The sequence below is a fragment of the Peribacillus muralis genome, from assembly GCF_001439925.1.
In the GTDB taxonomy this organism is placed as follows: domain Bacteria; phylum Bacillota; class Bacilli; order Bacillales; family DSM-1321; genus Peribacillus; species Peribacillus muralis.
In genome coordinates this window covers 1-57,671 of the sequence record NZ_LMBV01000017.1, presented here as the reverse complement: position 1 = coordinate 57,671, position 57,671 = coordinate 1, and the positions used below count along the sequence as shown (strand labels likewise).

Annotated in this window: 52 protein-coding genes (1 of these 52 running past the window's edge); 42 read left to right on the top strand and 10 right to left on the bottom strand. The window is 41.5% G+C overall.

Annotated features, from left to right (window positions below; translation table 11 throughout):
• The 8 genes from ASU00_RS17785 to ASU00_RS17755 all read left to right on the top strand — a co-directional run.
• Positions 1 to 1,005: the 3' portion of a PTS transporter subunit EIIC gene (locus tag ASU00_RS17785; RefSeq protein ID WP_057914824.1), read on the top strand. 363 nt of this gene lie to the left of the window's left edge; the window shows 1,005 of its 1,368 coding nt (coding positions 364–1,368); its start codon lies beyond the left edge, outside the window; it ends in the stop codon at positions 1,003 to 1,005.
• Complete coding sequence (locus ASU00_RS17780; RefSeq protein ID WP_057914823.1) at positions 1,002 to 2,012, top strand: MupG family TIM beta-alpha barrel fold protein; 1,011 nt, start codon at positions 1,002 to 1,004, stop codon at positions 2,010 to 2,012. Before ASU00_RS17785 ends, ASU00_RS17780 begins: the two co-directional genes overlap by 4 nt.
• Positions 2,013 to 2,221: 209 nt before the next feature.
• Entirely contained in the window at positions 2,222 to 4,159 is a 1,938-nt protein-coding gene (locus ASU00_RS17775; protein ID WP_057914822.1) for a glycoside hydrolase family 3 protein, read from the top strand.
• A 48-nt stretch (positions 4,160 to 4,207) separates the two neighbouring features.
• Positions 4,208 to 5,413: an exo-beta-N-acetylmuramidase NamZ family protein gene (locus ASU00_RS17770; RefSeq protein ID WP_236712768.1), complete on the top strand. Its 1,206-nt coding sequence runs from the start codon at positions 4,208 to 4,210 to the stop codon at positions 5,411 to 5,413.
• Positions 5,414 to 5,455: 42 nt separating this feature from the next.
• A complete protein-coding gene (locus ASU00_RS25080; RefSeq protein ID WP_152983788.1) occupies positions 5,456 to 5,734 on the top strand; it encodes a hypothetical protein in 279 nt (92 codons plus the stop codon).
• Positions 5,735 to 6,033: 299 nt separating this feature from the next.
• A complete protein-coding gene (gene nagE / locus ASU00_RS17765; protein ID WP_057914820.1) occupies positions 6,034 to 7,509 on the top strand; it encodes an N-acetylglucosamine-specific PTS transporter subunit IIBC in 1,476 nt (491 codons plus the stop codon).
• 323 nt (positions 7,510 to 7,832) lie between these two features.
• Entirely contained in the window at positions 7,833 to 8,261 is a 429-nt protein-coding gene (locus tag ASU00_RS17760; RefSeq protein ID WP_057914819.1) for a DUF1801 domain-containing protein, read from the top strand.
• 48 nt (positions 8,262 to 8,309) lie between these two features.
• Complete coding sequence (locus ASU00_RS17755) at positions 8,310 to 9,353, top strand: oxidoreductase (RefSeq protein ID WP_057914818.1); 1,044 nt, start codon at positions 8,310 to 8,312, stop codon at positions 9,351 to 9,353.
• Between the two features lie 266 nt (positions 9,354 to 9,619).
• Here ASU00_RS17755 and ASU00_RS17750 read toward each other — a convergent pair whose 3' ends face one another.
• Positions 9,620 to 10,804: an MFS transporter gene (locus ASU00_RS17750; protein WP_057914817.1), complete on the bottom strand. Its 1,185-nt coding sequence runs from the start codon at positions 10,802 to 10,804 to the stop codon at positions 9,620 to 9,622.
• A gap of 122 nt (positions 10,805 to 10,926) precedes the next feature.
• Here ASU00_RS17750 and ASU00_RS17745 point away from each other — a divergent pair, with 122 nt between their 5' ends.
• The 8 genes from ASU00_RS17745 to ASU00_RS17710 all read left to right on the top strand — a co-directional run bounded on the left by ASU00_RS17745 (position 10,927) and on the right by ASU00_RS17710 (position 20,002).
• Complete coding sequence (locus tag ASU00_RS17745; protein WP_057914816.1) at positions 10,927 to 11,373, top strand: MarR family winged helix-turn-helix transcriptional regulator; 447 nt, start codon at positions 10,927 to 10,929, stop codon at positions 11,371 to 11,373.
• A 226-nt stretch (positions 11,374 to 11,599) separates the two neighbouring features.
• Positions 11,600 to 13,189 (top strand): long-chain-fatty-acid--CoA ligase, encoded by a 1,590-nt coding sequence (locus tag ASU00_RS17740; protein ID WP_057914850.1) that lies wholly within the window; start codon positions 11,600 to 11,602, stop codon positions 13,187 to 13,189.
• 741 nt (positions 13,190 to 13,930) lie between these two features.
• Positions 13,931 to 15,034: an amidohydrolase/deacetylase family metallohydrolase gene (locus tag ASU00_RS17735; RefSeq protein WP_057914815.1), complete on the top strand. Its 1,104-nt coding sequence runs from the start codon at positions 13,931 to 13,933 to the stop codon at positions 15,032 to 15,034.
• Positions 15,012 to 16,121 carry a DgaE family pyridoxal phosphate-dependent ammonia lyase gene (locus ASU00_RS17730; protein ID WP_057914814.1) on the top strand — a complete coding sequence of 370 codons (1,110 nt, stop codon included), beginning with the start codon at positions 15,012 to 15,014 and terminating at the stop codon, positions 16,119 to 16,121. Before ASU00_RS17735 ends, ASU00_RS17730 begins: the two co-directional genes overlap by 23 nt.
• Positions 16,118 to 16,873 (top strand): 2-dehydro-3-deoxy-phosphogluconate aldolase, encoded by a 756-nt coding sequence (gene dagF, locus ASU00_RS17725; RefSeq protein ID WP_057914813.1) that lies wholly within the window; start codon positions 16,118 to 16,120, stop codon positions 16,871 to 16,873. Before ASU00_RS17730 ends, dagF begins: the two co-directional genes overlap by 4 nt.
• Positions 16,866 to 17,879: a sugar kinase gene (locus ASU00_RS17720; protein WP_057914812.1), complete on the top strand. Its 1,014-nt coding sequence runs from the start codon at positions 16,866 to 16,868 to the stop codon at positions 17,877 to 17,879. Before dagF ends, ASU00_RS17720 begins: the two co-directional genes overlap by 8 nt.
• Before the next feature lie 17 nt (positions 17,880 to 17,896).
• Positions 17,897 to 18,619, top strand: coding sequence for a GntR family transcriptional regulator (locus ASU00_RS17715; protein ID WP_057914811.1), 723 nt, complete (start codon positions 17,897 to 17,899; stop codon positions 18,617 to 18,619).
• 57 nt (positions 18,620 to 18,676) lie between these two features.
• Positions 18,677 to 20,002 carry a GntT/GntP/DsdX family permease gene (locus tag ASU00_RS17710; protein WP_057914810.1) on the top strand — a complete coding sequence of 442 codons (1,326 nt, stop codon included), beginning with the start codon at positions 18,677 to 18,679 and terminating at the stop codon, positions 20,000 to 20,002.
• A gap of 147 nt (positions 20,003 to 20,149) precedes the next feature.
• Here ASU00_RS17710 and yppF read toward each other — a convergent pair whose 3' ends face one another.
• Both yppF and ASU00_RS17705 read right to left on the bottom strand, forming a co-directional pair.
• Positions 20,150 to 20,332 carry a YppF family protein gene (gene yppF / locus ASU00_RS24660; protein WP_082630413.1) on the bottom strand — a complete coding sequence of 61 codons (183 nt, stop codon included), beginning with the start codon at positions 20,330 to 20,332 and terminating at the stop codon, positions 20,150 to 20,152.
• 506 nt (positions 20,333 to 20,838) lie between these two features.
• On the bottom strand, positions 20,839 to 21,750 hold the full coding sequence (locus ASU00_RS17705; protein WP_057914809.1) for a LysR family transcriptional regulator: 912 nt from the start codon (positions 21,748 to 21,750) through the stop codon (positions 20,839 to 20,841).
• Between the two features lie 308 nt (positions 21,751 to 22,058).
• Between ASU00_RS17705 and ASU00_RS17700 the strand changes: the two genes are divergently transcribed.
• Entirely contained in the window at positions 22,059 to 23,873 is a 1,815-nt protein-coding gene (locus ASU00_RS17700) for an assimilatory sulfite reductase (NADPH) flavoprotein subunit (protein ID WP_057914808.1), read from the top strand.
• 27 nt (positions 23,874 to 23,900) lie between these two features.
• Positions 23,901 to 25,619 carry an assimilatory sulfite reductase (NADPH) hemoprotein subunit gene (gene cysI, locus ASU00_RS17695; protein ID WP_057914807.1) on the top strand — a complete coding sequence of 573 codons (1,719 nt, stop codon included), beginning with the start codon at positions 23,901 to 23,903 and terminating at the stop codon, positions 25,617 to 25,619.
• Between the two features lie 69 nt (positions 25,620 to 25,688).
• Here the strand turns inward: cysI and ASU00_RS17690 are convergent, their stop codons facing one another.
• From ASU00_RS17690 to ASU00_RS17675, 4 genes are all read right to left on the bottom strand, one after another.
• Positions 25,689 to 26,774: a Ger(x)C family spore germination protein gene (locus ASU00_RS17690; RefSeq protein ID WP_057914806.1), complete on the bottom strand. Its 1,086-nt coding sequence runs from the start codon at positions 26,772 to 26,774 to the stop codon at positions 25,689 to 25,691.
• Entirely contained in the window at positions 26,771 to 27,862 is a 1,092-nt protein-coding gene (locus ASU00_RS17685) for a GerAB/ArcD/ProY family transporter (protein ID WP_057914805.1), read from the bottom strand. Before ASU00_RS17685 ends, ASU00_RS17690 begins: the two co-directional genes overlap by 4 nt.
• Positions 27,863 to 27,880: 18 nt before the next feature.
• Positions 27,881 to 29,407, bottom strand: coding sequence for a spore germination protein (locus ASU00_RS17680; protein ID WP_236712767.1), 1,527 nt, complete (start codon positions 29,405 to 29,407; stop codon positions 27,881 to 27,883).
• Positions 29,408 to 29,658: 251 nt separating this feature from the next.
• Complete coding sequence (locus ASU00_RS17675; protein ID WP_057914848.1) at positions 29,659 to 31,104, bottom strand: flavin monoamine oxidase family protein; 1,446 nt, start codon at positions 31,102 to 31,104, stop codon at positions 29,659 to 29,661.
• A gap of 407 nt (positions 31,105 to 31,511) precedes the next feature.
• On the opposite strand from ASU00_RS17675, the gene ASU00_RS17670 reads away from it, so the two are divergent.
• The 17 genes from ASU00_RS17670 (at position 31,512) to ASU00_RS17590 (ending at position 48,869) form a co-directional block, all read left to right on the top strand.
• Positions 31,512 to 32,873: a cytochrome ubiquinol oxidase subunit I gene (locus ASU00_RS17670; RefSeq protein ID WP_057914804.1), complete on the top strand. Its 1,362-nt coding sequence runs from the start codon at positions 31,512 to 31,514 to the stop codon at positions 32,871 to 32,873.
• A 14-nt stretch (positions 32,874 to 32,887) separates the two neighbouring features.
• Complete coding sequence (locus ASU00_RS17665; RefSeq protein ID WP_057914803.1) at positions 32,888 to 33,934, top strand: cytochrome d ubiquinol oxidase subunit II; 1,047 nt, start codon at positions 32,888 to 32,890, stop codon at positions 33,932 to 33,934.
• Positions 33,935 to 33,963: 29 nt separating this feature from the next.
• A complete protein-coding gene (locus ASU00_RS17660; protein ID WP_057914802.1) occupies positions 33,964 to 34,731 on the top strand; it encodes a hypothetical protein in 768 nt (255 codons plus the stop codon).
• Between the two features lie 178 nt (positions 34,732 to 34,909).
• Positions 34,910 to 35,542: a TetR/AcrR family transcriptional regulator gene (locus ASU00_RS17655; RefSeq protein WP_057914801.1), complete on the top strand. Its 633-nt coding sequence runs from the start codon at positions 34,910 to 34,912 to the stop codon at positions 35,540 to 35,542.
• Between the two features lie 67 nt (positions 35,543 to 35,609).
• On the top strand, positions 35,610 to 36,752 hold the full coding sequence (locus ASU00_RS17650) for an acyl-CoA dehydrogenase family protein (RefSeq protein WP_057914800.1): 1,143 nt from the start codon (positions 35,610 to 35,612) through the stop codon (positions 36,750 to 36,752).
• 95 nt (positions 36,753 to 36,847) lie between these two features.
• Complete coding sequence (locus tag ASU00_RS17645) at positions 36,848 to 38,485, top strand: AMP-binding protein (protein ID WP_057914847.1); 1,638 nt, start codon at positions 36,848 to 36,850, stop codon at positions 38,483 to 38,485.
• 12 nt (positions 38,486 to 38,497) lie between these two features.
• Positions 38,498 to 39,847, top strand: a complete 1,350-nt coding sequence (locus tag ASU00_RS17640; protein ID WP_057914799.1) for an acetyl-CoA carboxylase biotin carboxylase subunit — start codon at positions 38,498 to 38,500, stop codon at positions 39,845 to 39,847.
• 40 nt (positions 39,848 to 39,887) lie between these two features.
• On the top strand, positions 39,888 to 40,100 hold the full coding sequence (locus ASU00_RS17635) for an acetyl-CoA carboxylase biotin carboxyl carrier protein subunit (RefSeq protein ID WP_057914798.1): 213 nt from the start codon (positions 39,888 to 39,890) through the stop codon (positions 40,098 to 40,100).
• A gap of 17 nt (positions 40,101 to 40,117) precedes the next feature.
• Positions 40,118 to 41,032, top strand: a complete 915-nt coding sequence (locus ASU00_RS17630; protein WP_057914797.1) for a hydroxymethylglutaryl-CoA lyase — start codon at positions 40,118 to 40,120, stop codon at positions 41,030 to 41,032.
• Between the two features lie 5 nt (positions 41,033 to 41,037).
• Positions 41,038 to 41,820, top strand: coding sequence for an enoyl-CoA hydratase (locus ASU00_RS17625; protein WP_057914846.1), 783 nt, complete (start codon positions 41,038 to 41,040; stop codon positions 41,818 to 41,820).
• Between the two features lie 23 nt (positions 41,821 to 41,843).
• Positions 41,844 to 43,373, top strand: a complete 1,530-nt coding sequence (locus ASU00_RS17620; protein WP_236712766.1) for an acyl-CoA carboxylase subunit beta — start codon at positions 41,844 to 41,846, stop codon at positions 43,371 to 43,373.
• Positions 43,374 to 43,576: 203 nt separating this feature from the next.
• Positions 43,577 to 44,341: an NUDIX domain-containing protein gene (locus ASU00_RS17615; RefSeq protein ID WP_057914795.1), complete on the top strand. Its 765-nt coding sequence runs from the start codon at positions 43,577 to 43,579 to the stop codon at positions 44,339 to 44,341.
• Positions 44,342 to 44,357: 16 nt separating this feature from the next.
• Entirely contained in the window at positions 44,358 to 44,909 is a 552-nt protein-coding gene (locus ASU00_RS17610) for a cysteine hydrolase family protein (protein ID WP_057914794.1), read from the top strand.
• A 60-nt stretch (positions 44,910 to 44,969) separates the two neighbouring features.
• Entirely contained in the window at positions 44,970 to 46,439 is a 1,470-nt protein-coding gene (locus ASU00_RS17605) for a nicotinate phosphoribosyltransferase (protein WP_057914793.1), read from the top strand.
• Between the two features lie 34 nt (positions 46,440 to 46,473).
• Entirely contained in the window at positions 46,474 to 47,301 is an 828-nt protein-coding gene (nadE, locus tag ASU00_RS17600; RefSeq protein WP_057914792.1) for an ammonia-dependent NAD(+) synthetase, read from the top strand.
• A gap of 129 nt (positions 47,302 to 47,430) precedes the next feature.
• Positions 47,431 to 48,456 (top strand): serine hydrolase domain-containing protein, encoded by a 1,026-nt coding sequence (locus ASU00_RS17595; RefSeq protein ID WP_057914791.1) that lies wholly within the window; start codon positions 47,431 to 47,433, stop codon positions 48,454 to 48,456.
• A gap of 191 nt (positions 48,457 to 48,647) precedes the next feature.
• On the top strand, positions 48,648 to 48,869 hold the full coding sequence (locus ASU00_RS17590; protein WP_057914790.1) for a DUF3951 domain-containing protein: 222 nt from the start codon (positions 48,648 to 48,650) through the stop codon (positions 48,867 to 48,869).
• Between the two features lie 52 nt (positions 48,870 to 48,921).
• On the opposite strand, the gene ASU00_RS17585 is transcribed toward ASU00_RS17590, so the two are convergent.
• On the bottom strand, positions 48,922 to 49,788 hold the full coding sequence (locus tag ASU00_RS17585; RefSeq protein WP_057914789.1) for an AraC family transcriptional regulator: 867 nt from the start codon (positions 49,786 to 49,788) through the stop codon (positions 48,922 to 48,924).
• A 114-nt stretch (positions 49,789 to 49,902) separates the two neighbouring features.
• Between ASU00_RS17585 and ASU00_RS17580 the strand changes: the two genes are divergently transcribed.
• From ASU00_RS17580 to ASU00_RS17560, 5 genes are all read left to right on the top strand, one after another.
• Positions 49,903 to 51,555 (top strand): glycoside hydrolase family 13 protein, encoded by a 1,653-nt coding sequence (locus ASU00_RS17580; RefSeq protein ID WP_057914788.1) that lies wholly within the window; start codon positions 49,903 to 49,905, stop codon positions 51,553 to 51,555.
• A 5-nt stretch (positions 51,556 to 51,560) separates the two neighbouring features.
• Positions 51,561 to 52,979, top strand: a complete 1,419-nt coding sequence (locus tag ASU00_RS17575; protein ID WP_057914787.1) for a sucrose-specific PTS transporter subunit IIBC — start codon at positions 51,561 to 51,563, stop codon at positions 52,977 to 52,979.
• Between the two features lie 77 nt (positions 52,980 to 53,056).
• The gene (locus ASU00_RS17570) at positions 53,057 to 54,523 is read left to right on the top strand and encodes a glycoside hydrolase family 32 protein (RefSeq protein ID WP_057914786.1); all 1,467 of its coding nucleotides are present in this window, start codon (positions 53,057 to 53,059) and stop codon (positions 54,521 to 54,523) included.
• A 39-nt stretch (positions 54,524 to 54,562) separates the two neighbouring features.
• Complete coding sequence (locus tag ASU00_RS17565) at positions 54,563 to 55,531, top strand: carbohydrate kinase family protein (protein ID WP_057914785.1); 969 nt, start codon at positions 54,563 to 54,565, stop codon at positions 55,529 to 55,531.
• A 163-nt stretch (positions 55,532 to 55,694) separates the two neighbouring features.
• The gene (locus tag ASU00_RS17560) at positions 55,695 to 55,991 is read left to right on the top strand and encodes a hypothetical protein (RefSeq protein WP_057914784.1); all 297 of its coding nucleotides are present in this window, start codon (positions 55,695 to 55,697) and stop codon (positions 55,989 to 55,991) included.
• 61 nt (positions 55,992 to 56,052) lie between these two features.
• On the opposite strand, the gene ASU00_RS17555 is transcribed toward ASU00_RS17560, so the two are convergent.
• Positions 56,053 to 56,463, bottom strand: a complete 411-nt coding sequence (locus ASU00_RS17555; RefSeq protein WP_057914783.1) for a hypothetical protein — start codon at positions 56,461 to 56,463, stop codon at positions 56,053 to 56,055.
• A gap of 208 nt (positions 56,464 to 56,671) precedes the next feature.
• Between ASU00_RS17555 and ASU00_RS17550 the strand changes: the two genes are divergently transcribed.
• Both ASU00_RS17550 and ASU00_RS17545 read left to right on the top strand, forming a co-directional pair.
• Positions 56,672 to 56,920, top strand: coding sequence for a hypothetical protein (locus tag ASU00_RS17550; RefSeq protein ID WP_057914782.1), 249 nt, complete (start codon positions 56,672 to 56,674; stop codon positions 56,918 to 56,920).
• Between the two features lie 77 nt (positions 56,921 to 56,997).
• Positions 56,998 to 57,426, top strand: a complete 429-nt coding sequence (locus tag ASU00_RS17545) for a DUF5082 family protein (RefSeq protein ID WP_057914781.1) — start codon at positions 56,998 to 57,000, stop codon at positions 57,424 to 57,426.
• A 31-nt stretch (positions 57,427 to 57,457) separates the two neighbouring features.
• Here ASU00_RS17545 and ASU00_RS26370 read toward each other — a convergent pair.
• On the bottom strand, positions 57,458 to 57,671 hold a 214-nt coding region (locus tag ASU00_RS26370; protein ID WP_057914780.1), incomplete at its 5' end, for a hypothetical protein.

Below are 57,671 nucleotides of genomic sequence, written 5' to 3'. Positions count from 1 at the left end.
TTCATTCCATTAATTCCGGCATTGGTCGCTTCAGGTTTGATTACTGGAATTACGAAAGCGGTCGTTCAAGCGGGCTGGCTTTCTGAAAAATCGCAATTAGCTATCGTTTTAACTGTTATTGGATCTGGATTGTTTGCTTACTTGGGGATTTTGGTAGGGACGAATGCGGCAAAGGAATACGGTGGATCGCCCGCACTTGGTGCAGTAGCTGGTATTTTGGTCATCAATCCGGCCGTCGGTGACATTGCCTTATTCGGTGAAAACCTGCTCCCGGGTCGTGGAGGTTTGATTGGCGTCCTTTTTGCCGCCATATTCATTGCGCTAGTCGAAAAACAAGTCAGAAAATTCATTCCTCCATCATTGGATATCATCTTGACGCCAACCATCGCTTTGTTAATTACAGGGATTTTCACGTACGTTGTTTTTATGCCAGTTGGAGGGTTTTTATCAGATGCCATTACATCAGGGCTATTGAATCTCCTGGATTTCGGCGGAGTAGTTGCTGGTTTCGTGCTTGGGGCAGCTTTCCTCCCTCTCGTCATAACGGGGTTGCATCAAGGTTTAACGCCTGTTCATCTGGAGTTGATCAATTCGATTGGGGATGATCCCCTTCTTCCTATTTTGGCCATGGGTGGTGCAGGCCAAGTAGGGGCGGCATTCGCCATCTACATGAAAACAAAGAAAGAAAGTCTAAAAAGAGCAATCGGCGGGGGACTTCCTTCTGGATTGCTTGGTATCGGCGAGCCTCTTATATTTGGGGTGACGCTGCCATTGGGCCGTCCATTTTTAACTGCCTGTTTAGGCGCAGGTGTAGGGGGGGCATTTCAAGCTCATTTCGCAATTGCCACTTCGTCCATCGGTGTATCGGGTCTGCCGCTAACCTTTTTAGTGCATGCGAATCAAATCGGACTGTTCCTGGCTGGTTTGCTGCTATCTTACGTAGCAGGATTCATTTTCACCTATTTGTTTGGATTTAAAGATGAAATGGCGGTTGAATTCAAGTGATCGGAATCTCCTTTTATCTACAGGACCCGCATGCGAAAAGACAAATCATTCATGCTGCCAATTTAGGAGTGAAGCGGGCGTTCACCTCGCTTCATATTCCAGAAGAAAAAGGTGAACTCGTCGGAAGGATGAGGGAGCTTTTAAAGCTTGCACAGACTTATGAAATGGATATTCATGCAGATGTTTCTTTAAACACGCTTGATCATTTGGGGATTGATGAATTTACGGATTTAGCGCCATTAGGTGTGAAGGGCATTCGACTTGATGATGGGTTCGACCAGGAAACGATAACCGCGTTATCCAAGGTGTTTTCTCTTTCATTAAATGCAAGCACGCTGAATGAAGAAGAGCTACTGGCCGTACTTCGAAGCGGCATCAAGCCGGAAAGCCTGATAGCTTGGCATAATTTTTATCCAAGGCCTGAAACGGGCCTTGAGGAAGCATTCTTTCATGAGCAAAATCAAATGTTCAAAAAATACGGGATACCGATCTATGCTTTCATCCCGGGTGCAGGGAGTAAGCGTGGTCCGTTACATGCCGGACTCCCGACGCTTGAAAGACACAGGTTCATGAATCCTTACGCAGCCGGCATTGAGCTGTTTCAGCATGTGGAAGGAGTTTACGTTGGAGATCAAGGAACGGAGGATCATCTGCTTGAGAATCTAATCGCTTATGAAAATGAAAATATACTAGCTATTAGAGTGGACTCCCTCATTTTGCAAAGCGGTCAGTATACTGTGAGGCCAGATGTTTCTCAAGATGTTTTGCGGCTGCAAAATACACGGGTTACAGAAAATGTTGAGCCCAGGAATACAGTTGCCCGCAGTCTTGGAGCCATAACGATGGACAATGATGCTTACGGAAGATATCGGGGAGAGGTTCAGATTTGCAAAAGGGACTTAGATGCAAATCATCGGGTGAATGTGATAGGGCGAGTTATGGAAGAAGATATTCCCTTGCTATCCCTTCTAAAGCCTGGTCAAACGATACAACTTATAAATGTGTAACCAATTGTGTTCTATGAATCAATTATACAGAGATTAATGGATATTTGTCATGAAGGCTTGTTAAATGAGGCGGTGCTGGGATTCCCAATGCTGCCTTGATTTCTTTATAGGATCTATAAAGTTCATTTCCTTTCATTTTTACCCCTTCTTGGAAGTGGATATGGAATTGTTGCTTCAGAACCAAAAAATATACAAGGGAGGAAGTCTACATGATAAAAAGGAAATGTATCTCTGCCGGAATCGCATTATTATTGATTTTATCCATTCTAGGAGGAACGGCGACAGCAAAGAAGTCAGGGAACGAAAAATCCGTTTCGGATATTCATAAAATCGTAGAAAACATGACAATGGATGAAAAAGTCGGTCAAATGCTGATGCCGGATTTTCGGAATTGGCAAAAACAGGGAGAAAGTAAGGCGACGGGGTTTGTTGAAATGAACTCAGAAGTTGCAAGCATCATCAAAAAATATCATTTGGGCGGAGTGATTCTGTTTGCTGAGAATGTAGTCGATACTGAACAGACGGTTCGGCTCACAGATGGTTTACAGGAGGCAAGCCCGGATCTTCCGCTGTTCATAACAATTGATCAGGAAGGAGGTATTGTTACAAGGCTTCAAACTGGAACGAATCTACCTGGTAATATGGCACTTGGTGCAGCCAGAAATGAGAGGTACGCTTATCAATCTGGAGAAATCATTGGCAAGGAACTGTCGTCACTAGGCATCAATGTCAATTTTGGGCCGTCTGTCGATATTAATAACAATCCAGGAAATCCTGTCATTGGCGTTCGTTCCTTTAGTTCTGATCCGAAACTTGTATCAAAGCTTGGCATTCAGACGATAAAAGGATTGCAAAGTCAGAACATGATAGCAACGACCAAGCATTTCCCTGGCCATGGAGATACAGCGGTCGATAGTCATTATGGTCTCCCTCTTGTTTCTCATGATAAAGACCGTTTGCGTTCCGTCGAGTTGGTTCCTTTCCAAAGGGCTATCGATGCTGGAGTTGACATGATGATGACCGCACATGTCCAATTTCCTGCTTTTGATGATACTATGTATATCAGTAAAAAAGACGGTCAAGAAATTATGGTTCCTGCAACGTTGTCACATAAGGTCATTACAGGTCTATTACGTGAAGAAATGGGTTTTGACGGTGTTGTCGTCACAGATGCTTTGAATATGAAAGCGATTGCTGACAACTTCGGACAGGAAGAAGCTGTGGTCCTTGCCCTTAAATCAGGTGTCGATATTGCCTTGATGCCTGCACAAGTGAATTCACTTCAAATGGAAAAAAATTTAACCTCTGTATTCAATGCAGTGAAGGCAGCAGTGGAAAGCGGGGAAATTCCTCTAGATCAAGTCAATCGATCTGTAACGAGGATACTGGAAATGAAAGAGAAAAGAGGGATATTAAACTCTGATGATACTCCGATCGATAAAAAAATCAAAACAGCGCTTCAAATAGTCGGGAATGAAAAACATTTGAAAAAAGAAAGGAAAATGGCGGAAGATGCCATCACTCTATTGAAAAATGAAGACAAAACATTGCCCTTCAAACCTAAGAAAAATGATAAAGTACTAATTCTTGCTCCTTTTGATGACCAAGTTGAATCCATGTCCAGGAGCATCAGCGAATTAGCCCATAAAAAGAAAATAAAGAAAGTCCAAATAACAGGTATGAGTTTTTCAGGAAAGACATTTACTAATGAAGTGGCCGAACTGATTGATGAATCGGACTTTGTCATAACTGGTTCCTATATTGTCAAAAACGATCCGGCCGTCAATGATGGGGTAATCGATGATAGCGTCCAGGATTCGTCGAAGTGGGCAACAGCATTTCCAAGGGCAGTCATGAATGATGCTAAGAAGAAAGAGAAAGAATTTGTATTAATGAGTTTAAGAAACCCCTATGATGCTGCAAACTTTGAAGAAGCGAAAGCCGTTCTTGCTGTTTACGGGTTCAAAGGGTATTCGAATGGTCGTTATAGACAGCCCAATATCCCGGCAGGCATTTCGGCCATCTTTGGAAATTCAAAACCTAAAGGCACGTTGCCGGTTGATATTCCATCAGTAACCAAGCCGAATGAAAGCCTTTACAAATTCGGCTATGGATTAAATATTAAATCAGGGAAACCCATTAAATAATAAGGGGGAAATAAGTTGAAAAGAATAATGTTCTTATTGACCATATGCATGCTAACTTTCGGAATCGTTTCTTCAAAAAGTGTAACCGCTGATAACGAGAAGAAAAAGAACAAGGTCAGTCCCGGTATCGAAGTTCTTTTAAAAGATGACAAGAACGTATTAAGCGGAAAGAAAGTCGGCTTGATCACGAACCCAACAGGCATCGACTCAGAATTAACGAGCATCGTCGATCTGCTTCATGACGATCCGGATATTCAGTTGACTGCGTTATTTGGTCCCGAGCATGGAGTGCGGGGAGATGCGCAAGCTGGTGCTAGTGTTGAGTTCTATATAGACGAAAAAACAGGGTTGCCCGTTTATAGCTTATATGGAAAAACGAAAAAACCGACGCCTGAAATGTTGAAGGATGTTGAGGTCCTCGTTTTTGATATCCAGGATGTCGGAACACGCTTTTACACGTATATCTACACGATGGCTTATGCAATGGAAGCGGCGAAAGAAAATGACATCCCATTTATCGTGCTGGACCGTCCGAACCCACAAGGCGGGGTGTCAGTTGAGGGACCGATACTTGAGCCTGAGTTCTCATCTTTTGTCGGTATGTATCCAATCCCTCTTAAACATGGGATGACTGTTGGGGAACTCGCGACATTGTTTAATAAGCAGTTTAAAATCGGAGCAGATCTAAAGGTCATCAAGATGAAAGGCTGGAAGCGAGATATGGATTATGACGATACTGGTCTCCCTTTTGTCTTGCCATCACCGAACATCCCGACCGTTTCCACGACATTCGTATATCCCGCTACAGGATTGATAGAGGGAACGAATGTCTCGGAAGGCAGAGGAACGACGAAACCATTCGAGTTGATTGGTGCACCTTATATAAACAGTGATGAGCTTGCTGGCAAATTAAATGCATTGCGGTTGCCTGGCGTAAAATTCAGGGCAGCATCCTTTACACCTACTTTTTCAAAACATGCTGGTAAACTTAGCCATGGAGTGGAGATTTATGTTTCGGATAGGAAGAAATTCAAGGCTGTTCCTACTGGGCTTCATATCATCAAGACCATCCATGATTTATATCCAAATGATTTTGAATTCCTGCAAGCAAACAACTTCAGTCTCTTGATCGGTAATGGCTGGGTAAAGGGGAAAATTGAGGATGGTGCATCTGTAAATGAGATCATGAGTGAATATGAGGATGATCTAGATGCATTTAAAAAGGTTCGCAAAAAATACTTGCTTTATAGATGAAGATAAAAGCTCGTTTAGACTTATGGCTGTAGACAAACTCGTTTGTCTACAGTTTTTTTAACGTTTCATTCCACACTTCGTGTCACGCTACATGAACGCAAGAATGATATGACGATTGGAGGGATTGAGTTAGACCGTTCCTTTCCACTGCAGGCGCTCCCTTATCCAGAGGCGGTCCTTGAGCCTCCTCGGCTTTTAGCCTGCGGTGTCTCAAGTAGACACGCATTCCCCGCAGGAGTGTCGCACCTTCCGTTTCATTCCACTTTGCGTGAACATGAAGATGGAGTTTCGTTTGCTTACCTACAGTTCTCAGAGTTTTAATGTATATGTAGGATACCCGTGTCACTAATAGAAGCGCAAGCAACAGGCCTACAGTACATCATCTCCGATCAAATATCGTCCGTTCCGTTCCCTCCACTTTGCATGAAGACGTAAGTGAATTCGGATCGTCCTTAGATTTGGAGGATCCCGTTTCATTTCATGCTTTTTAGTATAAATGTTGAGGCATTTGCCTAAAGTTGGGACATTTATATATGAAATGAGTTCTAAAATGGAAGGAACCGTTGTCTAATAGAATATGGGGGTTGCCCTAAATCTGTCATTGTCAGGAGGAAAGCGGAATGAAAAAATATCTACAAAATATTGGACGGTCTTTGATGCTGCCGGTAGCAGTCTTGCCGGCGGCCGCCATATTGATGGGTATCGGTTATTGGATAGATCCAGCAGGATGGGGAGCGGGAAGTCCGTTAGCGGCTTTCTTAATAAAAGCAGGTTCTTCGATCATAGACAATATGGCTATTTTGTTTGCCGTTGGAGTGGCATTGGGGATGGCGAAAGGAAAAGACGGAGCCGCCGCTTTGAGCGGGCTGGTAGCCTATTTGGTCGTAACGACATTGCTTTCCACGGACTCGGTAGCGATGCTGCAGGGAATCGATGCAAAAGATGTAAATCCAGCATTCGAGAAAATAAAAAATGCATTTGTCGGAATTCTCTCGGGGCTTGTGGCTGCTTCCATGTTTAATCGGTTTAGTAAGGTCAAACTCCCCGACGCCTTCGCTTTCTTCAGTGGCAAAAGGCTGGTGCCGATCCTCACGGCGGTTGCAATGTTACTGGTTTCGCTTGTCTTATTTTTCGTATGGCCGCTCATTTACTCCTGGTTAGTTACATTCGGGGAAGGAATAAGTGAGTTAGGCGCCGTTGGAGCAGGGATCTATGGATTCTTCAATCGGCTGTTAATACCAACAGGTTTACATCATGCGTTAAATTCCGTATTCTGGTTCGATGTAATAGGACTTAATGATATCGGCAAATTTTGGGCTGGGACAGGAATTAAAGGAACAACAGGCATGTATCAAGCTGGATTCTTCCCCGTCATGATGTTCGGTTTGCCGGCTGCAGCTCTTGCCATGTACCATACTGCAAAATCGCGGAAGAAAAAACAAGTGGCCTCATTAATGCTCGCAGCAGGTTTCGCTTCATTTTTCACGGGCGTTACTGAACCGTTGGAATTTGCTTTCATGTTTGTTGCACCAGCATTATTTGTTGTGCATGCCTTATTAACAGGGATATCATTAGCTATTGCTGCGACTTTCCAATGGACAGCAGGCTTCGGTTTTAGTGCAGGATTCATAGACTTTGTGTTAAGTTCCAGATTGCCAATGGCAAGTGAACCTTATATGCTACTTTTTCAAGGACTGGCTTTTGCAGTCATCTACTATTTCTTATTCCGCTTCTTGATAACAAGGTTCAATTTAATGACTCCCGGCAGAGAAGATGAACCAGAAGATGAGCTTGATGATGTCAAAGCGATTGCGGAAGCGGATATCAATCAAATCGGGGATAAAGAGAGTAAATTCTTTAAAATGGCTTCTTCTATTTATGAGGGATTAGGCGGAGACGCAAACGTAACATCGATAGATAACTGCGTTACCCGATTGAGGGTTGAAGTGGAAAATATGGAAGTAGTCGATCAGAGTAAAATCAAATCATCAGGGGTTGCTGGAATCAATATCGTGGGTCCCCAAAGCATTCAAGTCATCGTAGGGACACAAGTACAATTCATAGCTGATGAAATTGAAAAAATCCGGCGAAAATAGGATTGGATTAACTGTTTGCAACTGATACACTAAAAATCTACGATCAGAATGATATGTTCTGATCGTAGAAAAATTCACAAAATTTTAAACGCTGTTATTAAAATAGAATAAAAAGAATCAATGTTCTATAATATATAAGGTATTGATTGAAGGGTTTGCCATAAAGCATGGAGAATTAGTAATGAAGCTCGTCCGCGAAATCGCTTAATAGCTAGGAATATAGCGGATAGGCTGTATACATACACATCAATCCAAACACTATTCATATAGTGCGTGAGTTTTGAGCAAAGGACATCAAACTTTTAGTATGGGAGGGTCCGGTCATGTATAAACAAAAAACTAAAGAAACTGACAGTAACGTCATTGAGTTCATTGAGAACGTCGATAATCCAAAAAAGCGTGAAGATGCATATGAATTGTTGGATGTCTTCTCGAAAACGACAGGTTATGAGGCAAAGATGTGGGGACCGAGCATTATTGGATTCGGTACCTATCACTATAAGTATGAATCAGGTCACGAAGGGGATGCCCCTCTGGTAGGCTTTTCCCCTCGAAAAGCTAAAATCAGTCTATATTTCTCTCCAGAGGATAAAAAAAGGGAAGAATTGTTACAGATATTTGGAAAACACACTTCCGGAAAAGCGTGTGTGTACATCAATAAAGTGGCAGATATCGATAAGGATGTATTGAAACAATTGATTAATGAGTCTGTCAAATTTTTGAGAGATATGTACCCGAACAACGAATTGTAACCAGGTTATAATTATTTAAGAGTAACAAGAAAGCGAGTGGGAACGAAAATGAGAAAAATTAAAGTTGGCATAGTAGGGTACGGATTGTCAGGAGCTACTTTTCACGCGCCATTACTTAGTGTTTTAGGGCAGTTTCAAATAGCGAAAGTTGTCAGCTCTAATAAGGAAAAAGTTCAAAAAGATTTGAAAGATGTGGAAGTGGTAAGCAAATTAGAGGGAATTCTTGAAGACGCGTCCATTGAATTGGTTGTTATTACGACACCTAGTGGCTTGCATTATGAAATGGCCAAGCAAAGTTTGTTGGCCGGGAAGCATGTCATCCTCGAAAAGCCGATGGTAGTGGAGGCTTGGGAGGCAGAGGAGCTCAATAAGATTGCCGAGCAAAAGAAACTGCTATTAAGTGTCTATCATAACCGAAGATGGGATAATGACTTTTTGACGGTGAAAAAACTTATCGATGATGGGGCGCTTGGGGAAATCAATACATACCAAGTCCATTATGATCGATACAGGCCTGTGGTCAGGGATAGATGGAGAGAAAAGCCAGGTCCGGGATCCGGTATGCTTTATGACTTAGGGTCACATCTCATCGATCAGGCACTGCATTTGTTTGGTTTGCCGCAATTCGTTTGGGCAGATGTATTTTCCCAAAAAGAAAATGCAGAAACGGATGATTATTTTCATGTGATATTAGGATATGAAAAACTAAGAGTCATCTTGCATTCAGGCTCAATCGTTCCAGTTAATGGACCGCGGTTTCAGGTGCATGGAAGCAAAGGATCATTCATCAAGTACGGTCTTGACTGCCAAGAGGCGGCCTTAAGTGAAGGGAAAAAACCGATGGATGACTCTTGGGGTGCAGATGATCCCGAATTCTTTGGAAAGCTGGTTACGGTTGAAGGCGAAAATCAGATACATGAAACCGTTGAAACAGTGCATGGATCTTATTTAACGTATTACCAGGCAATTGCCGATAGTATATTGAGCGGGAAAAAAGCGCCAGTCACTGGACTGGAGGGGTTATCGGTCATTAAAATCATTGATGCGGCTTTTGAAAGCAGTAAAGAGAAAAAAGCCGTCTATATGAACTGAAATCCATTCAATTCACAATATCTGAATGAAAAGCGACCTTATTACTAAGAATAAGGTCGCTTTTCATATAGGGTAAATGCATGTAAATCAAAACGATGAAGCGAACACTCGAGAAGTTGAAGCGTTACTCGTGATTTATTATTTTGGAGGATCTCGATAATGATTACATGAAGATAGGAAAAACGGAAAATCATGACGAAACCCCCGAATAGTGAGCATTATTCGGGGGTTTGTTTAAAAGTATTAACCTGATCTTGCATTCAGCTCTAGGATAATGCCTTTTTATGAAGCGACCGTTTTTGCCAAGCCATGGTAATCATTAACGTAATGATCAAGAGGAAAAGGCCCAACATGAACGGATAGGTAATGTGGATATCGTACATTAATCCAGCTAAAGTAGGTCCCAGCACATTTCCTATGCTCATGTATGCATTATTCATCCCCATCGCAAAGCCCTGCTCATTTCCTGCCATCTTCGAAATCAATGTGTTAAGAACTGGACGTAAGATGGATGTGGAAAGGAAGATGATAAGTGAAATTAAAAAGAAAATCAGATAACTTGAAGCAAAAAGTGAAAGAAGGAAACCAACGGCTGCCACACTGATAAAGATATTCAGCACATTCACTTCCCCGAAACGGCGGACGATCCGGTCGACGACAAATAGCTGGACGATTACACTGACGATACCGGTTGCTGTAACCATGACGGCGATATCCTTTGGACTTGAATTGAATTGATTGTCAAGATAAAGACCAATGACAGATTCGTAAGCCATTAAACCAAAACTCATTACAAGTGTAATGATAAGAGGAATGAAATAGGGCATTTTTACAGATAAGGCAATCTTGCGAGCCATTGAGTCATTGTTCTCCTGGATAGTGGCAACTTGCTCCGTTTCGCTTTCCTTTAAAACAAAAATGGAAAATACCACGGCTGATAGTGATACGAGTGCAGAAATCAAAAATGGAAACTTTAAGCCAAAGTCAGCTAAAAATCCTCCAATCCCTGGACCTACTACAATCCCAAGCGACATCGCGGCAGATACTAAACTATTTCCTTTAGCTCGTTGATCAAACGTGGTGATATCCGCTACATAAGCAAAAATTGCGGGTATAAGCAAAGCAGCTCCAACTCCACCGATGATACGAGACGCATACAATAACCAAATCGAATTGACCGCATAAAAAATGAACATCGATAAAGTCAAACCGACCAATCCATAAATGATCATTTTTCTGCGCCCATATTGATCAGTCCATTTTCCCGCGATCGGGGAAAAGATAAGTTGGGCACCTGCGAAAATGGCGATCATTAGACCAGCGGCGGTTCCGCCTTGATTAATGGAAGCAAGGTATGCTGGTAAAATGGGTATGATGATACCGAAACTCCCTATTGCTATAAACATATTGATCATGAGAATAATGATCTTTTTGCGTTGTTCTGCTGACATGGACAGCCTCTCTCTTTCTTTAATAATCAATAACCAATTTAATTCGCATGGTTAATTTTTCGATACGTTAATTATGTTATAGTTAATGATAGATAGTTGTCAATAAGAAAGGATTGTCAAACATGAATCCAAGTGAATTGTATAATTTACATATAGAAATCAAGGAGCTAAGCAGCCTCTCCCAGGAATTGGTCGAACCGTTGTTGGTTAAATATGATTTAACATCCGTACAGTATCGCGCATTGCAGCTAATCGTCTTAGATGAATCGTTAGCTGTAAAATATGTATCGAATCACTTGAAAATCAAACCTGCAGCTGCAACAGCTCTAATTGACAGGCTTGAACGGAAGAATTTGATTGAAAGGTGTCAAAGCGAGGATGATCGACGAGTCGTTTACATCCAAGCCACGGAAGGTGGAAAAAAAACGTATCATTCCATCAATAAGTGTTTCACCAAGATCTTTAACGACTTTTATAGCGTGTTGAATGAAGAGGAAACGAAGCGCCTAAAACAAATCGTCGGAAAGCTGACAGAGCATGTATCGTCATGTATAGAGGATCAATGTTAATCTTGCAAAAAAGGGTTCGTTCCTTTTAAAATAAAAGCAATAGGTAATAAAGCGGTGCGTTCTAAAGTGGGACGCTTCTTTATCGGTATAATTATCTGAATATTAAAACTAATTAAACCCCCTTATCATTCGATATAGGAGGATATGTCAGTCGGAAATACAATATGAATCAAAAGTTTATGTCCTTGACTCATGAGGAACATTTCGGATGAAGGAGTTGGTTATCATGATTTCACCATTAACCCCAATGGATTGGAAGCGAAGGGCCGTAAAATATTATCCTCACAAAGTGGCAGTGATCGATGAAGAGAAAGTGTTTACATACAAGGAATTCGGCCAGCGTGTCGATCAATTTTCGATAGCACTATGTTCTTCAGGAATAGAAAAAGGTGATCATATTGCTGTGATGTTGCCGAATACACACTATATGCTGGAATGTTTTTATGGGATTTGTCAATTGGGCGCGGTAATGGTGCCCTTGAATTACAGGCTTTCTGCTAAGGATTTGGAATATATAATCAAACATAGCGATGCAAAAATGTTGATAGTCGATGAAGAATTCACCGCTCCAATCGAAAAGATCATTTCTGAATTATCATTGGAAAAAATCATAATTGTACCTGTTGAAGGACATGAAACCACTTTACCTGGAATAAACTATGAGAATTTCATTTTACATGCATACAATGAAAAACTCCCAGAGCTTACAATCGATGAAAATCAACTTTTGACTATCAATTATACGAGTGGAACGACCTCAAAGCCAAAGGGGGTCATGTTAACCCACCGCAGCAATTACATGAATGCCGCCAATTTCATTTATCATCTGGCATTGAGGCATGATGATGTGTACCTCCATACGCTCCCCATGTTTCATGCCAACGGATGGGGAGGAGTTTGGGCGATTACGGCAACTGGGGGTACCCATGTTTGTTTGAGAAAAGTCGATCCGGCTCAAATCCTCCATTTATTCTCACAATATACTATTACGTTATTATGTGGAGCACCGACTGTCGTCAATATGCTCGTGAATGACCCAAAGGCAAAGGAAACCGAAATCAAGGTGCGTCCACGCATGGCAACGGCGGGAGCTCCACCATCAGCCGCCCTTATTCATAAGGCGGAGCAGACCCTGGGATTGAATATGATCCACGTATATGGATTGACGGAAACCTCACCATTCATCTTATATAATGAATGGAAGGAAGAACATGAAGCCAAATCAGCCGATGATCAAGCAATGATAAAGGCAAGACAAGGGATTGAATTGGTTTTTAATGGGGAGACGATGGTTGTCAATCAAGACGGGGTGGAAGTCGCTTGGGATGGGAAGGAATTAGGAGAAATCATTACTCGGGGCAATGTTGTCATGGAAGGATATTATAAAGATCCGGAAAAAACGGCCGAAGCGATCAGGAACGGCTGGTTTTACACAGGTGATCTGGCCGTGACCCATCCTGACGGATATATTGAAATCCAGGACAGAGCTAAAGACTTAATCATATCCGGGGGCGAAAATATCTCTTCAACAGAAATAGAAGGGATATTGTATAAGCATCCTGATGTATTGGAGGTCGCGGTCATCGCCGTTCCGCATGATAAATGGGGTGAAACGCCAAAGGCGATCATTGTCCTTCAAGATCATGCGTCTGTGACGGAAAATGAAATCATTACCTTTTGCCGCTCCCGAATGGCTCACTTTAAAGCCCCTACAACCGTTGAATTCGTAAAAGCCTTACCGAAAACGGCAACAGGCAAACTGCAAAAATACCGTTTAAGGGAAATCCATTGGAAGGGAATAAAAAAAGTGAATTAGAGTCTTTCCATTTATTTACGGGACATATAATAACAGGCTGCAAAATCATTAAATAAGCATTTCTACAGCTTGTATTAAAAGGGGGTTCGGAATGGAAAATTCCGAACCCCCTATATATGAGATTTTCGCTTAAAGTTAAAAGGTTCGAGCTCTATAAGCCTGATATGTAAGGCTAATGTGGATGTAGGAAAGCCCCAGGTCCTCTGTAAAACTGATTTTACCGAGGACTTTTGAAAAAATCGACTTATCGGATAAATATCTTTATATGAAAGGTCAAGATATATATGGAAAAAAATAAAAAGAGTTTAAAGACAGTGTTGATAGTCCTTATTTCTTTATGTTTAGGTTTTATCATCAGGTTGTCTTCCATAATAATAGCTGATCGAAATTTATTTTCCATGTACAACATAGACCTATTACTATTATTTATAGCAATGGTTGGCTTAATTATATTGTTGTATATAAAGAAAAAAGGGTAGTATGTAACGATTCATAAAAGTCGGGAGGGAAAATTTTTTTCCTCCCGACTTTTATTTTAAGGACTAAAATTCTTAATGAGATTACATTACTAAAGCAAAAGCTAATGAAAATATAATTAAACATTATAACGTTATATTGATTAATTTTAAAAAGTGTGATAATCTATGTTTATTCAGATAAATAAACAAATGAAAAAGAGTTGTAAACGTATCCAAATTGTTATTTAACAAATTATAGGGCGTACCGAAAAGGATGAGTGAAATGACAGGTAGGTTCGTACTGCAAAATGTAAAAACGATAAATGGAATTGCTGTAGACATCATATTGGAAAATGGAAAAATTATTGAAATTGTCCCGCCCGGAACTGGGATAGGCGATAAAATAATCGACTATAAGCAGAAAGTATTTGTTTCTAGTGGATGGATTGATTTGCATGTACATGCCTTTCCGGAACTAGATCCTTATGGTGATGATGTTGATGAGATTGGCTATAAAACGGGTGTGACGACGGTGATTGATGCGGGGAGCACCGGGGCAGATCAAATTTCCGATCTGGTTAGCAGCTATAAAAACTCCAAAACGAATGTTTTCGCCTTTCTGAATATTTCGCGGATCGGGTTGAAAAGGATTGATGAGTTATCAGATACTTCATGGCTTGATGAAAAGGAATTAAAAAAGGCCATTTCACAGTATGGTGATTTTATAGTTGGACTTAAAGCGAGAATAAGTAAAAGCGTCGTAGGTCCCAATGGTATCGAACCATTAAAAATTGCCAGAAAATTCTCTGCTGATACTGGATTGCCTTTAATGGTCCATATCGGTTCAGGGCCGCCTGATATTAGAGAGGTCCTTAATTTACTAGAGCAACAAGATATTATTACGCACTACTTAAATGGTAAAGCCAATAATTTATTCGATGAAAAAGGAGAGCCCCTACCTGAATTTAATAAAGCGATTGAACGAGGGGTTCATCTGGATGTTGGTCATGGAACAGCAAGCTTTTCTTTTCCAACTGCAGAAGTTGCAAAAAAGAGGGATATTCGCTTCAATACGATCAGTACAGATATATATCGGGGAAATCGATTGAATGGACCTGTTTATAGTATGGCAAATGTGCTTACTAAGTTTTTGTATCTTGGATACCCCTTAAAAGAGGTAATAGATGCAGTTACGGTTAATGCAGCAGTGTGGCTGCGTAAGCCAGAGCTAGGAAGGATTTCAGTAGGGGATATAGGAAACCTGACTTTATTTTCAATTGAAGATGAGTCAACCCTTCTGCAGGATTCAGAAGGCGAAAAAAGGATGGCGGAAAAAAGAGTAGTCGTAAAAGGAGTGGTTATTAATGGAGAATTCAATGAATGCTAAATACGGTTTGAAAAGAGTTATTAATGCTAGCGGAAGAATGAGTATACTAGGTGTTTCTGCTCCAACTGATACTGTGATGGATGCGATGAAAACAGGTGGACAAAATTATGTTGAAATCTCTGAATTAGTCGATAAATCAGGACAGCATATAGCGAATTTACTTCAATCTGAAGCAGCGGTCGTCGTAAACTCAGCTTCCAGTGGAATTGCCCTTTCGATTGCGGCAATCGTGACTGAAGGAAACAGAAGGAAAAGTGAAAGACTTCATCAAGATCATATTCAAAAGAATGAAGTCATCATGCTGAAAGGACATAATGTTCAGTATGGAGCGCCAGTCGAAACGATGATTTACCTTGGTGGCGGAAAATTGGTTGAAGTGGGGTATGCGAACGAAGGCAAGGCAGAGCATATTAGCGATGCCATTAATGAAAATACTTCGGCTATTTTATACGTGAAATCACATCATGCTGTTCAAAAAAATATGATATCGGTCGAAGAAGCCTGGGAAGTGGCCAAAGCTAATAATATCCCTTTGATTGTTGATGCTGCAGCGGAAGAAGACTTGAAAAAATATGTACAAGTCTCGGATTTAGCGATTTACAGTGGTTCAAAAGCGATTGAAGGACCAACATCGGGTATTGTTGCTGGGAAACAAAAATATATCGAGTGGTTAAAGGTACAATTGCACTGTAGTGGCAGGAGTATGAAAGTTGGCAAAGAAACAACCTTTGGGTTGCTTCAGGCATTGGATGAGTATTTTGTCAAAGCGGACAAAAGCGAACAAGAAAAAGCTAGTTTACAAGTTCTTGCGTCTCTGGAATCAATTGATGGCGTAAAAGTAACGATTGTTCAAGATGAAGCAGGTAGGGCCATCTATAGAGCTCGTATCTCCATCGATCCTGTGGTTACGGAAACAACGGCAAAGGAAGTTAACCTGCAGCTGAAAAATGGAAATATTGCCATCTACACTCGTGACTATGGTGTACGTCAAGGCTTTTTTGATATTGATCCGCGTCCATTGCAAGGTGATGACATTCATGTCATTGAAGCTCAGTTAAGAACCATTTTAGGAGGGAATCAAGGATGACTAACATAAACAAACGTTTTTTGAATGATCGAGTGGCTCTTAATGTGCTTGCCAATAGTGTTGAAAACGCTGTGGAGGTATTTAACGCAGCGGAAGGCCATGTCTTGGTTGGGGTGCTTTCTAAGGATTATCCAACTGTAGAAGCCGGCGTTGATGCAATGAAAGAGTATGGCGATGCCATAGATGAGGCAGTTTCAATCGGCCTCGGTGCTGGTGATAATAGACAGGCGGCAGTTGTTGCAGAAATTGCGAAATATTATCCTGGCAGCCATATTAATCAGGTGTTCCCAAGCGTAGGAGCGACAAGGGCCAATTTAGGCGAGAAGGATAGTTGGATAAATTCACTCGTTTCTCCAACTGGCAAAGTTGGTTATGTGAATATTTCCACCGGGCCTGTTAGTGCAGGTGCGAGTGAAACTGCCGTTGTACCGATCAAAGCGGCAATTGCCTTGGTCCGGGATATGGGCGGCAATGCGTTGAAATACTTCCCGATGAAGGGCCTGAAGCATGAAGATGAGTATCGTGCCGTGGCAAAAGCTTGCGGTGAAGAAGGATTTGCCTTGGAACCAACTGGCGGTATCGATTTGGAGAATTTCGAGACCATCCTGGAAATAGCATTAGAAGCAAAAGTGCCTAAAATCATTCCGCATGTTTATTCTTCCATCATTGATAAAGAAACCGGAAAAACGAATGAGGAGGATGTAAGGAAATTATTGAACATGACAAAAACATTGGTTGAAAAACATGCCTAAACGGATTGTGGCATTCGGGGAAGTGATGATGCGCTTGCAGGTTCCGGGACATGCACTATTATCACAAGCTAACACTTTGCAATACTCCTTTTCAGGCACTGGGGTAAACGTAGCTTCTGCTATGACAAAGCTTGGGCACGATGGTTATCTGGTGACAAAATTACCGGATAATCCTCTTGGGGATTCAGCGGTGGTTTCCTTGCAGCATTTAGGCATTGAACGGGATTTCATCATCAGGGGCGGCAAGTATTTGGGGATGTACTTTCTGGAGAACGGCTTTGGGCAACGGGCAAGCCGGGTCACCTATTCAAATCGGCTGGAAAGCAGTTTTAATACAGCTTTGCTTTCCGATTATGACTTGGATCTGATTGCTGAAAAGGCTGATATCATTCATTTTTGCGGGATTACGCTTGCTATGGCGGATAATGTACGGGAAAGCATGAAGGTGCTGGCGAGAAAGGTGAAAGACAAAGGCGGTACGGTCTGTTTCGATTGCAATTACCGCCCTTCCTTATGGGAGGGAGGGTATGCAGTTGCCAAGCCTCATTATGAAGAGATGCTTTCTTTGGCGGATATTGTCATGATGAATGAAAAAGACGCACTGTATATTTTAGGAATGAAGTCCAATTCCTCACAAAGGGATGGACAGCTTAGGGATTTGATCCCTGAAGTGGCCAAAAAATTCAATATCCAGTCGATTGCGGGGACACATCGTTCTATCAATAGTGATAATACCCATACTTTACGTGGATACTTGTACAAGGAGCATACATTTCACTTTTCGGATAACCTATCATTTTCCGTTTATGATAGAATAGGTTCAGGCGATGCATATACGAGCGGAATCCTCCATGGAGAATTGACAGGCTTTTCCCCGGAAAAGACAGTTCTGTTTGCGGCTGTATCAGGAATGCTGGCGTGCACTGTCGTTGGTGATACTCCTTTGGCAACTGAGATGGAGATACTGTCCGCCATGGAAGGTAAAATGGAAGATATAATGAGATAAAAGGCAGGAGATATGGGATGAAAGTGAATAGGATAAATGGACCGATGTATTTACAAATTAAAGAAATATTGAAGGATCGTATTTTACATGGTGTTTATGCCATTGACACGAACATCCCCTCCGAGCCTCTATTGGAAGAAGAATTTAATGTAAGTAAGGTTACTGTCCGCAATGCGATCAAAGAACTTGTGCAAGAGGGATATGTTGAAAAGAAAAGCGGTAAAGGAACTAGAGTCATAGCAAATGGTTCGATTGTGAAGCTTTCCAAAGGTAAGCGCTTCACGGAACTATTGGTGGAGGAAGGGCATTTCATTTTTAAGAAAATGTTAAACATAAGTCATCTTGAACTTTCTTCTGATTCTAAGCTGCATTCATTGTTTGGCGATCATTGCATAAGCATTGAAAGAATCTATTTGTTGGACAATGAGCCTTATATTTACTTTACGCATTACGTTTCCCTGGATTTGAACCAAAATGAGTTGGACGAGGTCCAAATCAATTCTTTGTACCGTTTTTTAGAGGATCACAACGTCAAGCTTGAAGCATTCAGGGACGAGTTTGGTGTTACCATCCCGCCAGACCATATATGTGAAGCACTGAATATTGAACACAATAGTGCTGTGTTAAAGCGGATTCGGATTTCAAGTGACGGGGACGGAAATGTCAAGGAGTATAGTGAAGGATATTACAACACGACAAAACAAAACTACATCGTTACATATAACGAACCAATACAATAATTCATCTATTGTATTGGGCTCTGAATGTAAGCGATTTCTTAGGGGCGTGGAGAACATATGGAGCTATATTTATTAGGAATCACGCTGATAGCGATCGTCATTGTTATTTTGGGTGTATCATGGTGGAAGTGGCATGCATTCATAAGTTTGACTGTAGCCAGTTTATTTTTAGCTGTTTTTTCCGGACTTCCAATGGACAAGATTGTAGGCGCTTACGAAACGGGCGTCGGTGCAGTGCTAGGACACCTAATTGGCATTTTGGCTTTAGGGACGATCTTAGGGAAGATGATGTCAGACTCAGGAGCGGGCATGCAGGTTGCCGACTTCTTCATTCATAAATTCGGCGTGAAGAATTTGCCATGGGCGATGCTGTTATCTGGCTTCATCATCGGAATACCGGTATTTTTCGAAGTGGGTTTAGTCATATTGCTCCCTTTGGTCATTTCCATACGAAAATCGACTAAAGTGAATATACTATTAATAGGAATTCCAGTACTTGCTGGTTTATCGATCGTACATGGGCTGGTACCCCCGCATCCGGGAGCCATGACGGCAATCGGAATTTATAATGCTAACATGGGGCACGTACTTCTTTACTCATTGATCATAGCTTTCCCGACAGCTGTAATTGCCGGTCCTTTATTTGCAAAATGGATTCAAAAACGGGTAATTCCTGTTGGGGAACCGGAATTGATCCGGGTGGAAACGAAGTCCAATGCATTACCAGGTACAGGGGTTTCGTTCTTTATCATCCTTTTGCCTGTGTTGCTTATGGTGTTAACGGTGTTGGCGCCTTATCTACCATTACCAGCTTCCATTGAAAAATTCTTATTGTTTATCGGAAGTCCGGTAATTGCTCTATTAATCTCTTGTTTTGCTGCTTACTATTTCTTGGGCTATCGGCAAGGAATGGATAAATCGCTCATTAAAAAATTAACGGAAGAATGCTTATTGCCTTTGGCTTCCATTATATTGATTATTGGTGCGGGTGGGGGCTTCAAGCAAATTTTAATTGATAGTGGCGTGGGTACTGCAATAGCTTCCATGTCTGAACAGATATCTTTATCACCAATTGTGCTTGCATTTCTTGTGGCAGGATTGATCAGGATTGCAACAGGCTCTGCAACGGTCGCTTTGACCACCGCAGCAGGAATCGTTTCTCCTGTCGTTGCCAATATGACGGGTGTTAACTTGGAATTACTCGTAATTGCCACGGGTGCAGGTTCTCTTATGTTTTCTCATGTTAATGATGCAGGATTCTGGTTGGTCAAGGAATATATGGGATTAACCGTAAAAGAAACGTTCAAAACATGGACAGTCATGGAAACTTTACTTTCCTTTGTGGCATTCGGTCTTGTTTTGATTTTGGATCTATTTGTCTAGTGGATAGATAGCAATGCTTCCCCCCATGATGTGTCTAAGGGTGACATATCACGGGGGGTATTTTGTATTAAGGATCCGTGGGCTTTGTTAAGGAAACGAATGAATATGGCTATCTTGGTTTTCAAAGGAGTTTGGAATAGATTTCGTTCATCCAGAGGTTGTTGGATTTGCTCCTCTAAGGTATAAATCCTGACAGAGACTTCGATATTGTAAGATTGACAGCTTACCGTTAACGTATTCATTTTGAATATAGTCTAACAATTCATTGGCATGATGGGGCTTCCGGCGTTTTTCCTGAATATAATGTAGAATTAAAACTTCTATTGTCACACACTCACCTTACTTGACATGTATTTTTTTCATTAACAATATAACATGCTAATTCAAGTAATTTTCATTTTTTGAATATTTTAACTATCGACATTTTTATACAAATAAATGAACGGGTTGAATGGTTTTAGGATTTATATTCGAAAAATGCCGAAAAGAGCATTCCACTCTGCGTGATAACGGAAGTTGAAATCAGGTTGCTCACAGTTTATGTGGATTTGTACAATGACCGTTCCATTCCACTGTGCGTGAATATGAAGTTAGCATTTCAGATTGTCCATAGTTTTGGAGGATCTGTACATCGATCGTGTCATTGCACTCTGCGCGAAAAAGAAGAGAGAATTTCCATGGTCCATAGGTTTGTACTTTTCCGTTTCATTCCACTGTGTGTGAATCAAAGGTATCATTTCTCCATTCAACATCAACGAAATTAGTCTATACAAGGCACTCGAAGGAGTGTTTTCAACCACGGCCTTGTATGGTTTGGCGAAATGAAAGAATGATGCTTATTTATCAATTGGCCTCGCTTTTAAAGGCCATTTTTTATTTAACTCCCTGATAAAGGTCTTCACATTCTTTTTCTCTTCCATAATAGGAGAATAAACGTACGAGAGTGTTCTGTTAAAGGACTGATTGTTCAACTGTATAATAGAAAGAATCTTATTTTGGACGTCCCTCTCAATGACACTTCGGGAGAGGAGGGCGAGCCCTGCTCCATGTTTGATCAACGTTTCCTTGATTCCTTGATTGCTGCTAATCGTAAGTATCGATTTAATTTTCAAGCCATTGGAACGTATGACGTGGTTGAGATATTCACGTGTGCCGGAACCGACTTCCCTTGTTACCCATGCTCGGTCGTGCAAATCGGCAATTGTTACTTCATCTTTGCATGCGAGCTCATGGTCGTTCGATGAAACTACGAATAACTCATCTTGCATAAAGGGGTGCACGGATAGCTCTTTTTCATTTGTTTGGCCTTCGATTAAACCAATATCGACTTTATATAACCGAACGGCCTTGACTATTTCTTCCGTGTTTCCAATAACAACTTGAAGCTCAAGTTCCGGATAGTCCTGTTGAAGGTCAATGAGCAATGAAGGCAATATGTATTCGCCAATTGTAAAACTTGCGCCTATTTTTAACTCACCTTTGACCGATCGATCATGTTCCTGAATGTCTTGAATCGTCTGTTCATAAATGGTGATCATTTGCTTAGCCCGATCGTAAAGAATTTCTCCTGTTAAGGTGACTTTCAAAAATTTAGGTGAGCGGAGAAATAATTTGGTTTGGAACTCTTCTTCTAATTTTTTTACGTGCAAACTAACACTAGGTTGTGACATTAGAAGAATTTCTGCTGTTTTTGTGAAATTCTTGACTTCCACAAGCGTCACAAATGTTTTTAAAGCATCATAATACATAGGAATACTCCTTCTATTATTAATATTCTTAATAGTTGCAATAAATTATATATATTTTACTAATGATGCACCGTCCGGTAAAGTATTATGAAGAACTTATTTTACCTTAACGTTATATGATCATTTATTGGCAGCCTATGATTGACGTGCTCCCTCCATGCATGAACTGAGCGTTCTAAATTTTTTGCATATAAAACCGACTTGATCTATAGGAGTAAGTGATTTAATTCAGTTCATGGAGTGAATGAAGTTTTTACTACATTAGAAGTTACTAAGATAAGTTTATATTCCTTTGTGAGGTGGAAATCGTGCAACTTCAGGTAAGTAACAGTCCTTTTAATCATGAACAGGCAGAGCTTCTTAACAATCTCCTGCCTAGCTTGACAGAAAACCAAAAAGTTTGGCTGAGCGGTTATCTGGCTGCGTCTTTGTCAGTTTCCAATCCAGACACAGCATCAGTATCGGTGGTGGCAACTGAACCAGATGCCAAGACGGTATCAAAAGAAATTACCATCCTTTATGGTTCACAGACTGGAAATGCGCAAGGATTGGCAGAGAAAGCGGCAAGAATGCTTAAGGATAAAGGCTTTCATGTAACGATTTCATCGATGAGTGACTATAAGGTGAATCAGTTAAAAAAAGTCGAGAATCTTCTTATTTTCGTTAGCACGCATGGTGAGGGCGACCCACCAGATAACACGATATCTTTTCACGAGTTCCTTCATGGCAGGAGGGCGTCCAGACTTGATGATCTCCGCTTTTCCGTATTGGCGCTTGGTGACAGCTCTTATGAATTTTTCTGTGAAACCGGAAAACAATTCGATACACGCTTGGAAGAACTTGGCGCCACTCGGCTTTTTCCGCGAATGGACTGTGACCTTGATTATGATGAACCCGCTGCAGAATGGCTCGAAGGTGTCGTTTCCAGCTTAAGCACGGTGCAAGGGAACTTTGTTGCACCCGCCAACGAACAGAAAGCGCCAATAGGTGAAAAAACGTATTCCCGAACAAATCCGTTTAAAGCGGAAGTACTGGAAAATATCAACTTGAACGGTCGTGGCTCCAATAAAGAGACACGCCATCTTGAGTTATCGCTTGAAGGCTCGGGACTTACATTTGAACCGGGGGATAGTATTGGCATTTATCCGCTAAATGATTCAGCTTTAGTGGATATGCTTCTTCATGAACTCAATTGGAATCCAGAAGAAATGGTGAAGGTCAACAAGCAGGGAGACCTTCTTCCGTTCCGGGAAGCGCTCATCGCAAGTTTTGAAATAACCGTTCTAACAAAGTCGCTACTTGAACAGGCGGCCCGGATTTCAGCCAATGAGGATTTAAAGTCGCTAGTATTGCCTGGAAATGAAGAAAAACTAAAGAAATATCGTGAAGGCCGTGATTTACTTGATTTTGTCCGTGATTTTGGTTCGTGGGGAGAGTCGGCGCAAGAATTCGTCTCCATCCTTAGAAAAATGCCGGCTCGTCTATATTCGATTGCAAGTAGCTTATCCGCTTATCCGGATGAAGTGCATTTGACAATTGGAGCTGTGCGGTATGAAAGCCATGGGCGGGAAAGAAAGGGTGTCTGCTCGATTTTATGTGCGGATCGATTACAACCAGGTGACAAGCTGCCCGTATACATTCAGCATAACCAAAACTTCAAGCAGCCCGTTGATGAGAATACACCAATAATCATGATTGGGCCAGGTACAGGAGTAGCCCCATTCAGATCGTTCATTCAGGAGAGAGAAGAAACGGAAGCGAGAGGGAAAACATGGCTCTTTTTCGGCGATCAGCATTTTGTTACGGATTTCCTTTATCAGACTGAATGGCAAAAGTGGCTGGAAACAGGTGCGCTTACGAAGATGGATGTTGCCTTTTCGCGCGACACGGACGAAAAAGTGTATGTTCAAAACCGGATGACCGAGCAAAGCGGAGAGTTATTCCAATGGCTGCAGGACGGGGCAGCGCTATACATTTGCGGCGATGAGAAAAACATGGCACATGATGTCCATCATACTTTAATCGAGATCATTGAAAAAGAAGGCCGGATGAGCCATGCCGATGCGCAAGCTTACCTAGATGAAATGCAGCAGAATAAACGCTATCAACGTGATGTGTACTGAAACTATCGATGAAAAGGAGATAACAACATGGTGAACCGACTATTACAAGCACCTGAAGGACCGCCAAGTGATGTTGAGCAAATAAAAGAAAGAAGCAACTATTTGCGGGGCACACTTGAAGAGGTGATGCTAGATCGCATTAGCGCCGGTATTCCAGACGATGATAATCGCCTGATGAAACATCATGGCAGCTATTTGCAGGATGATCGGGACCTTCGCAATGAGCGTCAAAAACAAAAACTTGAACCTGCCTTTCAGTTCATGCTGCGCGTGCGCATGGCGGGCGGGGTTGCGTTGCCATCACAATGGCTGGTCATGGATGACCTTGCCCAAAAATACGGAAACGGTACCTTGAAATTGACGACAAGACAGACCTTTCAGATGCATGGCATTTTGAAATGGAATATGAAAAAAACGATTCAGGAAATCCATGCTTCCATGCTCGATACAATTGCCGCATGTGGTGATGTCAATCGGAATGTGATGTGCAATTCGATACCGTTTCAATCAGAAATCCATTCCGAAGTATACGAATGGTCGAAAAAATTGAGTGATTATTTATTGCCACGTACAAGGGCGTACCATGAGATCTGGCTGGATGAAGAAAAAGTTGTCGGCACTCCTGAAATGGAGGATGTCGAACCGATGTATGGGCCGCTTTATTTGCCAAGGAAGTTTAAAATAGGCATTGCAGTCCCTCCATCAAATGATATAGATGTCTATTCCCAGGATCTAGGCTTCATAGCGATTGTTGAAAGTGGAAAACTCGTTGGGTTCAATGTGGCAATCGGGGGCGGAATGGGAATGACCCATGGGGACAAGGCGACCTATCCCCAGTTAGCCAAAGTCATTGGCTTTTGTAGGCCTGAGCGAATCCTTGATGTGGCGGAGAAGATCATTACGATTCAGCGTGATTTCGGTAATCGTTCCGTCCGGAAAAATGCACGGTTCAAATATACCGTTGACCGCCTTGGGCTGGAACAGGTAAAGGTTGAATTGGAAAATCGCCTTGGTTGGAGCTTGGACGAAGCGAAGGCGTATCATTTTGACAATAACGGTGACCGCTACGGCTGGGTGAAGGGCTTACGTGGAAAGTGGCATTTTACCCTGTTTGTCGAAGGTGGCCGAATTGCCGATTATAACGATTACAAACTGATGACAGGTTTACGTGAAATCGCTAAGATTCATACGGGGGATTACAGGCTGACGGCCAATCAAAACTTGATCATTGCTGATGTATCGAGCGAGAAAAAGAAAAAAATCACTGATTTGCTCGAAACATACGGCCTGACGGATGGGGCACACCATTCAGCTCTCCGTCGAAGCTCGATCGCTTGCGTATCGCTTCCAACATGCGGGCTGGCAATGGCCGAGGCGGAACGTTATTTGCCGGTTTTACTTGATAAAGTCGAGACCATCGTTGATGAAATCGGACTGCGCGAGGAAGAAATCACGATACGCATGACCGGTTGCCCGAATGGCTGTGCCCGTCATGCACTCGGAGAAATCGGTTTTATCGGGAAGGCACCTGGCAAGTACAATATGTATCTAGGTGCTGCCTTTGATGGTAGCCGGTTAAGTAAAATGTACCGTGAAAACATCGGCGAAGCAGAGATTTTAAAAGATCTGCATGTCCTGCTTTCCCGTTATGCTAAAGAACGACATGACGAAGAGCATTTCGGTGACTTTGTCATCCGTGCAGGGATCGTCAAAGAAGTGACGGATGGAACGAATTTTCATGATTGATTGAAACAACAAGAACGAGGCGGGAATGCAACCCTGTCTCGTTTTTGTTCCGATATATATTTTTTTCATTCATTCCGAAACCCCAGTTTGAAGGATGTCAGTTTTGGCCTCTACACGAATGTCCATGTTTGGATACATGCCTTTCCATCGTTCATACGTCATTCTTTTATTTTTGGCGTGGAATTTTTCCTTTAAGCCAAGCGGGTCAATATTTCTTTTCTGAAAATCCTTAATTAGCCTGGTTGCCTGTTTCGTAATGTCGGCTTCCATATCCTGCTCGATTTTTTTGATCATTTTTCTATTCGTAAGATTATCACTTCTCATTGACTCCTTTATTTGCCCTTTTATTTTGAGTTTTATCCTTATTGATGGATGACTCTCTGAGCCGGATACATCATATTTTGTCCCGCTTCGGATGCTTTCCACTACGATATCACTCTTCTTCTTGTCATTTAATTTGAACTTATATACGCCCCTTCGATGATGTTGAACTAAAGTCTTGAAAACGAACATATCCTTTGATTGCACTTTATTGACGATCTTATTTTCATGAAACAGGGCAACACCGGAAACGGCCACGTCCTTACCACGTTTTTTTATTATTGGAAGATAAGCATCACCGCCATCTTCCAAGGAATCCCCTAGAAAAAGGTGGAGGTTGGTATCCGGTCCGTTCCCTGTTTCATTTTGTTGATTTATTAAATTCGATAAATATATCCCGATATTCACATATGAATTTGGGGGTTTTATATTGATGACATTTTTGACGTTTCCTTCGACGATGACGAGAAGAACCCTATTACCAAGCTGGGGCTCACGATAAAGATAATCGGTCAGTTCTGTCATCCCGATTTTATGAACGATTTTTTCACTGAATAACACGATGCGGGTCTGTCCTAGCAACACCGTTTTGTCTGCTTTTTTGGAAACGGCAGCTTGAACATCACTCGTCGTCGATGACGTTCCTGACAAGATTTGATATTTACCCATTTGTTCTTGTTGGAAGATAGGAATGACGAACATCCCTTCAATCCGGTCATTTTCCAATATATCGTAGCCGATTGCCTGGGACATATTAACTTCGTCAACCACTCGAGGCTGGGCACAGCTGCATAGAATGGTACAAGTCAAGATAATAGGAAATAATTTTCTCATAATCGGTTCCTCTTTTTCTTAATATAGATGATGACCAAAAGAAGAGGCAGGTATGAAACAAGGAAGAGCACCCCGTAGGGATTGATGATTTTCTCCAATATATTCAATGAATCTACATCGAAAAAGAATATGTTGATGATCAGAATAATGAGGGACATCCCCCATAACGGGTACTTTTGCTGGACATTGAATAAACGCTTGAACCCCCTGCTGGCAGCCCACAAGGAGATGGTTATGTTCGGTATGATGACGATGGCCCACCAAGAAACATATATATATTCAAATCTTTGGATAAAGGCCAATTCTACGATGCTAGTCATGGTGAGGGTCGGCCATATGTTCAAAACCAACTGATTCTGCGAATAAAAAACGAGTGAAACCAAATAAACGATTACGGTGATCAACGTTGTCGTCAAAGCCCCTCCATGAGCATATTTTTGAGAAGCTTTCGCATCTTTGATGAAAGGGTAGAACATCAGGATCAGTTCAAATCCAATCATCGATAATGCACTATGTTTCGTACCTGTCCAAATATCCAAGAGAGAGTGGTCGAAAACCGGCAGTAAATTGGTGAATTCTGAGTATTTCATGGCATAAAAGAGAACGAATGCAAGCCAAAAGGTCATCATCACACTCAAAAAGGCAATCCCGGTAATCGTACGGAATCCTCCGGTATTTATATAGTAAATCAGGATGAGGAAGACTAGCGAAAACGACCAAGCAGGAACTTCTTCAAACATCCAGACATGTATGATCTGAATGTAGCTGACCATGACCGTCGATCCGAGAACCAAAAAGTAAGCGATGAAAAGCAAGCTGAAGAGGTTCCCGCCCCATTTCCCGAAAGCATGATGATTGACGCTTAAAATATCACCAGGAACCATACTGAAAATCTTGTATATCACCCATATCAGGGAATGGACAATCAATCCTGCCAAGAGTATTGAAATCCAGCCATCCGTTCCTGTCGACTTTGCTAAAATTCTTTGGAAGCTGAGCACACCGATTCCGGTTTGCATCGAATGAACTAAAAAAAACACATAGAAGGGTGCTACCATATATTTTTCGTTTACATCAGTTTGGTTCATAGAGGCGCCTCATTACAATCATTCATTAAAATCATTAGTTTTTCTCTTGCTTTTTTTCGGCTTTGATTGCCTTGTTGTATCCTCTGTCCGTAAATTGACTGGTCGCGATTTAAAAAAAGTAAAAGGAAGCCGCACGAAGCTATCTTTCCAATCCTTTATGTGGAAGGGATATATCGGCTCAAGGTACGGGTGTCCCATCGATGTCAATTTAATAAGGTGTGTCATTAAAAACACGGCCGAAATGGTAATTCCGAGCAGCCCCCAAATTTGGGCCCCGACTAAAAAAGGGAACCGCAGTAACCGGATGGCATTGCCCATTTTATAAATCGGGGTTACAAAGGATGCCAGTGCCGATAAAGCGACGATGATCAACAAGATATTGCTCGTCAGTCCGGCAACAACGGCGGCCTGTCCGATAACGATACCGCCGACGATACCCAATGTTTGACCAACCTTTGTCGGAAGCCTGGCGGCCGCCTCCCGCAATAGCTCAATGGAAATTTCTAAGAATAACGCTTCAATCAATGGCTGGAAAGGGATCAAATTCCTTGAAGTGACGATCGTTTCCAAAAGATCTTTAGGAATCAGTTCATAATGGTACGTCAGGACAGCTACATAAAGCGGTGTCGCGAATATCGAAAAAATGACCGCGAAAATCCTCAATAAACGAAATGCCGAAGCAGGAACCCATGGCATATTATAATCTTCCATCGTTATAAAGTACTCCAACAAAATGGTTGGGGCAATCAAGGCGGATGAAGACCTATCAACGATCATCGCTACTTTCCCTTCAGCCAATGCACTTGCGATGCGATCGGGTCTTTCCGTATATAGGAAAAGGGGGAACAAGGTATTCGTATCATCGTAAAGCATTTGCGCAAGATGAGAACCGTCCAAGATTTCATCAAAATCTATTTCACTGATGCGCTTGACGACAGTGTCGACATTTTCCTTGTCAACGATACCTTCTATCGCCAAGACCGCCACTTTCGTTTTCGATAAAGTACCCACAGTCAATTCAGTTACTTGCAAACTGGGTACGGGCAGCCTTTTTCTGACGAGGTTAAGATTGATATCGATATCCTCGACAAAAGCCTCCTGTGGGCTTATGATTCCAAATTCGAGCTCGGGTTTATCTACTTGCCGCCCATGTTGGGCAACAACATTAATCAACAAACACTCATCAAGGTTTGCATCTAATCGAATGGCGATATGCCCTCTCATGATTCTATCTTCGATCACAGTTCTCGTACTGGTGATGAGCGTATCTTCGATTGGGATGCTTTCTCTCATTTGCCCCAAATTGATTTTTTCCAAGCTTGGTATTACCGAAAGCACACTTTTGTGAAGCTCTTGTGCATCAATTAAAGAACGATAATACGATACCCAATACCCTACGCCATTATATGTACCTTGATGGTTTATGAAATCATAGGATGAAGACAGAGTATTAAATAGATCGCGCACTTCGGAAACTCCATGGACGCCTTCATCCTTATCCGTTTGTTGTGTGCTGCTTTGTTTGGACTTTTTCCGGTTAAACAATGTTGTCACCTCATAACTCATGCTTATGAAGAGTAGCATTTGCAATTAAATGACAGATTAACCATTTTAAAACGAGAAGCAAAAAAAATCCTCGTACATTAGCAGGGACAAGCAAGAATGATGTGGACGATGATAGGTTAGTTGTTTTCTCTGTCCATCGTGCGAGATTTTAAAGGCCACTAATGCGACTCATATGCAAATTGTTTGTGCAGCTTGTCGATTAGTATCACTGTGAATGGAAAGGGAATGGGTTAGCGGTTAAAAGTCCTTGGTAGGTTGGTCACTTCATGTGCAACCCTTATCCCGGATTGGATTCCTCCTTCGATCCAGGCTGGCGCCGTTGAGGTATGCTCCCCGGCGAAGTGGACCCTCCCTTCAGGGGTGGGGATATATGGGAACAGGTCCATTTCCTGACCAGGTTTGAACATGGAAAAAGCACCATAGGCATACTGATTCAAGGTCCAGCTATAGGAAACGCCGGTTAAAAATTGGTCGTACACTTGATTTCCATGGACCTTTTCCAGATTTTTTAAAGCGTTTTGGATACGATCTTCCTCAGGGAGTATATCCCATAATGTGGCATCATCTTCCCATGTATAACTAGCAACGAGGAGCCCGGATTCACTTCGGTTAATCAGTTGATTAGGGTAATAACCAAACCTGATGGGAAGATCGGTCGACAATTTCCCGCCGAAGATTCCTTCCCTTTCCCAAAACCGTTGCCTGAATTGAAGCCCGATTTTTGTCGATGCAGCATAATGGAGCTCCCTGATTGCCTTCCACTTATTATGCGAAAAGGAATTCCGTGGCTCAATCTCGATAAAGGATAATAATTGAAGGGGAATCGTCACGATGGCAAGGTCTCCGGTTATCGTAAAGGGTGTTTTGCTTTGAGTATGTTTAGAATGAATGGTGACTTGATTTTTCTGTTGAATGATTTTTGTCACTTGATGATTGAATTTTAGATTTTCCTTTAATTCGGGTAAAAAAGCATAAGGAAGCCGATCATTGCCGCCCTCGATTGCATAAAAATCGAGGTCCGGGTTAAAGAGCGGCATTAGCTCACGAAGTATGGCAGGAAAAGAAAGCTCCGGGAATCCTTCCAAGCCTAAAAGGACCTTTATGCTTTCTATTGCTCCAGTGGAAAGGCTGATTCCTACTGGATTGTACTGCAAAAAGAAGCTCATCGAGTATTTATCGAATTCTCTAATGACGATGCCCCAATTATTAATCGGATCTTGATTGATGAAATCCGTCACTGGTTTAATCGCCATATTGAGTAATTCTTCGGCTGTTTTCCCTTTTTCATGTGGTGCTACCGGATATCTCAATATATCCGGGTTTCGTTGATAAATGGCAGCTGTCGTCTTGATGTTATTAGCATAAATGGGGTCATTTGGAGTCGAATTCACAAATGAAATCGTTCGTAATTGGTATTTCTTAATATATTCAGCAACCAAATAGTGATAGTTCGGGATGCGCATCGCACCAGCCTCGAAATAGGCATCATCAAAAAATGGTCCTCTCATAGTCAATATGCGCCCGCCGAGCCTCGCAGTTGCTTCCAATATCGTTATTTCGTGCCCTGCTTCTTTTAAAAGGGACGCGGCAACTAAACCAGATATGCCGGCCCCAATGATAATGATCTTCTTGGGAGTGTGGGAGGGACCAAGTCCATTTTTGATGACAGCGAGCATTTGATCGGGTGAAAGCGGATCGTTTGAAAAGGCCAAATTGTTACGCTCCTCTCTGAATGTGTCTTTCTAAAGGGGATTTACGCTATCATATTCTAAAGAGTTCACAGTTTATGAAGGATCTTGATTATTTGTTCAAGTAGGTGACGAAAATCAGCAATTAAGGAACATCAAGGAGGTCATTAAAACGGCAGTCCATTTTCACCTTACATTAATAGAAGAAAATCATCATTTATATATATCAACAATAACCTCGTTAGAATATAGGATACTTACATTCCTCAAAAACATATCAGCTAAGCATCTCCTACTACTGAAACCTATCAAAATTTAGTTTGTGGAATTTTATTAAATATTTTCCTTTTCAGCGGAGATACTACCAAGAGACAAAGGTTGGAAAGGAAGAAAGTATGGATCATTTACAAATTGCCCGTGCAATGTTCGGGACGAATATGGCTGTACATATCATATTTGCGACGATAGGCGTCGGGTTGCCGCTAATGATGTTGGCGGCAGAATTGATGTATCAAAGAACAAAGGATTTACAGTATGTTGTCATGGCTAAACGCTGGACGAAAACATTAGCGGTGTTACTTGGAGTGGGAATCCCGACTGGTACGATCGCTGGTGTCCAACTATCACTGTTATGGCCTGGATTCATGGAAGTGATTGGCCGAGTGATGGCTCTTCCGTTCCAAATCGAGATTTATGCATTCATGGTTGAAGCGTTGTTCATGTCAATTTATGTGTATGCAGCTGAAAAGATCAAGCCTTGGGCACGCATCGTGAGCTTGTTCTTTGTCGCATTCGGAGCGCTGGCTTCGGCTGTTTTGATTTCAAATGTCCATGCATTTGAAGGGACGCCAGCCGGATTCCGGTTTGAAAATGGGGAAATAGTCGATGTGGATCCTTGGGCGGCTTTTTTCAATCCAAGCTTCCTGGTGACAGCTGGACATACGGCGCTTACAGCATATGCAACAGGTGCTTTTGTCGTAGCGGCAGTTGCTGCCTACAAAATGTTGAAAAATAAATACGGAACCACTGAATTTAATTTTCACCAAAAAGCGCTGAAGCTCAGCATCGTATTAGGTTTGTTTTTTTCCTTTTTGACAGCTCTCAACGGACATGCGACCACTCAACATTTGTATCGCGAACAGCCAGAAAAACTAGCGGCTGCTGAAGGCTTGTTTGAAACGAGGGATCATGCCGGTCTTACCTTATTAGGTTATACCGATCGAGAAGCCCAGGAAGTGAAATATGGAATTGAATTTCCTGGGTTGTTAAGCTTTTTATCAGGCAATAGTTTCGATACGGTCGTAACGGGCTTGAATGATTTTCCCGAGGAGTATTGGCCGCCGCTTTATGTCCATATCCTATTCAACGGTATGGTGATTATTGGTACGGGTTTAATCGCTTTATCTCTGTTTGCTTTGGTATGGAGCAAATTGCTGAAAAAGGATACCTACCCGAAATGGATTCTCTGGCTGTTTGTGGCGTCAGGGCCGCTCTCGGTGATTTCAATTGAATTCGGTTGGATTTTTGCTTGTACAGGCAGGCAGCCCTGGACGATATACAGGATGCTTACCACTGCGGATTCGGTCACGACATATGAGAACCTTGGATTTTTGTTCACGATGTTCATTATCGTCTATATCGTGTTATGCGTTTCAGTCGTGTTTACACTGGTGTACTATTTCAAACGACATTCGATAAGTGATGATATTTACAAAGCCGAACAAAAAGATGTGAGGCTCTTCGATTCCAATTCATAAAAGGAGGAAGGCTAATGAGTGATGCTCTTCTTGCCATAACGCTGGTGTGGGGCTTTATTTTTCTTTATGCCATCATGGCATCCATGGACTTTGGTGCTGGGTTCTGGGCGATGACTTACATTAAAAAGGAAGAAACGAATGCTACGAAGATAGCGAATAGCTATTTATCGCCAACTTGGGAAGTGACCAATACGTTTATCGTGGGTCTTGTCATCGCGATTTACAGTTTATTTCCAGGTGCGGTATTTACGATAGGAGTGGCCTTGATCGTTCCAGCAAGCCTCATCTTGGTTCTGCTTTGTATTAGGAGTGCTTTCTTGGTGTTCTCCCATAGCGTAGACAAATATGAAAAAGTGCTAACGTATATTTCAGGAATTACGGGCTTGATCATCCCAGGACTTTTAATCAGTGTCTTGCCTATTACACATTTAGGCTTTCTCGAAGGGGTGAGGGGGAATGAAGAGCTGAATCTTACGAAACTTTTCACGAGCCCCAATGAATACGCCTTTTTGCTATTCGGGATATTGAGCACGCTTTTTTTATCATCGCTGTTGCTATCCGACTACTCAAAGCAAGCGGATGAGATGAAAGCATACAAAATCTATCGCAGGGATGCGATGATAACCGGACCACTGATGTTAGTCATGGCATTGCTGGTAATGTTTACATTAAAAAACGAAGCGAATTGGATCTATGTAGAGATGATGAAAAACTCAGCATTATTACTTCTTTCACTTGTTTTTTTTGTCTTAGCCGGAATAGCTCTGTATCTTCCGTATTTTTCTAAACGGGAGGTAAAAGGGATGCCGCGCCTTGCCGTCGTTTCGATTATCATTCAGTATTTAATCGGCAGTTATGTCTATGGAATTGCCCATTTACCGTATATCATCTATCCAAATGTCACGATCCTTTCAGGTTTTACCGACCCGACATCATTCAGGGCCGTGTTTGCCACATATATCGTTGGCTTTGCGATATTGGTCCCAGGCTTTTATTATTTCTGGTCGATCTTCATGAAGGATCAGCGTCGTAAGTTCAAACGGAGACAAATGACCAATTAGTTCACCCTGTGAAAGGAGAGGTTATCACGATGAAAAAGTTAAATTTGCTAAAATATGCGGTTTTAGTTCTTTCACTCTTTTTGAGCTATCAGGCTGTTGAAGCCCATGATAAGAATTTTCAGGTTGATGGCACTTACATTTCGACAAAAAGGGATGTAACAGGGGACCAAAAAATGGATATCATCCAGGTTCAGGGGCTGCCATATAAAGCGGGAAGCAAGTTTCTGAAGAAAATTGAATTGAGTGTTGAAAGCAATCGCCGGACGATCAGTGTCCCGTTAGATGCAGGGTATAATCCTGATTTAAAGGTAGCGGACTTGAATAATGATGGACTGCAGGACGTATTGGTTACGGTGTTGATGGAAGGCAACAAGCGTTTAGTCACAAGCTACGCCTATACATTCAAGGATGGTGAAGCGCATGAACTGGATATCCCACCATCCGTCCCTGTAACGGCGCAATTTCTGGACGGATATAAGGCCCAAATCAGCATTGAAGGACAAAGGCCTGTCGTGGTAGATATCCGGTCAAGAAAAAAAGCTTACGATGAATTGGGCATTTATCAAAACGGAAAGCTGAACGAACCGACCGAGCTGTTGGTGGATCCATATTCGACGCTTGACATTAAGTCAGTCTTTGGAAAAGGAAAGAGACTTATCGGAATCCAAAAAGTGAGCGGAGCCGATGAACGTGATCCGTTAGTGGAAATCCAGTCGGTTTGGACGTACAAAAATGAATGGAAGCTTGTAAAAGCCAAGGTAAAGGAAATCAAGGGTAACAAGCAAAAAAAGGGATAGGATCACTTTAAACAGAACGAAAGCAGAAGGCAGCTCTTGATTAAAAGGGCTGTTTTTCATTTAATTTAAAAATTGACAATTTTTAAATTTTTGGTAAAATCTAAATAAATCCAGTTTATACATAACAAGTCTTTGACAACTGGATTGAATGTAAGCGGATACAAAAAGGGGGTGGAGAATTACGGAGTTAAGAGAAAAAATAATCGAAACATCGTTGACGCTCTTTGAACAGCATGGCTACCATGGTGTCTCCGTTAATGAAATCGTGAAGGCATGCGGAACCAGTAAGGGTGGTTTTTATCACCATTTTTCTTCTAAAGATGAACTCTTATTTGTCATTCATGATTACTTTATTTCATATGTATTAACAAAAGCACAGGAAGCGATTTCAGAAAGCACCCACCCAACCGAAAAAATACAAAAAATCATTCAATCATTCGTAAAAGTGTTTGACCTCTATCAGCCGCACATCTCAGTTTTCTATCAAGAAAGCATTTACTTAAAACCACCATATGTGGAAGAAATCAAAAAAAAGCGTCAGATGTATAAAGAAATAATTTTTTCTGTCATCCAAGATGGGATTGACAAAGGAGTATTCCGCAGCGAATTGCCGGTGGAGATTACCGGGATGTCGATTCTAGGCATGGTGAACTGGTCCTACAAATGGTACAAAAGGGACGGCGGAAAAAGTATTGATGAAATAGGTGACATATACGTAGATTTGATTCTGCACGCATTGTTGACAGATAAACAAAAAGAAGCGGAAATCGCTCAGCCATTTTTACTTGTTAACCAATTGGCTGTGGATTAAACAGTAAAATTTGATTAAAACAGACCAACTAGTCGGTCTTGGTCTCAATAGAAAGGGGAATGAATATATGGATTTTTCACTTACGAAAGAACAGCAGATGATTAAGGAAATGGTTCGGGAATTTGCCCAAAAGGAAATAAAACCGATTGCGATAGAGTTGGATGCAAAGTCGATGTTCGCTGAGGATGCATTCAAAAAAATGGGCAAACTCGGATTGCTTGGAATTCCGTTCCCTGAAGAATATGGCGGTTCCGGCGGCGATACGATTTCGTATGCCATTGCAGTTGAAGAGATTGGCAAGGCGTGCGGGGGAACCGGATTAAGTTATGCAGCAGCCGTTTCACTTGGGGCAAGTCCAATCTATTATTTCGGAACCGAGGAACAGAAGCAAAAATATCTTGTTCCAATCACAACTGGTGAAACGCTTGCAGCATTCGGATTGACAGAGCCTAATGCTGGTTCGGATGCAGGAGGTACGAGAACCTCTGCCGAATTAGAAGGTGATGAATATGTGATTAATGGTGAGAAAACATGGATAACGAATGCTAGCTATTCAAGAACGATCACCGTCACCGCAGTATCGGGAAAGGATGCACGGGGTAAGAACATCATCTCGGCATTCATCGTGCCAACCGATGCTAAAGGCCTTACGATCAATAGCAATTATGAAAAGATGGGCGTCCGCGCTTCCAATACGTGTGAAATCATTCTGGATAATGTCCGAGTGCCAAAGGAAAATTTATTGGGTGATCCAGAAAAAGGATTCAAGCAGTTTTTATTCACGTTGGATGGAGGAAGGATTTCAATTGCCGCGTTGGCAGTCGGTATCGCACAAGCAGCCTTTGATAAGGCTTTGGCTTTTTCAAAAGAACGCATTCAATTTGGAAAATCGATTTCAAGTTTCCAGGCGATTCAATTCAAGCTTGCGGATATGGCAATGGAAATAGAATTGGCACGAAATATGGTCTATAAGGCGGCATGGTTAAAAGACAATACAAAACCGTTTGCAAAGGAAGCGGCATACGCCAAGCTTTTTGCAAGTGAGACCGCGTTCCGGGCTAGCAATCAGGCAATTCAAATACATGGCGGTTCCGGCTATATGCGGGAATATGAAGTGGAACGCTATTTAAGAGATGCCAAGTTATTGGAAATTGGCGAAGGCACTTCTGAAATTCAAAGAATCGTGATCGCGAGACAATTAGGCTGTTAATCATTCCGGTACGCAAATGAACAACGTAAAACTTCAATTTAGGTAAAAAGCAGTCATTCTTACTTTTATTTTATAGGAGGAGTTTAATGTCTGAATTGCTAGATATCACTATTGGAAAACTGCTTGAAAGAACAGCCGAACAATATGGCGATAATGAAGCGGTGGTGTACCATGAACTTGGTATCCGCCATACGTACAGCGAATTCGAAAAAATTTGCCGGCAGGCGGCCAGGGGTTTTATGTCACTCGATATTAAAAAAGGGGAACATATCGCAATCTGGGCGTCCAACAAGCCGGAATGGCTCATTTCCCAATTTTCCACAGCGAAAATGGGCGGGGTATTGGTTACGGTCAATACGAATTACCGTACTAGTGAACTGGAGTATTTGCTTAAGCAATCGGATTCGACGACGATTATTCTGATGGAGCAATTCAAGGATCATTCCTATATAGATACGCTGTATGAAATTGTACCTGAATTGAAAACTGCAAAACCAGGAAAATTGCAATCTGAGAAACTGCCAAAACTGAAAAACATCATCGTTCTAGGCAAAACACGTTACCCGGGCACATTTTCATGGGAAGACGTCATGAATGGAGGTCAATCCATTTCAGATGAGGCACTGGATCGGAGAATGGCGGAATTGGCTCCCGGTGATGTGATCAATATGCAATACACATCAGGGACGACAGGATTTCCAAAAGGGGTAATGTTGACGCACTCCAACCTGGTCAACAACGGATTGAATGTCGCGGATTGCATGAAGCTTACAAAGGATGACAGGCTCTGCATCCCTGTCCCGCTTTTTCATTGTTTCGGCTGTTCGCTCGGCTCGATGGCTTCCGTTTCTGTTGGGGCGACAATGGTGCCCATTGTGGAATTCAATCCCCGAATGGTCCTTCAAACCGTTGAGGCCGAAAAATGTACGTCGCTACACGGTGTTCCGACCATGTTCATTTCGCAACTTAATCTCGATGATTTCGACAAATACGATTTGAGTTCTTTGCGGACTGGGATCATGGCAGGCTCGACCTGTCCGATCGAGGTCATGAAAAGTGTGGTCAATAAGATGGGGATGTCCGAAATAACGATTACGTATGGGCAAACGGAATCCTCTCCTGGCATTACCATGACCAGAACGGATGATCCAGTCGAGCTTCGCGTTTCTTCAGTGGGAAGGGCATTGCCGAAAGTGGAAGTGAAGATTGTCGATCCGGCCACTGGCGAAGAAGTACAAAGGGGCATGCAGGGGGAGCTTTGTTCAAGGGGCTATCATGTGATGAAGGGATATTATAATAATCCAGAAGCCACGGAGCAGGCAATTGACGGAGAAGGCTGGCTTCATACGGGTGATTTAGCGGTCATGGACGAAAATGGCTATTGCAAGATAACAGGCAGGCTGAAAGATATGATCATCCGTGGTGGCGAAAATATTTATCCGCGTGAGATAGAAGAATTCCTCTATCAGCATCCGGCCATTGTCGATGTCCAGGTGCTTGGGGTCCCTGACCAAAAGTATGGGGAAGAAGTGGCGGCATGGATTATCCTGAAAGCGGGGGAAACCTTGACGGAGCAGGAAGTGGCCACGTATTGCAAGGGGAAAATATCTTTTCATAAGATTCCCCGGCACATTCATTTCACCGATGCTTATCCAATGACCGCATCGGGTAAAATCCAAAAATTTAAGCTGCGGCAACAAACGCTTGACCTACTGACGGAACGTATTGACTAAGGAGGGCATGAGATGATTGGAAAAATTCTTATCGCAAACAGAGGGGAAATTGCGTCACGGATTATTCGAACATGCAAGAAAATGGGCATAAGCACGGTTGCGGTACACTCGGAAGCTGATGCAAATGCGCCATTTGTAGGCTTAGCGGATGAAGCATACTCATTGGGCGGCTCGAGAGTCCAGGAAAGTTATTTAAACGTCAAGAAAATTTTGGAGATCGCTAAAGATACCGGAGTGGAGGCGATTCATCCGGGATATGGATTTTTGAGTGAAAATGCAGATTTCGCGCGTTCTTGCGAAGAAGCTGGTGTAATATTCATTGGTCCAAAACCGGAAGTCATCCAGCAGATGGGAAATAAAGTCGAGGCACGGAAAAAGATGGAGCAAGCAGGCCTTCCACTGGTTCCAGGGTTTTCCCGTCCATTAATTGATGCTGCTGAAGCGGCAGCCGTTGCCGAAAGTATTGGTTATCCCGTCATGTTGAAGGCTGCAGCGGGTGGCGGTGGGATCGGCATGCAGGCCGTATCCAATGAAGATGAGCTTTCGAAGGCATTTGAAGGCAATCAAAAACGTGCCCAATTGTTTTTTGGCAATGGCGATATGTTCATCGAAAAATTAATAGAAAAACCGCGACATATCGAAATCCAGGTGTTGGCGGATTCCTTTGGTAACGCCGTTTACTTATGGGAAAGGGAATGCTCTGTCCAAAGGCGCCACCAGAAGGTCGTGGAAGAGGCCCCTTCGTCTTTCCTTGACGAAGAAACAAGGAATAAAATGGGGTTCGCGGCCATTAAGGCGGTCAAGTCAATCGGATACAGCAATGCAGGTACACTTGAATTTTTAGTTGATGCAGATAAAAACTTCTATTTTCTAGAAATGAATACACGCCTTCAGGTTGAGCACCCTGTCACTGAAGAAATTACCGGATTGGATCTGGTGGAACAGCAAATTAACATCGCATCCGGCAATAAACTGGATTTCTCGCAAGTCGACATTAAAAAGGCTGGACATTCCATTGAAGTGCGCATATATGCAGAAGATCCAAAAACGTTTTATCCAGCACCAGGGACGATCACAAACCTGGATCTTCCGTCCGGCGAAGGAATCCGTCATGAGTTGGCGGTGCATGGAACATCCGTCGTGTCTCATTTTTATGACCCAATGATCGCAAAATTGGTGGTTAGCGGTGACTCAAGGGATGAAGCCATCGAAAGATTAAGAGAGGCGTTGGACCAGTATAAAATAGAAGGCATTAAAACGAACCTTCCGCTTCTTTTGGAAATCATCTCACATGACGCTTTTTCCAAAGGTGATACGACTACGGATTTCATAGATAAATATATTAAAAAAATGACTGTATAGAGCATGACTATCAAACATATATGATCAGGAGGAATGTAAGATGGCAGAATTAAAAGCAAGCATGGCAGGTAGCGTATGGAAAATCGTCGCGAATGAGGGTCAAAGTGTCACCGACGGGCAGGATATCGTCATTTTGGAATCGATGAAAATGGAAATCCCGATTGCGGCTGAGGAAGCGGGAACCATTAAAGAACTAAAAGTGAATGAGGGAGATTTCGTGAATGAGGGTGACGTACTGGCTATCATTGAATAAGGGAATGGAGGGATAAAATGAATTGGCCTGAAAAAGTGACGATTAAGGAAGTCGGTCCGCGGGACGGTCTCCAAAATGAACAGATCATCGTACCGACGCAAAGCAAAATTGATTGGATCGATCAACTCTCTGAAACAGGTCTTTCCTATATAGAAGTTACATCCTTTGTAAACCCGAAGTGGATTCCTCAATTGAGCGATGCCGTCCAGGTGGCAAAGGGAATAAAGCGCAATCCACATATCACCTATGCCGCACTCGTCCCGAATGAAAGGGGGCTTGAGGCTGCGCTTGAGGGGGACATCGATGAAATTTCAGTTTTCATGTCATCAAGTGAAACCCATAATCTTAAAAACATCAATAAAACGATTTCCGATACCTTGCCAATAATGAAGGATGTCATCGGAACAGCCGCAAAAAGTGGAAAAACGGTCAGAGGGTATGTTTCGACCGTTTTCGGCTGTCCATATGAAGGGGAGATATCGCTAGATCAAGTCTTTCGGGTGTGTGACCAACTGTTTGACTACGGAATCAGTGAGGTTTCACTGGGAGATACGATTGGGGTTGCCTCACCTAGGGCTGTTGCCTCGTTCCTTGAAAGTGCCGTGAAAAGGTATGATCTTAGCCGGATTGCACTTCATTTCCATGATACAAGGGGCATGGCCTTAGCGAATGTTCTCCAAGCACTGGAGTATGGAGTCGACACGTTCGATTCTTCGCTCGGTGGTTTGGGCGGCTGTCCATATGCACCAGGTGCGAGCGGCAATGTTGCGACAGATGACCTGATTCATATGCTACATAATATGGGGATTCAAACAGGAATAAATCAAGAAAAACTAATCCAGGCAGCGTCCATGATGCAAAGCTTTTTGGAAAAACCTTTACTTAGCCATCAAATGGCCGTTTACAACGCACAATTAGAGGAATCGAGGTGAAAGATATGACGTCATTAGTTGAAATCAGTCGTGATGATAGGGGAATTGCCATCGTGACTTTGAATCGTCCTGATGCGGCACATGCTTTATCCACGGAAATGCTTCATTGCTTATCTGATGGTCTGGATGAACTCAAAAGAGATGCCAATTTAAGAGCCGTCATTTTAACGGGAGCTGGAGAAAAGGCGTTTTGTGCCGGTGCAGACCTTAAGGAACGTGCAGGGATGAATGAAGATAAAGTCAAGGAGACGGTGAAGCTGATCGGCGACACGATTACAGCTGTAGAAAATCTGCCAGTCCCGGTCATTGCTGCACTTAACGGTTCCGCATTTGGTGGAGGACTGGAATTGGCATTAGCCTGTGACATACGACTCGCCTCGGAAACGGCAAGGATGGGACTGACGGAAACGGCATTAGGCATCATTCCTGGAGGCGGCGGTACTCAGCGTTTGCCCCGCATCGTCGGACTGGCGACGGCCAAAGAGCTGATTTATACGGCAAGGCGACTTGATGCTAAATCGGCATATGATTTAAAAATCATCAATCATCTATATCCAGCCCGACAATTAATGGACGAAGCAATCAAGCTAGCTGGGGAAATCGCCCTCAACGCTCCATTAGCGCTCAGGGCAGCAAAAGCAGCGATCAATCAAGGGGTGGATACGACACTGGAAAACGGCCTGCAAATTGAAAAGGACTGCTACCAAACAACTTTAAAAACCCGTGACCGACTGGAAGGTCTCGCAGCATTCAAGGAAAAGCGCAAACCGGTATTTACGGGGCTATGAGCTCAAATGAAGGAGGAAGATCAATGGTGACAACGGATAAATTAACGGAAACGGTTGAAACGATCAAAAAAGGCGGCTTAGAAAAATATCATCAAAAAAATGCTGAAAAAGGAAAGCTTTTCGTACGTGAGCGTCTGGAGCTTCTTTTTGATGAAGGTGTGGAAATAGAGGACGCCTTCTTTGCCAATTGTGCAAGTGACGGTCTTCCGGCGGATGGGGTCGTTACAGGAATCGGGAAAATCAACGGTCAGAGAGTGTGTGTCATGGCGAATGACTCGACTGTAAAAGCCGGCTCTTGGGGAGCAAGGACCGTCGAAAAGATCATTCGCATCCAAGAAACGGCAGACAAACTGCAGCTGCCGCTTCTCTACTTAGTCGATTCTGCCGGAGCAAGAATCACCGATCAAGTGGAAATGTTTCCTGGACGCCGCGGTGCAGGACGCATCTTTTATAACCAAGTGAAGTTATCCGGGAAAATTCCGCAAATCTGTCTCTTGTTCGGTCCTTCAGCAGCTGGAGGGGCATACATCCCAGCTTTTTGTGATATCGTCGTGATGGTCGAGGGAAATGCATCGATGTATTTAGGTTCACCGAGAATGGCGGAAATGGTCATTGGCGAAAAGGTGACCGAAGAGGAGATGGGCGGGGCGAAGATGCATTGCTCCGTTTCAGGATGCGGAGATGTGCTGGTGAAATCGGAAGAAGAGTCGATCGCGTTTGCCCGTAAATACTTAAGCTATTTTCCAGGAAATTATCAAGAAAAGCCTGCAGCTGCTAAGCCAGAGCTGCCTGAGGAATTTGAAAAGACGTTGGAGGACTTGATTCCGAAAAATCAGAATGCCCCCTTCAATATGTATGATTTGATCGACCGGGTCATAGACAAGGAGTCGTTTTGTGAAATCAAAAAGCTTTTTGCCCCTGAATTAATTACCGGGCTTGCTAGGCTAAATGGGCAGTCCATTGGAATCATTGCCAATCAGCCGCGTGTCAAAGGCGGGGTCCTGTTCCATGATTCAGCAGATAAGGCAGCGAAATTCATCAACCTATGTGATGCCTTCCATATACCGCTATTGTTCCTTGTGGATATTCCAGGATTCATGATCGGGACGAAGGTCGAGCAGGCAGGCATCATTCGCCATGGAGCAAAAATGATTTCGGCCATGAGTGAAGCCACGGTCCCTAAGATTTCTGTCATTGTCCGTAAGGCTTATGGTGCCGGATTGTATGCGATGGCCGGTCCCGCATTTGAACCGGATTGTGTTCTTGCCCTGCCAACGGCGTTGATTGCCGTCATGGGTGCGGAAGCTGCTGTCAATGCCGTCTATGCCAATAAAATCAATGCAATGGAAGCGGAAGAAAGGCCTGCCTTCATCGCGCAGAAGCGAAATGAATATAATGAAGACATAGATATATATCGTTTAGCTTCCGAGATGATCGTTGATGGCATCATCCAGCCTAATGACCTGCGTGATGAATTGAGTGCCCGGTTTGAAGCATATGGAAGCAAACAACTGACATTTACCAAGCGGAAGCACGGCGTTTATCCCGTCTAACATGCTAGGAAAGAAAAGTCCGATCATCATGATCGGGCTTTTTTTTTATGTGTAAAACCTGAAATGAAAGATTTTTCGCACAATAAGAAAATTTCTTACCGTTTGGAGTTGCTAAATCATCACTAGTGGAGTACTATAATTAGTAATTAAAGATTTACTAATTACTTTATATCCATACTTAGTGAAAGAAAGTGAGCGTTGCCATGGTTCAGCAAGAAAAAAAGAAATACAGAACTCCTGACGGATACACTGCCGACATTGCGATCTTTACCATCACTACTAGGAAGACGGCCGAAAAGGCACCTCCTGAAATGTTTTTGAAGCTATTATTGATTAAACGTGCCACTGCTGATAAAGAAGGAAACCCGAATGTTGAGGGAGATAAATGGGCTTTGCCTGGGGGCTTTGTGAATGCTAACGAGACGGCCTATGAAGCAGCCAAACGAGAATTGAAGGAAGAAACGGGTGTAACCGGATTCCATGTCGAGCATTTCGGTGTTTACGACCGACCAGGACGCGATCCGAGAGGGTGGATCATATCCAACGCCTTTTATGCGATCGTACAGGAAGAGTATCTCCATCATCGAAAAGCGAATGACGATGCGGCGGAGGTTGAATTGTTCACGGTACAGGAAGCTATGCAATTGGAGCTTGCATTTGATCATGATGCTATCATCCATGAGGCGATGAATTTATTGAAAAAAGAAATGGTTCAGACGACGATAGCGCAAAAATTCCTGCCAGAAGAGTTTACTTTATCTGAATTGCAGCGGGTGCTGCTTACAGCAAGAGATGACGCGAAGATCAGCGCGGATTCGCTTTTTTATGCTAAGGCGCCTAAACTTCCGTTTTTGGAGAAAGTCTTGGATGAAAAAGGCATGCAGAAGAAAACAAAACGGAATTCGTATCGTCCATCACAGCTTTACCGATTTAATGCAGAGGTTGTCACGGACTCCATTTATTATTAAGGGGGAATGAAGTGAAATGGGAAAAAAGGCATTGATCAACATTGATTATACGTATGACTTTGTGGCAGACAAGGGTTCATTGACCTGCGGGAAACCAGGGCAGGATATCGAGAAGGCACTCGTCGCCATTACCAAGGAATTCATCAGAAATGGCGACTACACCATATTTGCCATTGATAGGCATGACGAGGGAGACGGCTTTCACCCTGAAACGAAATTATTTCCTCCCCATAATATAAGCGGTACAATGGGCAGGGACCTATATGCGACGTTAAAAAAAGAATATGAAACAAATAAAAATCGAAGTAATGTTCATTATATAGATAAAACGCGTTATTCGGCATTCGCAGGAACGGACCTTGATATCCGCCTAAGGGAGCGTCACATTTCCGATGTATATTTAGTTGGCGTTTGTACGGATATCTGCATTTTGCATACGGCAATTGATGCGTACAATCTAGGCTATAATATTTTTGTATATGAAAATGCAGTGGCCTCATTCAATCAAACCGGTCATGAATGGGCACTCGGGCATTTCAAAGGTACACTTGGAGCGACCATTCTATAATATATTTCACGCAACAGAATAAAAGAGAGACGAATGCTTCTCTTTTGGGAGGAACTATCCATGGAAAAAAAATACAACGACGACAGTTATGCACTACACACGGATTTATACCAAATCAATATGGCCCAAACATACTGGCAAGATAAAACACATGAAAGAAAGGCCGTCTTCGAGATATTTTTCAGAAAGCTTCCGTTTAACAGCGGCTATGCGATTTTTGCTGGTCTTGAAAAAATTGTCCATTACCTTCAAAACTTTTGCTTCTCAGAAAGTGATATCGACTATCTAAAAACCGAGCTGCATTATGATGAAGAGTATTTGGATTATTTGCAAAACATCCGTTTCACGGGAACGATTCGCTGCATGAAGGAGGGCGAGCTCGTCTTTGGCAATGAACCGATATTACGGGTGGAGGCACCGCTTGGTGAGGCCCAACTCATAGAAACGGCTTTGCTTAACATTGTGAACTATCACACACTCGTAGCAACAAAAGCTTCACGCATCAAACAGGTCATCGGTGATGAATCGGCCCTTGAATTCGGTTCAAGACGAGCGCAAGAAATGGACGCTGCCATTTGGGGAGCGAGAGCTGCCTATCTAGCTGGCTTTGATTCGACTAGCAATGTACGTGCTGGAAAGCTATTCGGCATTCCGGTTTCAGGAACGCATGCCCATTCCATGATCCAGGCTTATAAAGATGAATATACAGCATTTCACAAATATGCGGTTTCACACAAAGACTGTGTTTTCCTCGTCGATACGTATGACACGTTGCGTTCTGGCATTCCGAATGCAATCCGTGTTGCGAAGGAATTGGGCGATAAAATCAATTTCATTGGAGTCCGCCTTGACAGCGGAGATTTAGCTTACTTATCGAAAGAAGCACGACGTATGCTAGATGCTGCAGGTTTCCACGATGCAAAGATCGTCGCTTCCAACGATCTGGATGAATATACGATCATCAACTTGAAGCAGCAAGGCGCAAGAATTGACATATGGGGCATCGGGACCAAATTGATCACCGCTTATGACCAGCCAGCTCTAGGTGCTGTTTATAAAATGGTTTCAATAGAGGGCGAAGATGGGAATATGAGAGATACCATCAAAATTTCTTCTAATCCTGAAAAGGTTACGACACCTGGCTTAAAAAGAGTATACCGTATCATCAATAAAGTGAACCATCATTCTGAAGGTGACTATTTGGCCATGGAATATGAAAGACCGCAGGAACAGGAAAAATTAAAAATGTTTCACCCTGTTCACACCTTCCTAAGTAAATTTGTTACGGACTTCGATGCGGTTGATCTTCATGAGGATATTTTCAAGGATGGCCGTTTAATCTATGAACTACCATCCATTGATGATATTAAAGCATTTACGAAAAAAAATCTTCAAGTATTATGGCCGGAATACCTACGGGCACTTAATCCTGAGGAATATCCGCTAGATTTAAGCCAGGATTGTTGGGATAATAAAATGAGGAATATAGATGAAGTTAAAGCAAATGTCGAGCGTATGCTTACGAAATGACGACACTCTATTATAAGAAAGCGGGGCTATGTTAATGCGTCCATTACAAGAAGAAATCGTCAAGAAATTACTTGTTCAACCAACGATCGACCCACAAGTCGAATTCAGGAAAAGTGTTGATTTATTGAAAGGGTATGTGAAGAAAAATACGTTTCTGAAAAGCTTCATACTTGGAATTTCTGGCGGTCAAGATTCAACACTGGCGGGTTATATCGCTCAAACTGCTGTGAATGAATTGAATGAAGAAACTGGCGGCGACTATACGTTTGTTGCTGTAAGCTTGCCATATGGCGTACAAGCCGATGAAGACGATAGACAATTGGCGTTGAAATTCATCAAGCCAAGCAAAAATGTAACAGTAAACATTAAAGGAGCAGTAGATGCAGCGGTCCTGGCAGTTGAAGAAGCTATTGGTGAAAAGCTATCACATTTCTTAAAAGGAAATGTCAAAGCACGTGAACGGATGAAGGTGCAATACGATTTAGCAGGTCTGTACAAAGGTGTCGTCCTTGGCACGGACCATGCAGCTGAAGCTATCACAGGTTTCTTCACGAAACACGGTGATGGTGCAGCAGATATCATCCCTTTATATCGTTTGAACAAAAGGCAAGGAAGAGCTATTCTGAAATTCGTCGGAGCTCCTGAGCGTCTCTATACGAAAATTCCAACTGCCGATTTAGAAGACGACAAACCGTTAATACCTGATGAAGTGGCTTTAGGCGTTAGCTACGATGAAATCGATGATTACCTTGAAGGTAAGGAAATCAGAACGGAAGCTGCCGAAATCATCGAAGGGTGGTATATGAAAACCGAACATAAACGGAACGAAGCCATTAACGTTTATGATACCTGGTGGAAATAAAAGAAGGAATGAAACGAAGGCAAAAAATCCCGCATCACATTAGATGCGGGATTTTTTTGAAAGACCATAACGAGCAACCTGGGCTATACATAAGTATTGAAAACAATACCGGTAAAGGGGAAAAACTAAATGAAAACACAACATATGGAATTTTCAAGACTTATTAAAGAAACCAGCAAGGCAATTGAATTCTCGGGTGTAATAAGTGTCAAAGCAGGAGCTGAACTGATCCATAGCTCAGCACATGGCTATTCCAACCGGAGCGATGAAATCGTCAATACGACAGAAACAAGGTTCGGAATTGCTTCTGGTTGTAAACTGTTTACGGCGATAGCCATTTGCCAGTTAATACAAAAAGGAAAACTTAGATTTGATTCAGAGTTAAAAGACTGTCTTTCGTTTGAATTTCCTAATTTCCATCAACATGTAACGATACATCACCTTTTAACGCACACTTCCGGTATTCCTGATTACTTTGATGAAGAGGTGATGGACGATTTTGAAGAGCTATGGCAGAAAAACCCGATGTATCATATTAAAAGATTAAAAGACTTCCTGCCAATGTTTCAAGATGAGGAGATGATGTTCGAACCAGGGGAAAGATTTCATTACAATAATGCCGGCTATATATTATTAGGTTTGATCATTGAGGAACTAACCGAACTTGAGTTTTCTGAATATATCAAAAAAAACATCTTTCTCCCTTGTAATATGGAGGATTCCGGTTATTTCTCCATGGACAAGCTCCCTAAAAACACGGCGCTAGGCTATATAGACGAAGAAAATGGAACATGGAGAACGAATGTTTATTCACTTCCAATTAAAGGCGGAGCGGATGGAGGGGCGTATATTACAACAACGGATATGTTCAGATTTTGGGAGGGGTTATTTTCCAATCAGTTACTGAATCAAGAATTTACCAATCTATTATTGGAGGACCATATTGCTACGGATGAAGAAGGGGAATACTATGGATATGGAATCTGGATAAGTAAAAAAAATGACGAGATTTTCAAATATCATCTTATGGGGTATGACCCAGGTGTAAGTTTCAATTCTGCGGTATATCCGGCAAATCGAATAAAAACCGTCATTACTTCTAATGTAAGTAATGGCCCATATGATATTACCTGTGCGCTGGAGAAGGAATTATAAACATCGATAGGTTATCAGTGATATCGCTTCATCATGCATAATTCAAGAACGCGACATTAAAGAAACATCACAACACTTGTCCATTTCTTGAATAGGAAGTTCATTAAGGGAGTGGATGGCTTTAGGTTCCAAGACATGCTGCCAGACTGAAATCTTCCACTTCTTCTATGTAAAAAATTGGGGGGGTAAGTATGGTTTCAACTTTATTAATACTAACTATAGTAGCTATTATAGGGCTGATTGGTTACAGAATGATATTCAAAAAGAAAAAACCTTCTAATTTGTATACACCCTACGATGAGGTTATGGGGCCCAAAGATGATGCTAAAAGAGAAATTCCTGCACAAGAAACAAAACACACCTACAAATATGAAGAAAAAAGCGAAGAAGACAAGTCTAAGAGCCCCCTTTAAGGCAGCTCTTTATTTATGTGACGATCGGAAGAGGATATTTGCTTATCTAAAGTTATTTTAAAATGTATTTCTTTCTGTATTGAATGGGAGAATAGCGCTTATGCTCTTTAAACCTCCGTATGAAATAACTGAAATTGTCAAAACCAACCATAAGGGAAATATCAAGGACTTTCAGATCGCTGTTTTTCAATAGCTCGGCTGCTTTTTCACATCGGTATTCATTTATATACGTAATGGGCGTTTTTCCAATTGCCTGATGAAAATATTTCGAGAAGTAATTTTTATTCATATTTAAAAGAGAGGCTAAGTCTTCAAGTAGTATTTTCTTATCGTAATTATCTTGGATATAGGTCATGACTTTTTTTATATTTTCTTGTTTTTCTTTTACGTTTGTTTGTAATTCCCCAAAAAGCTTTCGCTCAAAAAGCGCTAAAATAATTTCCAGTAACATAATTTTAATCCGTAATGCAGATATTTCGAATGGTATTTTATTAGTCTTAATAATGTTCATTAACTTATCAACGATAGATTCCTTTAACAGTTCTTCCATTTGAGTTGAAGAAGGGAAACGTAAGTATCCCTTAGTTATAGGCGTAATAATAGAATTTTGGCTTGTATCCGGATAGTCAAAATTTAATATATCCGGATGAAATACGATCGCATGATGAATCGAGGGACCTGTTGAAGTGATTTGGTGCAAGTCACCAGAATTTATAAAAATGAACTGTCCCTTCGTAACCTCTAACATTTCCGAATTAATCGTAACTTCCATCACTCCGTCCTCAACAAAGATGAATTCCAATTCCTCATGCCAATGATAGCCTACATGATAATCACGTTCTCTCACCTTACTGTATACATGCAATGGAAATGATGCAGTACCATGAATTGAGTTCTCTTTTAAAGCTGACTTTTTCATATGAAATCCCCTAATGTGAAAATAGTGTTATTATTTTTCAAAAAAGTGCAAGAAGTAATAATGTGTAATCATTATACTTAAAATGTAAGCGCATTACAAAGGGGAGAATGAAAAGTGAAGGAAACTCAACAAAAGTGGTGGCATAATAGTGTTATTTATCAAATATATCCTCGAAGCTTTTATGATAGTAACGGTGACGGAATTGGCGATATACAAGGTATTATCCTCAAATTGGATTATTTAAAAAAGTTAGGGATCGATGTTATTTGGTTAAGCCCAATTTATGAATCCCCCAATGTAGATAATGGGTACGATATTAGTGATTACTATTCGATTCTATCTGAGTATGGAACCATGGAAGAAATGAAAAAATTGCTACTCGAAAGTGATAAACGAGGTATTAAGATCATTATGGATCTAGTAGTAAACCACACTTCAGATCAGCATCCTTGGTTCATTGAAGCGAAAAAATCGAAAGATAATCCTTATAGAGATTATTATATTTGGCGTGATCCGGTGAATGGTCAGGAGCCCAATGATCTAAAATCCAATTTTGGTGGATCAGCTTGGGAATATGACGAGAATACAAACCAATATTATTTACATTTTTATAGCAAACAGCAACCCGATTTGAATTGGGAAAATGCAGAAATGAGAAATAGTATTTGGGACATGATGAACTACTGGATAGATAAAGGCATAAGTGGTTTCCGTATGGATGTGATTGATTTAATCGGGAAGGAACCCGATAATCTAATAAAAGAAAATGGTCCGAAGTTACATGATTATTTACAAGACATGTATCGGAATACTTTCGGAAACCATGAGTTACTCACAGTTGGGGAAACATGGGGAGTCACGACAGAGAATGCTAAATTATATTCTGACCCCAAAAGAAAAGAATTAAATATGGTCTTCCAATTTGAACATATGCAATTGGATAAAATACCAGGGAAGCAAAGATGGGATTTAAGGAAGCTAGAATTGGTAGAGTTAAAACATGTATTAAGTAAATGGCAAAATGCTCTAGATCAAGAAGGATGGAATAGCTTATTTTGGAATAACCATGACTTACCAAGGATCGTATCTCGATGGGGGAATGACCGTCAATATAGGGTGGAATCGGCAAAAATGTTGGCAACGCTTTTACACGGGATGAAAGGTACTCCGTATATATATCAAGGTGAAGAAATTGGCATGACTAATGCAGCTTTTACCTCCATTGAAGATTATATTGATATTGAAACTCAAAATATTTATAAAGAACGAATGGCTGCAGGTTTTGATGAAGAAGAAATCATGAAATCGTTTTATATGAAAGCAAGAGACAATGCGAGAACCCCGATGCAGTGGTCCGATGCTCATCATGCAGGGTTTTCAAAAGGAAAACCATGGATGAAAGTTAATCCGAATTACACCTTTATTAATGTTGAAAACGCCATCAAAGATTCAAATTCGATTTTCTTTCACTATCAACAACTAATAAAGCTAAGGAAGAATAATAATACGCTCGTGTATGGTACGTATAAACTTCTTAATCCTGAGGATAAAAGCATTTATGCATATGAACGCATTTTAGACAATAAGAAGCTCTTGATTGTTTGTAACTTTTATGAGCATGAAAATGATTTTCATTATCCCGTTACCAGCCATTCAGAAGTAGAAATAGTAATAAGTAATTATACTGACTCTAGTTCAGATATTGAAAATATAAAGTTACGGCCGTATGAGGCTATTATCTATGAATTAAGTGATGGGGAGGTTTGAAGAAGGTGAACAATAAAATAGAAGAAAATGCGCAACAGATATTAAATATTATCGGCGGATCTGAAAATATACTGAGCGCGGCACATTGCGCAACTCGGCTACGTTTAGTTTTAAAAGACGAATCAATCGTTAATTCGGAAGATTTATCTAAAGTCGAACTAGTAAAAGGTCAATTTAGCAGTTCTGGTCAATATCAGATCATTATAGGTGCTGGTACTGTAAATGAGGTTTATAATTCACTGATTAAATTGGCAAATATTACAGAATCGACTAAAGCGGAGGTTAAAAAAGAAGCAGACAAAAAAATGAATGCGCTTCAAAAGCTTGTGAAGCTTTTGTCAGATATATTCGTTCCAATCATCCCTGCTCTTGTAGCGGCTGGTCTTCTGATGGGGATAAACAATGTGTTAACGTCTAAAGGATTATTCTTTGACGGTAAATCCTTAATGGACATTTACCCACAGATGACCGACTTTGCCAATATGATCAATATATTTGCTAATGCTGCTTTTGTTTTTCTTCCTATCTTAATTGGTTTTTCAGCTACGAGAATGTTTGGAGGGAATCCTTATTTAGGGGCCGTCATTGGGATGATAATGGTACATCCGGATTTGTTAAATGCTTATGGATATGGCGAGGCGGTTCTTAAAGACACTGTTCCAGTCTGGAATATTTTTGGCTTGACCATTGAAAAGGTAGGCTATCAGGGAACCGTATTCCCGGTTTTGGCTGCGTCATTTATTTTGGCATGGACCGAGAAGAATTTACGTAAAATCATTCCATCTGCACTAGATAACTTATTAACGCCTTTATTGGCTGTTTTTATTACAAGTTTTCTTACCTTTACGATTGTAGGCGGCATTATGAGGTCAGCCGGGGACTTATTGGCTGATGGGTTGGTTTGGATCTATGATACATTAGGCATGTTTGGAGGTGCCATTTTTGGATTCATCATGGCACCGCTAACATTGACAGGTATGCATCACAGTCTTCTCCCTGTTGATATTCAGCTAATTGCAGGGGGTGGTTCTTTCTTGCTTGCACTTGTAGCAAGTAACAATGTTGCTCAAGGTGGTGCGACATTTGCTGCGATGCTGCTTTCAAAGGATAAAAAACTGAAAAGCATTGCAGTATCTTCAGGTATATCAGCTTTGTTAGGGATTACCGAGCCAGCGATGTTTGGTGTGAATCTTAAATTGAAATACCCTTTTTACGCAGCAATGATTGGTTCTGCACTAGGCTGTGCTTATGCAGCTTTTGCTCATATCACGAATGTAGCCCCTGGACCAGCTGGTATTATTGGCTTTGTTACTGTCCAAGCGGGAGATGTTATAAACTTTTTAATAGCAGTAAGTATTTCTCTGATCGCATCTTTTTTAATAACCATTCTCCTGTCTAAAACAAAATTCAATAAAAACTTGTAATCATTAATGAATGCGGTTTTATACGAGTTGCTTTGGCAGCTCGTTTTTACTAATTTATGAATTGGAGGGAGAAAATTATGGAATGGACACAAGAAGCACGTTATCGTACGTATGAAAGTATGACTACTGAGGAACGACTGAAGCTGGAAAACTCAGTATCAGCTAGTATATGGCGACAAAGATATCATATTCAACCGATGTATGGATTATTAAACGATCCAAATGGCTTTGTTTGGTTCAACGGGAGCTACCACTTATTCTATCAATGGTTCCCTTTTGGCGCGGTACATGGGATGAAACACTGGTTCCATACAGAATCTTCTGATTTGGTCGAGTGGGAGAACAAAGGTGTAGCCTTAAAACCAGAATATTCATTTGAAAGCCACGGAATATATTCAGGAAGCGGTATCGTGCATAACAATTCACTTTACTTGTTCTATACGGGCAATAAGCGAGATGAAGAATGGAACCGCCATTCTTCTCAATGTTTAGCGATTATGAACAAATCAGGAAAAATAACGAAGCGGGAGATACCCATCATTAAAAGCCAGCCAAATGGATATACCGAGCATTTTAGGGACCCAAAGGTATGGCAGGTAGAAGACAACTTCTATATGGTCGTAGGGGCGCAACGTGAAAATTTGACAGGCTGTGTTCTTCTTTATCAATCTCATGATTTGATCGATTGGTCATTGCTTGGAGAAATGGGAATGAAAGAAATGGACTTCGGCTATATGTGGGAATGTCCGGATTACTTTACCTTACAAAATCACGGAATTTTATTATGTTCCCCTCAAGGGTTGCAGCCTGAAGGTGATTCATACCATAACATTTATCATTCGGGAGTCTGGGTAGGAAAGCCATTAACCAATAATCATTTTGACCACGGTGACTTTCAGGAACTCGATGCCGGTTTTGATTTCTATGCACCCCAAACGACTGTATCCCCTGACGGTAGACGTCTTCTTGTTGGTTGGATGGGGTTGCCGGAAATTGAGTATCCCACTGATTCAGAAGGATGGGCTCATTGCTTGACCATCCCGAGAGAGCTTTTCATCAAGGACAATATTCTTTATCAGCAGCCAGTTAATGAGTTAAAGGAGAAACGAAAAAAAGCAGCGCGGGCGGCTATGAATGTAAGTAACGAAGTAAGAGATCTAGGTGAACTTTCTGGTGATTGTTTTGAAATGATAGCTGAAGTTGAAGTAGGTAGTGCAAACAGAGCTGGACTGAGGTTGCGTGTCGGTAAAGGGGAAGAAACTATACTTTATGTTAATACGGAAACTCAAAAGGTTGTGCTTGACCGTACAAACGCAGGTGTAGCGTTTGCGCAAGACTATGGATCCATTCGTCAAAAGCATTATTCAAAAAACAAAATACGTTTTCACATTTTTATGGATACCACTTCGATTGAAGTGTTTGTGAATGACGGAGAAATGGTGTTTACATCACGTTTATTTCCAAAAATGGAAAGCCAGGGTATTCAGTTTTTTGCAGAAAAAGGTACAGCAAAAATTGATGCAGTACAGTGGAAATATGACTGAGTTCCTTTCTGAGAAATTATAGTGGAGGAGTGACGATAGATGAGCGGAAATAATTTAGTCGTTTGTGTGGGGGAATTATTGATCGATTTCTTTTGCATGGATATCGATGTCGACTTAAAGGCTGGTTCAAGCTTTGTTAAGCGAGCGGGTGGTGCTCCAGCCAATGTTACAGCTGCCATTGCAAAGTTAGGCGGAAATGCTGCATTAGTTGGAAAAGTAGGAAGTGATCCATTCGGCACATTCCTTATTGACGTGTTGAAAGAAGTGAAAGTTGATACTTCGATGGTGACAAGAGATACTCAGGTTCAAACAACGATGGCGTTCGTCTCCCTTCAAGCAAATGGAGAAAGAGATTTTGTCTTTTATCGTGGAGCGGATGAACAATTAACTATAGAAGAGCTGAATCTTGACAAAGTAATGGCAGCAAAAGTTTTACATTTTGGATCTGCAACAGCCATGCTTGGAGGTACAGCACTCATAACATATTTTAAGCTGATGGATATCGCAAAGGAGAAAGGGATCTTTCTCTCATTTGATCCAAACTTCCGAGGAAATCTTTGGGAAGGCAGAGAAAAAGAGTTTGTAGAACGAACAAAACGAGCCATCTCTAAGGCAGATTTAGTAAAAGTCAGTGAAGAAGAGTTAAAGCTTATATCTGGACTAAATGATCTAGAATCTGCTGTATCATCGTTGCATCAGTTAGGTGCAAAAATTATTACCGTAACATTAGGTGAAAATGGAACGCTTGTTTCAAATGGTAAGAAGCAATCGATCATCTCAAGCATCAATGTGAAGTCCATCGATTCAACAGGAGCAGGAGATGCCTTTATAGGGGCATTGTTACACCAGATTTCCAACGAAGAAAACATATCTATTTTTCTTGATGATTACACCAAGTATAAAGAAATGGTAGCCTTCGCAAACAAAGTTGGGGCATTAACTTGTACGAAAATTGGAGCCATTTCAGCATTACCAACACTTGATGAAGTAGTAATCGTGAAGAACTAAAAAAACATGGCTCTTTTCCATGTGGATAGGGGCCATGTTATCGTCCAAAGTTGATTTTTCCCATTCCAAAACAAAGAATTTGTATAGTTAAATAACCTGAAGTAGAGTATATTTAATATACATCAATTTAACTGGTATTATGGGTGGAGGTTCTTTTTACGATATGAAGGCAAGATATGAACTCGCGAACATGAATTTAACATTAAGCAATGTGACTTTACGTAATGCTGCGGATAGTTATGTTTTATTGAAGGCTGCAGACGAACAAAATAACGAAATTACGATCAAGCTATCCCACGGTCAAGCTGAATTTCTGGAAGCCGAACTACGGGATGTGAATCGCCGTCGCCGGGAAAATGGTCCAGACAGTTCAGGATATGATCGGGAACCTAATGACGAAGACGATTCGTTTAATTTATTCAGTATAGATTTATATAATGAAAGTAAACCGAAGGAATGAATAGTCATCTCATTTTCCCCAAAAGAGCTATAAGGAGTAATCCAAGCAAGGTGACACTTCGTTACCTTTTTTTTGATTGCGTGATAAACCTCTTTACCAAAAGGAACAAAGATGACGCAACAGCAAACACCAAGAAAAATACGATGAACCCCCAAAGGCCTATCGCCGCATCTTGAAATTCCATATTTCCCCTGCTTGTAAGGGCTTGCTGTATTTCAATCGCGAATACCAACACCACCATGACGGTAAACGTATATAGGAAAGAAAGTATGGTAATCCCAAAGCGCATCCGGGATATGATTGTAGATAAAAATAATACGAACAAAAAGATAAGGATACCAATGATTCCCATAATCCAAAAATGCAGATCTTTGTCCGTTGCATTTGAATTTAATGTATCACTCACAAAAAATAGGATAAAATCGTGAAGATTATTAACGATTTCCGCTAAAATCTCGATGAATTCTTTCATTTTTTTACACCTCCAATCTTTAGATTATAGCAGGTTATAAATCTATATTGAAGAGGTAAGGTTCCCCTGGACGTCCAACAGAGAAACAGGTTAATAAAATCATGCATGAAAAAAAGTAAGTTGAGATGGGCAAGGACATTCGATAAGGGTATAGTTAATAATAGGTAAGGTCCAGGCAACCGATACATTCATCGTTGGAGGGTAAAGAATGAACGATAGACTTGAGCATGAATTAACAATAATAGATTTTATGACAACAGGACATAATTCTTGTTTTGTAAAGGTATCCGGTTTTGATGCCGAATTCGAAAAGGAATTTATAGGCGAAGTCAAATTTGTCGGTAAAGCGCCCTTTGGAGATTTAATACATCCACAAAGGTCACCTTTATCGTCCACTTGCAGGGAATTTGTTCGCGAAGATTTATTGTGCAGATACGGTAAAGGGCAGTTTGATTGAAGAAGTTCTCTATTGACTATTTGTAAGTGTGAAAATATGACAGTTGATGAATAAAATCTTATGTTTGAGGTGATTTTATGGTTTATGCAGAAATATTGAGTAACATAAACTCTGCTATCTCTAGTAAAAAAGCTAATTTAAATATCAAAATTGATCGTTTAATAGCTGCCAAAAACGATATTATAGCAGAACAAAGTATGTGTCTTAACGAAATTAGGAAAATCAACAACCCAGAGCTAGGTAGAAACTGGACAGGAAAGCGCTCGGATGACTTTCAAGAAGCTCGTCAAGATGCATATAATGCCATGTTCAATGTCATACATGACGATTATGACGACTACCAATGGAAAATTGAAGCGATGATTACCAAGTTAAATGCCGAGAATACACTTCTAAGTATAGCTGGGAATATTGCACAAGAAGCCGATCACCTATTAAATAAAGGTGAAGATGCATTTGAGCAGCTGGAAAGTAAAATCTCGGATTTAAAAAGACGCCTTAGTTAATAACGCTAACTGAAGTTTACGTAAATATATTTCAGATTTCATCGATTAAAAAAGCTGTTTTGATAGATAAATCTCGAATATCGTAGATAAAAGCTCCGTTTTGATAGATAAATCTTGAATATCGTAGAAAAAAAAGCAGTTTTGATAGATAAATCTCAAATATCGTAGATAAAAGGACCGTTTTGATAGATAAATCTCGAATATCGTAGATAAAAGCTCCGTTTTGATAGATAAATCTCAAATAT

Excerpts from the sequence above, each read along its gene's own strand:
- ASU00_RS17610 (WP_057914794.1), top strand. The coding sequence starts at position 44,358 with ATGGGAAAAAAGGCATTGATCAACATTGATTATACGTATGACTTTGTG.
- ASU00_RS17650 (WP_057914800.1), top strand. The coding sequence starts at position 35,610 with ATGGATTTTTCACTTACGAAAGAACAGCAGATGATTAAGGAAATGGTT.
- ASU00_RS17565 (WP_057914785.1), top strand. The coding sequence starts at position 54,563 with ATGAGCGGAAATAATTTAGTCGTTTGTGTGGGGGAATTATTGATCGAT.
- ASU00_RS17740 (WP_057914850.1), top strand. The coding sequence starts at position 11,600 with ATGATTTCACCATTAACCCCAATGGATTGGAAGCGAAGGGCCGTAAAA.
- ASU00_RS17555 (WP_057914783.1), bottom strand. The coding sequence starts at position 56,463 with ATGAAAGAATTCATCGAGATTTTAGCGGAAATCGTTAATAATCTTCAC.
- ASU00_RS17625 (WP_057914846.1), top strand. The coding sequence starts at position 41,038 with ATGACGTCATTAGTTGAAATCAGTCGTGATGATAGGGGAATTGCCATC.
- ASU00_RS17615 (WP_057914795.1), top strand. The coding sequence starts at position 43,577 with ATGGTTCAGCAAGAAAAAAAGAAATACAGAACTCCTGACGGATACACT.
- ASU00_RS17660 (WP_057914802.1), top strand. The coding sequence starts at position 33,964 with ATGAAAAAGTTAAATTTGCTAAAATATGCGGTTTTAGTTCTTTCACTC.
- cysI (WP_057914807.1), top strand. The coding sequence starts at position 23,901 with ATGGTGAACCGACTATTACAAGCACCTGAAGGACCGCCAAGTGATGTT.
- ASU00_RS17585 (WP_057914789.1), bottom strand. The coding sequence starts at position 49,788 with ATGAAAAAGTCAGCTTTAAAAGAGAACTCAATTCATGGTACTGCATCA.
- ASU00_RS17715 (WP_057914811.1), top strand. The coding sequence starts at position 17,897 with ATGAAAGTGAATAGGATAAATGGACCGATGTATTTACAAATTAAAGAA.
- ASU00_RS17545 (WP_057914781.1), top strand. The coding sequence starts at position 56,998 with ATGGTTTATGCAGAAATATTGAGTAACATAAACTCTGCTATCTCTAGT.
- ASU00_RS17730 (WP_057914814.1), top strand. The coding sequence starts at position 15,012 with ATGGAGAATTCAATGAATGCTAAATACGGTTTGAAAAGAGTTATTAAT.
- ASU00_RS17720 (WP_057914812.1), top strand. The coding sequence starts at position 16,866 with ATGCCTAAACGGATTGTGGCATTCGGGGAAGTGATGATGCGCTTGCAG.
- dagF (WP_057914813.1), top strand. The coding sequence starts at position 16,118 with ATGACTAACATAAACAAACGTTTTTTGAATGATCGAGTGGCTCTTAAT.
- ASU00_RS17635 (WP_057914798.1), top strand. The coding sequence starts at position 39,888 with ATGGCAGAATTAAAAGCAAGCATGGCAGGTAGCGTATGGAAAATCGTC.
- ASU00_RS17685 (WP_057914805.1), bottom strand. The coding sequence starts at position 27,862 with ATGAACCAAACTGATGTAAACGAAAAATATATGGTAGCACCCTTCTAT.
- ASU00_RS17775 (WP_057914822.1), top strand. The coding sequence starts at position 2,222 with ATGATAAAAAGGAAATGTATCTCTGCCGGAATCGCATTATTATTGATT.
- ASU00_RS17560 (WP_057914784.1), top strand. The coding sequence starts at position 55,695 with ATGAAGGCAAGATATGAACTCGCGAACATGAATTTAACATTAAGCAAT.
- nadE (WP_057914792.1), top strand. The coding sequence starts at position 46,474 with ATGCGTCCATTACAAGAAGAAATCGTCAAGAAATTACTTGTTCAACCA.
- ASU00_RS17760 (WP_057914819.1), top strand. The coding sequence starts at position 7,833 with ATGTATAAACAAAAAACTAAAGAAACTGACAGTAACGTCATTGAGTTC.
- ASU00_RS17750 (WP_057914817.1), bottom strand. The coding sequence starts at position 10,804 with ATGTCAGCAGAACAACGCAAAAAGATCATTATTCTCATGATCAATATG.
- ASU00_RS17675 (WP_057914848.1), bottom strand. The coding sequence starts at position 31,104 with ATGCTCGCTGTCATCAAAAATGGACTTGGTCCCTCCCACACTCCCAAG.
- ASU00_RS17670 (WP_057914804.1), top strand. The coding sequence starts at position 31,512 with ATGGATCATTTACAAATTGCCCGTGCAATGTTCGGGACGAATATGGCT.
- ASU00_RS17690 (WP_057914806.1), bottom strand. The coding sequence starts at position 26,774 with ATGAGAAAATTATTTCCTATTATCTTGACTTGTACCATTCTATGCAGC.
- ASU00_RS17620 (WP_236712766.1), top strand. The coding sequence starts at position 41,844 with ATGGTGACAACGGATAAATTAACGGAAACGGTTGAAACGATCAAAAAA.
- ASU00_RS17590 (WP_057914790.1), top strand. The coding sequence starts at position 48,648 with ATGGTTTCAACTTTATTAATACTAACTATAGTAGCTATTATAGGGCTG.
- ASU00_RS17735 (WP_057914815.1), top strand. The coding sequence starts at position 13,931 with ATGACAGGTAGGTTCGTACTGCAAAATGTAAAAACGATAAATGGAATT.
- ASU00_RS17755 (WP_057914818.1), top strand. The coding sequence starts at position 8,310 with ATGAGAAAAATTAAAGTTGGCATAGTAGGGTACGGATTGTCAGGAGCT.
- ASU00_RS17630 (WP_057914797.1), top strand. The coding sequence starts at position 40,118 with ATGAATTGGCCTGAAAAAGTGACGATTAAGGAAGTCGGTCCGCGGGAC.
- ASU00_RS17710 (WP_057914810.1), top strand. The coding sequence starts at position 18,677 with ATGGAGCTATATTTATTAGGAATCACGCTGATAGCGATCGTCATTGTT.
- ASU00_RS17570 (WP_057914786.1), top strand. The coding sequence starts at position 53,057 with ATGGAATGGACACAAGAAGCACGTTATCGTACGTATGAAAGTATGACT.
- ASU00_RS17665 (WP_057914803.1), top strand. The coding sequence starts at position 32,888 with ATGAGTGATGCTCTTCTTGCCATAACGCTGGTGTGGGGCTTTATTTTT.
- ASU00_RS17705 (WP_057914809.1), bottom strand. The coding sequence starts at position 21,750 with ATGTATTATGATGCTTTAAAAACATTTGTGACGCTTGTGGAAGTCAAG.
- nagE (WP_057914820.1), top strand. The coding sequence starts at position 6,034 with ATGAAAAAATATCTACAAAATATTGGACGGTCTTTGATGCTGCCGGTA.
- ASU00_RS17595 (WP_057914791.1), top strand. The coding sequence starts at position 47,431 with ATGAAAACACAACATATGGAATTTTCAAGACTTATTAAAGAAACCAGC.
- ASU00_RS17770 (WP_236712768.1), top strand. The coding sequence starts at position 4,208 with ATGCTAACTTTCGGAATCGTTTCTTCAAAAAGTGTAACCGCTGATAAC.
- ASU00_RS17605 (WP_057914793.1), top strand. The coding sequence starts at position 44,970 with ATGGAAAAAAAATACAACGACGACAGTTATGCACTACACACGGATTTA.
- ASU00_RS17640 (WP_057914799.1), top strand. The coding sequence starts at position 38,498 with ATGATTGGAAAAATTCTTATCGCAAACAGAGGGGAAATTGCGTCACGG.
- ASU00_RS17745 (WP_057914816.1), top strand. The coding sequence starts at position 10,927 with ATGAATCCAAGTGAATTGTATAATTTACATATAGAAATCAAGGAGCTA.
- ASU00_RS17550 (WP_057914782.1), top strand. The coding sequence starts at position 56,672 with ATGAACGATAGACTTGAGCATGAATTAACAATAATAGATTTTATGACA.